At 67.3% G+C, this 55444-nt stretch carries 64 protein-coding genes and 1 other RNA gene (1 of these 65 only partly in view); 22 read left to right on the top strand and 43 right to left on the bottom strand.

Annotated elements, in window-relative coordinates; translation table 11 throughout:
* Positions 1-52: 52 nt before the first annotated feature.
* Both IG65_RS0115115 and IG65_RS0115110 read left to right on the top strand, forming a co-directional pair.
* Positions 53-727 (top strand): TetR/AcrR family transcriptional regulator, encoded by a 675-nt coding sequence (locus IG65_RS0115115; protein ID WP_030515553.1) that lies wholly within the window; start codon positions 53-55, stop codon positions 725-727.
* Positions 728-877: 150 nt separating this feature from the next.
* Entirely contained in the window at positions 878-2176 is a 1299-nt protein-coding gene (locus tag IG65_RS0115110) for a D-arabinono-1,4-lactone oxidase (RefSeq protein WP_030515552.1), read from the top strand.
* Between the two features lie 7 nt (positions 2177-2183).
* Here IG65_RS0115110 and IG65_RS0115105 read toward each other — a convergent pair whose 3' ends face one another.
* From IG65_RS0115105 to IG65_RS0115060, 10 genes are all read right to left on the bottom strand, one after another.
* Positions 2184-2765, bottom strand: a complete 582-nt coding sequence (locus IG65_RS0115105; RefSeq protein WP_030515551.1) for a hypothetical protein — start codon at positions 2763-2765, stop codon at positions 2184-2186.
* Positions 2766-2903: 138 nt separating this feature from the next.
* Positions 2904-3476: a DUF6286 domain-containing protein gene (locus tag IG65_RS0115100; RefSeq protein ID WP_051756075.1), complete on the bottom strand. Its 573-nt coding sequence runs from the start codon at positions 3474-3476 to the stop codon at positions 2904-2906.
* Complete coding sequence (locus IG65_RS0115095) at positions 3473-3823, bottom strand: hypothetical protein (RefSeq protein WP_030515549.1); 351 nt, start codon at positions 3821-3823, stop codon at positions 3473-3475. Before IG65_RS0115095 ends, IG65_RS0115100 begins: the two co-directional genes overlap by 4 nt.
* Positions 3820-4008: a hypothetical protein gene (locus tag IG65_RS0115090; RefSeq protein ID WP_030515548.1), complete on the bottom strand. Its 189-nt coding sequence runs from the start codon at positions 4006-4008 to the stop codon at positions 3820-3822. The genes IG65_RS0115095 and IG65_RS0115090 overlap by 4 nt, the downstream gene beginning before the upstream one ends.
* A gap of 1 nt (position 4009) precedes the next feature.
* The gene (locus IG65_RS0115085) at positions 4010-4525 is read right to left on the bottom strand and encodes an Asp23/Gls24 family envelope stress response protein (RefSeq protein ID WP_030515547.1); all 516 of its coding nucleotides are present in this window, start codon (positions 4523-4525) and stop codon (positions 4010-4012) included.
* A 97-nt stretch (positions 4526-4622) separates the two neighbouring features.
* Positions 4623-4943 carry a hypothetical protein gene (locus IG65_RS0115080; RefSeq protein ID WP_051756071.1) on the bottom strand — a complete coding sequence of 107 codons (321 nt, stop codon included), beginning with the start codon at positions 4941-4943 and terminating at the stop codon, positions 4623-4625.
* Complete coding sequence (locus IG65_RS0115075) at positions 4940-5320, bottom strand: Asp23/Gls24 family envelope stress response protein (protein ID WP_030515545.1); 381 nt, start codon at positions 5318-5320, stop codon at positions 4940-4942. The genes IG65_RS0115080 and IG65_RS0115075 overlap by 4 nt, the downstream gene beginning before the upstream one ends.
* The gene (locus IG65_RS0115070) at positions 5317-5901 is read right to left on the bottom strand and encodes an anti-sigma factor (RefSeq protein ID WP_030515544.1); all 585 of its coding nucleotides are present in this window, start codon (positions 5899-5901) and stop codon (positions 5317-5319) included. Before IG65_RS0115070 ends, IG65_RS0115075 begins: the two co-directional genes overlap by 4 nt.
* Complete coding sequence (locus IG65_RS0115065; RefSeq protein WP_030515543.1) at positions 5892-6458, bottom strand: RNA polymerase sigma factor; 567 nt, start codon at positions 6456-6458, stop codon at positions 5892-5894. Before IG65_RS0115065 ends, IG65_RS0115070 begins: the two co-directional genes overlap by 10 nt.
* 160 nt (positions 6459-6618) lie before the next feature.
* Positions 6619-7440, bottom strand: a complete 822-nt coding sequence (locus tag IG65_RS0115060; RefSeq protein WP_030515542.1) for a helix-turn-helix domain-containing protein — start codon at positions 7438-7440, stop codon at positions 6619-6621.
* Between the two features lie 102 nt (positions 7441-7542).
* On the opposite strand from IG65_RS0115060, the gene IG65_RS0115055 reads away from it, so the two are divergent.
* On the top strand, positions 7543-8082 hold the full coding sequence (locus IG65_RS0115055) for a YceI family protein (protein ID WP_030515541.1): 540 nt from the start codon (positions 7543-7545) through the stop codon (positions 8080-8082).
* A gap of 112 nt (positions 8083-8194) precedes the next feature.
* Here IG65_RS0115055 and IG65_RS0115045 read toward each other — a convergent pair whose 3' ends face one another.
* Complete coding sequence (locus IG65_RS0115045) at positions 8195-9073, bottom strand: LuxR C-terminal-related transcriptional regulator (RefSeq protein ID WP_030515540.1); 879 nt, start codon at positions 9071-9073, stop codon at positions 8195-8197.
* A 70-nt stretch (positions 9074-9143) separates the two neighbouring features.
* Here IG65_RS0115045 and IG65_RS0115040 point away from each other — a divergent pair, with 70 nt between their 5' ends.
* The 3 genes from IG65_RS0115040 (at position 9144) to IG65_RS0115030 (ending at position 12962) form a co-directional block, all read left to right on the top strand.
* A complete protein-coding gene (locus tag IG65_RS0115040; protein ID WP_030515539.1) occupies positions 9144-10805 on the top strand; it encodes an AMP-binding protein in 1662 nt (553 codons plus the stop codon).
* Positions 10805-12508 (top strand): AMP-binding protein, encoded by a 1704-nt coding sequence (locus IG65_RS0115035; protein ID WP_030515538.1) that lies wholly within the window; start codon positions 10805-10807, stop codon positions 12506-12508. Before IG65_RS0115040 ends, IG65_RS0115035 begins: the two co-directional genes overlap by 1 nt.
* Before the next feature lie 262 nt (positions 12509-12770).
* Positions 12771-12962, top strand: coding sequence for a hypothetical protein (locus IG65_RS0115030; RefSeq protein ID WP_030515537.1), 192 nt, complete (start codon positions 12771-12773; stop codon positions 12960-12962).
* Positions 12963-13089: 127 nt separating this feature from the next.
* Here IG65_RS0115030 and IG65_RS0115025 read toward each other — a convergent pair whose 3' ends face one another.
* Positions 13090-14097 carry an AraC family transcriptional regulator ligand-binding domain-containing protein gene (locus IG65_RS0115025; protein ID WP_030515536.1) on the bottom strand — a complete coding sequence of 336 codons (1008 nt, stop codon included), beginning with the start codon at positions 14095-14097 and terminating at the stop codon, positions 13090-13092.
* A gap of 220 nt (positions 14098-14317) precedes the next feature.
* Here IG65_RS0115025 and IG65_RS0115020 point away from each other — a divergent pair, with 220 nt between their 5' ends.
* On the top strand, positions 14318-14710 hold the full coding sequence (locus IG65_RS0115020) for a VOC family protein (RefSeq protein ID WP_081879515.1): 393 nt from the start codon (positions 14318-14320) through the stop codon (positions 14708-14710).
* Here the strand turns inward: IG65_RS0115020 and IG65_RS0115015 are convergent.
* Positions 14692-15432: a helix-turn-helix domain-containing protein gene (locus IG65_RS0115015; protein ID WP_051756175.1), complete on the bottom strand. Its 741-nt coding sequence runs from the start codon at positions 15430-15432 to the stop codon at positions 14692-14694. The two genes, IG65_RS0115020 and IG65_RS0115015, sit on opposite strands and share 19 nt — an antisense overlap.
* A 145-nt stretch (positions 15433-15577) precedes the next feature.
* On the opposite strand from IG65_RS0115015, the gene mscL reads away from it, so the two are divergent.
* Complete coding sequence (gene mscL / locus IG65_RS0115010; protein WP_051756068.1) at positions 15578-16039, top strand: large conductance mechanosensitive channel protein MscL; 462 nt, start codon at positions 15578-15580, stop codon at positions 16037-16039.
* 20 nt (positions 16040-16059) lie between these two features.
* On the opposite strand, the gene IG65_RS0115005 is transcribed toward mscL, so the two are convergent.
* On the bottom strand, positions 16060-16632 hold the full coding sequence (locus tag IG65_RS0115005) for a TetR/AcrR family transcriptional regulator (protein WP_030515532.1): 573 nt from the start codon (positions 16630-16632) through the stop codon (positions 16060-16062).
* A gap of 222 nt (positions 16633-16854) precedes the next feature.
* Between IG65_RS0115005 and IG65_RS0115000 the strand changes: the two genes are divergently transcribed.
* Together IG65_RS0115000 and IG65_RS0114995 are read left to right on the top strand one after the other, a co-directional pair.
* On the top strand, positions 16855-17778 hold the full coding sequence (locus tag IG65_RS0115000) for a hypothetical protein (RefSeq protein ID WP_156055630.1): 924 nt from the start codon (positions 16855-16857) through the stop codon (positions 17776-17778).
* A 191-nt stretch (positions 17779-17969) separates the two neighbouring features.
* A complete protein-coding gene (locus IG65_RS0114995; protein WP_030515530.1) occupies positions 17970-18731 on the top strand; it encodes a 3-hydroxyacyl-CoA dehydrogenase in 762 nt (253 codons plus the stop codon).
* Positions 18732-18822: 91 nt separating this feature from the next.
* Here the strand turns inward: IG65_RS0114995 and IG65_RS0114990 are convergent, their stop codons facing one another.
* The 4 genes from IG65_RS0114990 to IG65_RS0114975 form a co-directional block, all read right to left on the bottom strand.
* Positions 18823-20328, bottom strand: coding sequence for an alpha/beta fold hydrolase (locus tag IG65_RS0114990; protein ID WP_030515529.1), 1506 nt, complete (start codon positions 20326-20328; stop codon positions 18823-18825).
* Between the two features lie 97 nt (positions 20329-20425).
* Positions 20426-21217, bottom strand: coding sequence for a thioesterase family protein (locus tag IG65_RS0114985; RefSeq protein WP_030515528.1), 792 nt, complete (start codon positions 21215-21217; stop codon positions 20426-20428).
* A gap of 59 nt (positions 21218-21276) precedes the next feature.
* Positions 21277-24063, bottom strand: coding sequence for an ABC transporter substrate-binding protein (locus IG65_RS0114980; protein ID WP_030515527.1), 2787 nt, complete (start codon positions 24061-24063; stop codon positions 21277-21279).
* 161 nt (positions 24064-24224) lie between these two features.
* On the bottom strand, positions 24225-25091 hold the full coding sequence (locus tag IG65_RS0114975; protein ID WP_231509215.1) for a dienelactone hydrolase family protein: 867 nt from the start codon (positions 25089-25091) through the stop codon (positions 24225-24227).
* A 39-nt stretch (positions 25092-25130) separates the two neighbouring features.
* Here IG65_RS0114975 and IG65_RS0114970 point away from each other — a divergent pair, with 39 nt between their 5' ends.
* Together IG65_RS0114970 and IG65_RS0114965 are read left to right on the top strand one after the other, a co-directional pair.
* Positions 25131-26102 carry a GlxA family transcriptional regulator gene (locus tag IG65_RS0114970; protein WP_036524551.1) on the top strand — a complete coding sequence of 324 codons (972 nt, stop codon included), beginning with the start codon at positions 25131-25133 and terminating at the stop codon, positions 26100-26102.
* Positions 26103-26189: 87 nt separating this feature from the next.
* On the top strand, positions 26190-26879 hold the full coding sequence (locus IG65_RS0114965; protein ID WP_030515524.1) for a DUF899 family protein: 690 nt from the start codon (positions 26190-26192) through the stop codon (positions 26877-26879).
* On the opposite strand, the gene IG65_RS0114960 is transcribed toward IG65_RS0114965, so the two are convergent.
* Positions 26858-28003 carry a helix-turn-helix transcriptional regulator gene (locus IG65_RS0114960; protein WP_156055629.1) on the bottom strand — a complete coding sequence of 382 codons (1146 nt, stop codon included), beginning with the start codon at positions 28001-28003 and terminating at the stop codon, positions 26858-26860. The two genes, IG65_RS0114965 and IG65_RS0114960, sit on opposite strands and share 22 nt — an antisense overlap.
* Before the next feature lie 87 nt (positions 28004-28090).
* On the opposite strand from IG65_RS0114960, the gene IG65_RS0114955 reads away from it, so the two are divergent.
* Positions 28091-28537, top strand: a complete 447-nt coding sequence (locus IG65_RS0114955) for an ester cyclase (RefSeq protein WP_030515522.1) — start codon at positions 28091-28093, stop codon at positions 28535-28537.
* 80 nt (positions 28538-28617) lie between these two features.
* Here the strand turns inward: IG65_RS0114955 and IG65_RS0114950 are convergent, their stop codons facing one another.
* On the bottom strand, positions 28618-29697 hold the full coding sequence (locus IG65_RS0114950; protein WP_197039844.1) for a hypothetical protein: 1080 nt from the start codon (positions 29695-29697) through the stop codon (positions 28618-28620).
* A 264-nt stretch (positions 29698-29961) separates the two neighbouring features.
* On the opposite strand from IG65_RS0114950, the gene cutA reads away from it, so the two are divergent.
* Positions 29962-30294 (top strand): divalent-cation tolerance protein CutA, encoded by a 333-nt coding sequence (cutA, locus tag IG65_RS0114945; protein ID WP_036524641.1) that lies wholly within the window; start codon positions 29962-29964, stop codon positions 30292-30294.
* On the opposite strand, the gene IG65_RS0114940 is transcribed toward cutA, so the two are convergent.
* Positions 30275-31315, bottom strand: a complete 1041-nt coding sequence (locus IG65_RS0114940) for an XRE family transcriptional regulator (protein WP_156055628.1) — start codon at positions 31313-31315, stop codon at positions 30275-30277. The genes cutA and IG65_RS0114940 overlap by 20 nt on opposite strands.
* A gap of 449 nt (positions 31316-31764) precedes the next feature.
* On the opposite strand from IG65_RS0114940, the gene IG65_RS0114930 reads away from it, so the two are divergent.
* A complete protein-coding gene (locus IG65_RS0114930) occupies positions 31765-32073 on the top strand; it encodes a hypothetical protein (RefSeq protein WP_030515518.1) in 309 nt (102 codons plus the stop codon).
* Positions 32074-32109: 36 nt separating this feature from the next.
* The gene (locus IG65_RS0114925; RefSeq protein WP_030515517.1) at positions 32110-32655 is read left to right on the top strand and encodes a hypothetical protein; all 546 of its coding nucleotides are present in this window, start codon (positions 32110-32112) and stop codon (positions 32653-32655) included.
* Positions 32656-32974: 319 nt separating this feature from the next.
* On the opposite strand, the gene IG65_RS0114920 is transcribed toward IG65_RS0114925, so the two are convergent.
* The 9 genes from IG65_RS0114920 to IG65_RS34745 form a co-directional block, all read right to left on the bottom strand.
* Entirely contained in the window at positions 32975-33886 is a 912-nt protein-coding gene (locus IG65_RS0114920) for a major capsid protein (RefSeq protein WP_030515516.1), read from the bottom strand.
* The gene (locus IG65_RS0114915; RefSeq protein ID WP_030515515.1) at positions 33859-34254 is read right to left on the bottom strand and encodes a helix-turn-helix domain-containing protein; all 396 of its coding nucleotides are present in this window, start codon (positions 34252-34254) and stop codon (positions 33859-33861) included. The genes IG65_RS0114920 and IG65_RS0114915 overlap by 28 nt, the downstream gene beginning before the upstream one ends.
* 19 nt (positions 34255-34273) lie before the next feature.
* Positions 34274-34627, bottom strand: coding sequence for a hypothetical protein (locus IG65_RS0114910; protein WP_030515514.1), 354 nt, complete (start codon positions 34625-34627; stop codon positions 34274-34276).
* 32 nt (positions 34628-34659) lie between these two features.
* A complete protein-coding gene (locus IG65_RS39790; RefSeq protein ID WP_369801550.1) occupies positions 34660-34872 on the bottom strand; it encodes a WhiB family transcriptional regulator in 213 nt (70 codons plus the stop codon).
* Positions 34873-35098: 226 nt separating this feature from the next.
* Entirely contained in the window at positions 35099-36118 is a 1020-nt protein-coding gene (locus IG65_RS0114900) for an AAA family ATPase (protein WP_197039843.1), read from the bottom strand.
* A gap of 397 nt (positions 36119-36515) precedes the next feature.
* Positions 36516-36827, bottom strand: a complete 312-nt coding sequence (locus tag IG65_RS0114895) for a hypothetical protein (protein WP_156055627.1) — start codon at positions 36825-36827, stop codon at positions 36516-36518.
* A gap of 140 nt (positions 36828-36967) precedes the next feature.
* Positions 36968-37303 carry a hypothetical protein gene (locus tag IG65_RS37770; protein ID WP_156055626.1) on the bottom strand — a complete coding sequence of 112 codons (336 nt, stop codon included), beginning with the start codon at positions 37301-37303 and terminating at the stop codon, positions 36968-36970.
* The gene (locus tag IG65_RS37765) at positions 37300-38244 is read right to left on the bottom strand and encodes a hypothetical protein (protein ID WP_156055625.1); all 945 of its coding nucleotides are present in this window, start codon (positions 38242-38244) and stop codon (positions 37300-37302) included. The genes IG65_RS37770 and IG65_RS37765 overlap by 4 nt, the downstream gene beginning before the upstream one ends.
* Positions 38244-38456 (bottom strand): helix-turn-helix domain-containing protein, encoded by a 213-nt coding sequence (locus IG65_RS34745; RefSeq protein WP_036524544.1) that lies wholly within the window; start codon positions 38454-38456, stop codon positions 38244-38246. The genes IG65_RS37765 and IG65_RS34745 overlap by 1 nt, the downstream gene beginning before the upstream one ends.
* Positions 38457-38571: 115 nt before the next feature.
* Here IG65_RS34745 and IG65_RS0114875 point away from each other — a divergent pair, with 115 nt between their 5' ends.
* Both IG65_RS0114875 and IG65_RS0114870 read left to right on the top strand, forming a co-directional pair.
* Positions 38572-39087, top strand: coding sequence for a hypothetical protein (locus IG65_RS0114875; protein ID WP_156055624.1), 516 nt, complete (start codon positions 38572-38574; stop codon positions 39085-39087).
* On the top strand, positions 39074-40249 hold the full coding sequence (locus IG65_RS0114870; protein WP_051756055.1) for a site-specific integrase: 1176 nt from the start codon (positions 39074-39076) through the stop codon (positions 40247-40249). The genes IG65_RS0114875 and IG65_RS0114870 overlap by 14 nt, the downstream gene beginning before the upstream one ends.
* A 178-nt stretch (positions 40250-40427) precedes the next feature.
* On the opposite strand, the gene IG65_RS0114865 is transcribed toward IG65_RS0114870, so the two are convergent.
* Positions 40428-41492 (bottom strand): helix-turn-helix transcriptional regulator, encoded by a 1065-nt coding sequence (locus IG65_RS0114865; RefSeq protein ID WP_231509214.1) that lies wholly within the window; start codon positions 41490-41492, stop codon positions 40428-40430.
* Positions 41493-41573: 81 nt separating this feature from the next.
* Here IG65_RS0114865 and IG65_RS0114860 point away from each other — a divergent pair, with 81 nt between their 5' ends.
* Positions 41574-41879: a hypothetical protein gene (locus IG65_RS0114860; RefSeq protein WP_231509213.1), complete on the top strand. Its 306-nt coding sequence runs from the start codon at positions 41574-41576 to the stop codon at positions 41877-41879.
* A 100-nt stretch (positions 41880-41979) separates the two neighbouring features.
* On the opposite strand, the gene IG65_RS39110 is transcribed toward IG65_RS0114860, so the two are convergent.
* The 9 genes from IG65_RS39110 to IG65_RS0114805 form a co-directional block, all read right to left on the bottom strand.
* A complete protein-coding gene (locus IG65_RS39110) occupies positions 41980-45861 on the bottom strand; it encodes a transglycosylase SLT domain-containing protein (protein WP_030515505.1) in 3882 nt (1293 codons plus the stop codon).
* An 846-nt stretch (positions 45862-46707) separates the two neighbouring features.
* Entirely contained in the window at positions 46708-47664 is a 957-nt protein-coding gene (locus IG65_RS0114840; RefSeq protein ID WP_030515502.1) for a hypothetical protein, read from the bottom strand.
* Positions 47665-47863: 199 nt separating this feature from the next.
* Positions 47864-48190: a helix-turn-helix domain-containing protein gene (locus tag IG65_RS0114835; protein ID WP_156055623.1), complete on the bottom strand. Its 327-nt coding sequence runs from the start codon at positions 48188-48190 to the stop codon at positions 47864-47866.
* A gap of 50 nt (positions 48191-48240) precedes the next feature.
* On the bottom strand, positions 48241-48585 hold the full coding sequence (locus tag IG65_RS0114830) for a hypothetical protein (RefSeq protein ID WP_030515500.1): 345 nt from the start codon (positions 48583-48585) through the stop codon (positions 48241-48243).
* Positions 48586-48773: 188 nt separating this feature from the next.
* A complete protein-coding gene (locus tag IG65_RS0114825; protein ID WP_156055622.1) occupies positions 48774-50297 on the bottom strand; it encodes a hypothetical protein in 1524 nt (507 codons plus the stop codon).
* Positions 50298-50443: 146 nt separating this feature from the next.
* Positions 50444-50788, bottom strand: coding sequence for a hypothetical protein (locus IG65_RS0114820; protein WP_051756043.1), 345 nt, complete (start codon positions 50786-50788; stop codon positions 50444-50446).
* Positions 50785-51045: a hypothetical protein gene (locus IG65_RS0114815; RefSeq protein WP_051756040.1), complete on the bottom strand. Its 261-nt coding sequence runs from the start codon at positions 51043-51045 to the stop codon at positions 50785-50787. The genes IG65_RS0114820 and IG65_RS0114815 overlap by 4 nt, the downstream gene beginning before the upstream one ends.
* On the bottom strand, positions 51042-51590 hold the full coding sequence (locus tag IG65_RS0114810; protein ID WP_156055621.1) for a hypothetical protein: 549 nt from the start codon (positions 51588-51590) through the stop codon (positions 51042-51044). Before IG65_RS0114810 ends, IG65_RS0114815 begins: the two co-directional genes overlap by 4 nt.
* Positions 51590-51790 carry an AlpA family transcriptional regulator gene (locus IG65_RS0114805; protein ID WP_030515495.1) on the bottom strand — a complete coding sequence of 67 codons (201 nt, stop codon included), beginning with the start codon at positions 51788-51790 and terminating at the stop codon, positions 51590-51592. The genes IG65_RS0114810 and IG65_RS0114805 overlap by 1 nt, the downstream gene beginning before the upstream one ends.
* Positions 51791-51900: 110 nt before the next feature.
* On the opposite strand from IG65_RS0114805, the gene IG65_RS38500 reads away from it, so the two are divergent.
* Positions 51901-52515, top strand: coding sequence for a helix-turn-helix transcriptional regulator (locus IG65_RS38500; RefSeq protein ID WP_197039842.1), 615 nt, complete (start codon positions 51901-51903; stop codon positions 52513-52515).
* Positions 52460-53677 carry a site-specific integrase gene (locus tag IG65_RS0114795; protein WP_231509212.1) on the top strand — a complete coding sequence of 406 codons (1218 nt, stop codon included), beginning with the start codon at positions 52460-52462 and terminating at the stop codon, positions 53675-53677. Before IG65_RS38500 ends, IG65_RS0114795 begins: the two co-directional genes overlap by 56 nt.
* 38 nt (positions 53678-53715) lie before the next feature.
* Here the strand turns inward: IG65_RS0114795 and ssrA are convergent.
* Together ssrA and smpB are read right to left on the bottom strand one after the other, a co-directional pair.
* Positions 53716-54086, bottom strand: a transfer-messenger RNA (tmRNA) gene (gene ssrA / locus IG65_RS36470).
* 81 nt (positions 54087-54167) lie between these two features.
* Positions 54168-54641, bottom strand: a complete 474-nt coding sequence (gene smpB, locus IG65_RS0114790; RefSeq protein WP_030515492.1) for an SsrA-binding protein SmpB — start codon at positions 54639-54641, stop codon at positions 54168-54170.
* Between the two features lie 340 nt (positions 54642-54981).
* On the opposite strand from smpB, the gene IG65_RS0114785 reads away from it, so the two are divergent.
* Positions 54982-55350 carry a hypothetical protein gene (locus IG65_RS0114785; RefSeq protein ID WP_030515491.1) on the top strand — a complete coding sequence of 123 codons (369 nt, stop codon included), beginning with the start codon at positions 54982-54984 and terminating at the stop codon, positions 55348-55350.
* 7 nt (positions 55351-55357) lie between these two features.
* Here IG65_RS0114785 and IG65_RS0114780 read toward each other — a convergent pair whose 3' ends face one another.
* Positions 55358-55444, bottom strand: partial view of a hypothetical protein gene (locus tag IG65_RS0114780; protein ID WP_030515490.1) — the final stretch only. The gene runs 150 nt beyond the window's last position; 87 of the gene's 237 nt are visible here — the last part of the coding sequence; its start codon lies beyond the right edge, outside the window; the stop codon is at positions 55358-55360.

The following is a 55444-nucleotide window of genomic DNA, read 5'->3' as shown; positions in this document are numbered from 1 at the left end:
GATAACGGAGAGAGCGCCTCCGGTTAATCCCCGAACTTGGTAATATCGGGGTGTGAATCACGCCACGGCCGCTCCCGCTCCCCGGCGCCTGCGCGCCGATGCCGCCCGCAACCACGCGCGCATCCTCAGAGCGGCCAGAGAGCTGTTCGCCGATCGCGGCCTGGAGGTGACCCTCGACGATGTGGCCGAAGCCGCCGGTGTCGGCGTGGGGACGGTGTACCGGCGGTTCGCGAACAAGCAGGAGCTGATCGGCGAGGTCTTCGACCAGACCGTCAACGATATGGCCGAGGCGACCGAGGCCGCCTACGCCGATCCCGACACCTGGCACGGGCTGACCCGGCTGTTCGAGTGGAGCTGCGAACACATGGCCAGCAACCGCGGCTTCGGCGAGGTGATGCTGGAGCTGCCCGACGCCATGGAGCGCTTCGTCTCGGTCCGCGAGCGAATCAAGCCGATGGTCACCCGCCTGTTCGACAAGGCCGTCGCCGAGGGCGTGCTGCGACCCGGGATCGCCGCCTCGGACTTCTTCGCGATGATCAACATGGTCGAGGCGATCGCCAGCTTCGCCAAGCCGGTGAACCCCGACGTGTGGCGGCGTTACATGAGCATCGTCCTGGACGGTGTGCGCGGCGACTGCATTCCGCGGCAGCCCCTGACGGTTCCACCCCTGAACGACGACGACGTCGACAACGCGAAGGAAGCCGTATTCGCCTGCCGCAGAAAGTAATTCCTGACCGGCACCGTGCACCCGCCAACGTTACCGAGCGAACCGTCCGCAACGTAAGTACTCCCGGCGCACTCGTGGCCGTGTGATCGGACACGTTCGCGCTCGAACGAGGGCTGGCGCACAGTTCGGCCATGTTCTAAAGTTGGACGCATGACCAATTCGTGGGTGAACTGGGCCGGCGATCAACGGTGCGCGCCGGCCACGTACGCCGCTCCGCGCACACGCGACGACGTCGCCGAACTGCTGACCCGGGCCGAGCGCGCGGGCCATACCGTGCGCGTGGCCGGAGCCGGGCATTCGTTCACCGACACCGTGCTCACCGACGGCACTCTGCTGCAGCTTTCGGGACTGAACCGGATTCTGCAGGTCGACCGCACCACCGGCCTGGTCCGGGTGGAGGCGGGCGCGACCCTGAACGCGCTGAGCACCGCCCTGCACCCGCTCGGTCTCGCCTTCCCCAACCTCGGCGACATCGATGTGCAGTCGATCGCCGGGGCGACCGCGACCGCGACCCACGGCACCGGCGCGGCGCTGCAGAACATCTCCGCCGCACTCCACTCGGTGGAACTGATGCTCGCCGACGGCAGTGTGGTCGAACTCGACGAGCGCGGCGACCCCGACGGCTGGCGCGCGGCACGAGTGAATCTCGGCGCCCTCGGTGTGGTGACCGCGGTGACGCTGCAACTGGTGCCGTCGTTCGTCCTGGAGGGCATCGAGCGGCCCGTCCCGGTCGAGGAGGTGCTGACCGAACTCGACGAATTCGTCGACGGCAACGAGCATTTCGAGTTCTACATGTTCGCGCACAGCCCGCTGGCGATGACCAAGCGCAACAACCGCGTCCCACTGGCCGAACAACCGCGCGCCAAGGCCGTGGACTGGTTCGCCGACATCCTGATGTCCAACCACACCTTCGATGCGCTGTGCCGACTCGCGCGCCGGCAGCCGAATCTGATTCCGTGGATCCACCGGGGCGCCGCCTACGCCGGAAGCTACCGCCGCCAGATCGACCGCTCCTACCGAGTCTTCGCCTCCCCCAGGCTGTTTCGCTTCACCGAGATGGAATACGCCATCCCGCGCGAATATGCCGTCGACGCCATTCGCGAGATCAAAGCCGTTGGGCAGCAATTCGATTCGCCGATGCCGACCGAGGTGCGGTTCGTGGCTCCCGACGACGCGTTCCTGTCCCCCGCGGGGGGCCGCGACACGTGCTACATCGCCGTACACCAGTACCGAGGTATGGACTACGAACCGTATTTCCGTGCCTGCGAAGCGATTTTCGATCGCTACCACGGCCGTCCGCACTGGGGTAAGCGACACTTCCAGACCGCGGAAACACTGCGCGGGCGCTATCCGGACTGGGATCGGTTCCAGGACGTGCGACGGCGGCTGGACCCGAAGGGGCGCTTCGCCAACGCCTATGTCGAGCGGGTTCTCGGGCCCCTCGACTGAACGGCCGCTATCTCGCCCGTGCGGTGCGGCCGCGATCGGCGAGCCGCAACTCCAGCGACACCGGTACGGTATCCACCTCCAGCGCCTGCTGCAGCCGGCTCACCGCCTCGGAGAGAATGCGCCGGCGCAGCGCGGTCAGATCCGCATCGGGTTCCGCCGTGACCACCAGGTGCAGGTGCGGTGCGCGGCCCGGCCCCGACAGCCTGGCCTGCGCCGACCGCACCTCCGGGTAGGACTCGATATCGGTCGCCACCGGGGCGGCCGCGACATTCGAATCCATCAGCGTCTCACCGGTATTGCCGACCGTGCCGATATGCCAGCGCATCCGCGCCGGCAGCCGGGCGAACTGCGCCGCCAGCCACCGCAACGCCGCCAGGCCCACGACCACCGCGCCCGCCACCACCGCCACGAACACCCACTGCGACGGCTCGGCGGTCCCGGGCACCAGCGGCGCATCCCGATCGACCCAGTGCAGCACGCCCGCGTACGCGAGGATGGCATAGACGCCGGCGAGGATCAGCGCCAGCCCGATGAGCGCGAGCAACGCCCGATTGAGCCGCGCCGGACGATTGGCCGAACTCGAACTCACAACACCTCCCGTAATCTGCGGGACACCCGCACCCGGTCGGTGTCGCGAGCCGCTGCGCGATTGTCGCTCACAACACCTCCTGTGACTTGCGGGACACCCGCACCCGGTCGGTGTCCCGAGCCGCTGCGCGATTGTCGCTCACAACACCTCCTTGCGGACATGCACTCGCTTGTCCACCCGCCCCGGCTGCTGGGCCGCGCGCAGACGGGTGCTGACCGGCGGGACGGATTTGGGGCCGATGCGGGCGAGCCGGTCGCCGACCGTCGCGTTGACCGTCTGCTCCAGATCGGCGTGGTCCGGGTGGACGGCGCGGCCGGTGACTCGAATGTTCTTGTGGCTCCGGCGGACTCGTGCCGCTTCGAGTCCCGCGACCGAACTCGCCGCATCGTTGAGGGCGCCGTCGAGACTGCGCCGGGTGATGCCCGCGTCCATCCCCTCCTCGGCGTCCAGCGCCTCCACCACGCGGCGCCCGGGCAGCAACGCCGCGAGCACCAGCACCGCACCGAGCAGCGCCAGCCCGATGCCGACACCGAGGACCCAGTAGCTGTGCCAGGTCGTGTCGTGCAGGTGCACCGCGATGCTGTGGTAGGACACCAACTCCTTCGTGTTGCCGAGGTTTTGGATCAGCGACACCGCCACGAGGACCGCGATCACCAGCAACGCCACCGCGACCAGCACGGCCGGGGTGATGCGCCGGGGCCTGCGGTTCATCGCAGGCCCCCGGCGTGTTCGATCGTGTTGACCAGTTCGGAGACCTCGATGTCCACCCGCGGAACCACCAGTCCGGACAGTTCGTGGGTGCGCTGCATCAGGTGCTCGCGGCACGCCTCGGTGACCACCGCGACCGGCATCGGATAATCGACCGGCAGTCGTACCCGCAGCACGGCGGTATCGGCCGTCACGCGTGCGGACACCTCGGGGCCGGCGGCGACACCGTCGACCTCACGCGCTGCCCGGGCCGCCAAGCGCCGCACCGCGCGCTCGGACACGGTGGTGCGCCCCCGGAACTCGGCCGCGGAGAGCAGCGGTGCCGCCGCCGTCTCCGCGGCGGCGCTCATTTCCGGCCCCGATCCTGCGCCGAGCGGATCAGACCGGACAGGTCGACATGGCCGTCGAGCCAGCGGCCGATCACCAGTCCCAGCGCGCCGAAGATCAGCACCACCGCGAAGGCCCCGAATCCGCCGAACGCCGCGGCGAATCCGAGGGACAGACCGAAGATCAGGCAGATCGTGGTGGCGTTCATATCACTGCACCCGTTCGCGGACCGGCGGCTGATCTTCGTCCTCTTCGATGAAGACGTCGTTGACGTTGATGTTCACCTCGACCACCTCGAGACCGGTCATCTGCTCGATCGCGGTGATGACATTGCGGCGCACCGCGCGCGCCAGTTCGGCGATGGAGACGCCGTATTCGACGACGATCTCCAGATCCACCGCCGCCTGTGTCTCGCCGACCTCGACCGAAACCCCTTGTCCCACACTGGCCGACGCACCGGGGATGCGATCGCGGAAGGCACCGAACGCGCGTGCCGCGCCACCGCCGAGGTCGTGCACCCCGCGCACCTCGCGGGTCGCCAATCCGGCGATCTTCTGGACGACGACATCGGCGATGCTGGTGGTGCCCTGTTCGCTGACCAGCGCGCTGCTGGTCCGGGCGGGGGCTTTGGCAGCCGCTCCGCCTTGGCTAGGACCGGCGCCGGTGTCCTTACCCGTATCGGCCCTGGCGTTCTCCGCGCCCTTACCGGCTGTCGTGCTGGTCATGATTACCTCCAGTTCAGTTCCCTTGCGGTACAGCGGATACGAACCTGCACTGATACGACCCCGCCGACGGCGAAATGTCACGGGCGAGACCGATGATCTAGGTAACCGCGGTGTCGAAGACGTCCGCGTCCAAATCGGTGACCACGATGCGCAGCCGCGCACCGGCCCACCGGGTGGCGGCCAGCAGCTCACCCACGGCCGCCGCGAGTTTGTCCAGCAGCGGTGGCAGCGGCAGCGCCGAGGCCGTCACCCGGATCTCGATGATCTCCGGGCTCACGTCCACCGCCGAGCGCGGCCCCAGCCGCGGCACCCAATCGGCGAGGGCGACGCCCGGCGGGACGGCCGGATGCAGTCCCGCCACCGATTCGATGGCGGTGACGATCTCGCCGGCCAGTTCGTCCTCGCTCACGGCCGTCACGACGCATCCGGTTGAATGTCCAGAATCGCCACCGACACCGCGTCGACGACCATCCCGGTTTGCTGCGCGACCATCCGGACCACCTCCTGCTGTATCGCCTGCCCGACCTCGCCGACGTGGCATCCGCCCGTCACCGACAGGTCGACCTGCACCTTCAGCCAGCCACCGCTGTGACGGACGCGCACGCCCGCGCCGGGTGCGATGTCCTGGCTGCTCCACCACTGCCGCCCCGTCCGGGCGAGGTGGCCGAGCAGACCGAGGACACCGGGCTCGAGCCGCGCCACCCCGGGAACCGAGGTCGCGGCCCGAGCCGCTACTGCAGCGATTACCGCATCGGAGGCGATATATTCCGCTTTCTCCGCGAATCCCGCGCTCACGACTCCTCCTGGTAGACATCCACCACGGTGATGTCGAGCCGGTCGAGCGCCAGACCGGCGCGGGCCGTGGCCGCCGCGCGTACCCGTTCGCGAACCTGCGGAACGACGCGTTCCACGGCGGTGTCGCCGTGCCGGACCGAGATCGACAGCGCCACCGTGATCGCGTGGCCGCCGTCGGCATCGGGTCCGTGGTCGTCGATGCGGCAGCTGCGAGCGCGCACGCCCGCCACGGTATCGGCGGCATAGCGCAGCACCGCCGCGATCGCCTGCTCGCTGACCTCGACCGAGCCCGGATTGGGGGTCGCCAGGCTCACCATCCGGCCGCGCCGGACCTCCGCCCGCACCGCGGACATGATCCGGTCGAACATCGCGGGCGGCGGTGGGTCGGGCTCGTCGACGAGTTCACGGGTGGCGGCGCGCAGCGTGAGCAGGCTCTCGCGCGCGGCCGCGCAGTGCGGGCAGTCCGATTCGTGTTCGTCGGCCAGCCCCGCCTCCACGGCGTCGAGGCGGTCCCAGACCTGTTCGACGCTGCGCCCGCAGGGCAGCGTGTAGTCGCTTTCGGTCAACTCCGTCAGCGCCACGGCTTCATCACCTCCGCCAATTGCGCCCGGGCTCGGGCGATCCGCCCCCGAACCGCGGTGGTGTTGGTGCCGACGACCTCGGCAATCTCCTCGTAGGAGCGGCCGTGCACCTCCCGCAGCAGCCAGCAGGCGCGCTGTTCGGGTGTCAGCCGCTGCAGCGCCGCGGTGAGCGCGGCCATCTGGCTGTGCACCTGTGCCGCGTGTTCGGGCTGGGTCGCACGCTGTGGCGATTCGGTGGAATCGGGATCCACGTCGGTGCGGTCCGGCCGGGACCGGATGACGTTGAGGCAGCGATTGGTGGTCATCCGGTACAACCACCCCGAGAAGGCGCTGTCGTCCTGCAGTTGAGCCAGGCGGCGCCAGGCGGTCAGGAAAACCTCCTGGATGACGTCCTCCGCCTCGGACCGATCGGCCAGCATCCGTGCCGCCAACCGGAACATCGCTCCCTGATAGCGCAGCACCAGTTGCTCGTAAGCCCGGACATCGCCGTCACGTGCCCGCCCGGTCAGGGTGGCGTCGTCCAGCGCTGCCTCGGGTGCCGCTGCCGCCTCGGTCACACAGCACCTCCTCCGCTGCTCGAATCGATAGACACCGGCCGGCAGGAATCCTCACGTTGGATTATGCGTGATCGGCGTCTCACGAGTCGCGGACCGCGGATTCCGTGTCCCGATCGACAGCTGAGCCGACTCGGGCGCGCAAGAATCCTCCGAGCGCGAGTTATTCGTTCACCAGCCGCAGTGCCGGACTGCGCACGGCCCGCCGGTCGACCAGCCACACCTGCACGCTCTGATCGATTGCCGGACTGAGGCTTTGGATCTCGACCTCGACGTCGCCGCGCTGCGGATGCTCGATATGCAGCGCACCGGACCGGAATTCGGTGACCCGGTGTTCCCGCCAGCGGCAGGAGAATTCCGGAAATCGGTGCAATCCCTGGACCAGCGCGTCGAGTCCGGGATCGTCGGGCCAGTGCGTGCGCGCCGAGCGCAGCGTCGACACCATCATCTCCGCGGCGACCGGCCAGTCCCGCCACCGCTGCGGCGCCTCCGGATGCGCGAAGAAGTAGGTGGCCAGATTGTGTTCGGCGACGTCGTCGAGCAGTCCCAGCGGTTCGGCGAAATCGCGCCATGCCGGATTCCAGGCGAGGATGTCGAGCCACCGGCCCGCCACGAAGGCGGGCGTGGGATGCATGGCATCCAGCACGGCCTGCACGGTGTCGGTGACCTGTTCCCGTGCCTGACCCGAGGATGGGCACTCGCGGGCGTGTTCCATGCCGACGGCGAGATTGCCGAAATGGTGGCGTTCGACCTCGTTGAGCCGCAGCGCCTCCGCCAGCGCCCCCAGCACCGCCATGGACGGATTGGTGTCGCGACCCTGTTCGAGGCGGGCGAGATAATCGACACTCACCCCGGCCAGCGCGGCGACCTCCTCGCGCCGCAGTCCGGGGGTCCGCCGCCGGCGCCCGGCCGGTAAACCGACATCTTCGGGCTGCAACTGGGCCCGCCGCGCGATGAGAAACTCGCCGAATTCCGATCGTGCCACCACACCATCCTGTATCTGTCCGGGCCTTGTTATCCACGCCCTGCCAGTCCCAGGATAACCGCGGTGTGGCTAACCGGACCATGGTCCGCAAATCTGGTGGACATGACCACTTCCGAGCAGACCACTCTCGCTACCGGTTCCTGGGGCCTGGACCCCGCCCACTCCTCGGTGAACTTCACCGTCCGCCACCTGGGCATCTCCAAGGTCCGCGGCCGCTTCAACAACTTCGAGACCAGCTTCGTCGTGGACGCCTCCGGCGCGGCCACCATCGAGGCCACCATCTACCTCGACTCGTTCGACACCGGCAACTCCCAGCGTGACGAGCACGTCCGCAGCGCCGAGCTGCTCAACGTCACCGAGCGCCCCACCCTGCACTTCAAGGCCGCCGAGCCGGTGCGGGTCGCCGAGGAGTTCGAGGTCACCGGCGAGGTGACCCTCGGTGGCGTGACCAAGCCCGTCACCCTCGACGTGGAGTGGGGCGGCCTGCAGCAGTTCCAGGACGGCAGCCGCCACGCCGGATTCACCGCCACCGGCACCATCAAGCGCAGCGAATTCGACGTCGCGCCGGCTCTGCCCACCGCCATGCTCAGCGACAAGGTCGCCATCGAGCTCGACATCCAGCTGGTCGAGCCGCAGGCCTAGTCGACACCGACCACGGTCACACCGCCGCCGCGGCGAGCGGAACACAGCACCTGCCGGTCCGGATTTCCGGGCCGGCAGTCGCGCATCCGGGGCCGGATCACCGCCCGCGGCATCACGGCAGCAGCCCGCACCGCCGTGCGCGGACCACCGCCTCGTGCCTGGTGTGCGCGCCGAGTTTCGTCATGGCACTGCGCAGATAGCTCTTCACCGTTTCCGGGCGCAGCGAAAGACGCTGTGCCGCTTCACCATTGGTGCAACCGAGGGCCACATACGACAGCACGTCCAGTTCGCGCGGAGACAGTGCGGGCGCGGAGTCCGCGGCCACGGTCTCCTCGGGCCCGCCCATCAACCGCACCAGGGTGTCCGATACCGCGCGCAACCGCTTGCGCGCCTCGGCGTCGGTGAGCGTCTGCGCGATCCCCCGCACCTCGGCGTGCAGATCCCGAAGCTGTTCCGCGACAACGGCATCCGGCGCGAGCCCGGTGGTGACCTCGGAGGTCCCGCGCGTCGCCTGCAGGCGCAGCCGCCGGTCCACCTCGTCGCGCACCGCCAGCTCCACGGCCAGGCGCCGGCTCGACCGCAACACCAGCTCGGCGATCCGATCGCCGATCGGCCCCGGTTCGCGACTGGCGACGTAGAGCACGGCCCGGGAACTCCCGTCCACCACGACCGGTACCCCGACCACCGCGCGCAGTCCCTCCATCGATACCGGACCGTCGTAGTGATGGGTGATGGTCGCCGCCGCCCGGTAGTCCGCGACCGACGTCGGACGCCGGCTGGCCACGGCCGCACCGCCCACCCCGGAGGTGGGGGATACCACCAGTCCGCGCATCGCGGCGGTGCGTGTGCCGAAGAACTCGCTCAGAATCAGCGCGCCGTCGCAGACCTCGCCGCCGAACACCACCGGCATCCCGGACAGGGCCGAGACCTGCCGCAACTCGGCCCGCAACGCATCGACGTCGCGCGGGCGGAGCAGATCGGCGGAGGCCATCGGCGCTACCCCTTTCCGGGGGTGGTGGAGAGCAAAGTGTGACGTGAATCCTATATGTGTGAGCGCGAGTATGGGCCGGGTCCGGCCGGTCAGTTATACGCACGGGGTATGGGATGCGCCGCTACTGGGCGAGACGATCGGGGCGAATCTCGATCGCACGGTGGCCATCCACGGTGATCGAGACGCACTGGTCGACCGGGTGACCGGAGTGCGCTGGAATTACCGCGAATTCGCCGCCCAGGTCGATGCCGTGGCACTCGGTCTGCTGGAGGCGGGGATCGGCAAGGGCGATCGGGTCGGCATCTGGTCGCCCAATCGTGCCGAGTGGACGCTGGTGCAGTTCGCCACCGCGAAGATCGGCGCGATCCTGGTCAACATCAATCCGGCCTACCGCAGCGAGGAAGTGCGCTACGTGATCACCCAGGCCGGGATCCGGATGCTGATCTCGGCGCGAGAGCACAAGAGCTCGAACTACGCCGAGATCATCGGCCGGGTGCGGCCCGAATGCCCGGACCTGGAGCAGGTGGTTCTGTTCGACAGCGCCGAATGGGAGGCGCTGGTCGCCGCCGGCCGCGTCGCCGATCCCGCGCGCCTGGACGAGGCCGGAGCGCGACTGGCCGCCGACGATCCGATCAACATCCAATACACCTCGGGTACAACGGGTTTCCCCAAGGGCGCGACGTTGTCGCACCACAACATTCTCAACAACGGCTATTTCGTCGGCGAATTGTGCGGCTACACCGAGGCCGACCGGATCTGCATCCCGGTGCCGTTCTACCACTGCTTCGGCATGGTGATGGGCAATCTGGCGGCGACGAGTCACGGTGCGGCCATGGTGATTCCGGCGGCTTCCTTCGAGCCGCGGGCCACGCTCACCGCGGTCGCCGAGGAACGCTGCACCTCGCTGTACGGGGTGCCGACGATGTTCATCGCCGAACTGGCCGATCCGGACTTCGAATCCTTCGACCTGAGTTCGCTGCGCACCGGCATCATGGCCGGCTCACCGTGCCCGGTGGAGGTGATGAAGCAGGTGATCGAGCGGATGGGCATGGCGGAGGTGTCCATCTGCTACGGCATGACCGAGACCTCACCGGTGAGCACTCAGACCCGCCGCGACGACACCATCACCCAGCGCACCGCCACGGTCGGCCGGGTGGGACCGCACCTCGAGATCAAGATCGTCGATCCCGACACCGGACTGACCGTTCCGCGAGGTGAGCCGGGCGAGCTGTGCACGCGCGGATATTCGGTGATGCTCGGCTACTGGAACGATCCGGACAAGACCGCCGAGGCGATCGACGCCGCCCGCTGGATGCACACCGGGGATCTGGCCACCATGGACGACGACGGCTACGTCGCGATCACCGGCCGGATCAAGGACATGGTGATTCGCGGCGGTGAGAACATCTATCCGCGCGAGATCGAGGAATTCCTCTACACCCACCCCGACATCCTGGACGCCCAGGTGGTCGGGATCCCGGATCCGAAATACGGCGAGGAATTGGTGGCCTGGATCCGGATGCGCGAGGGCGCAGCCACATTGGACGCGCAGACGCTGGCCCAGTTCTGCGGCGGTCGCCTGGCCTATTACAAGATTCCGCGCCACGTCCACGTCGTCGAGGAATTCCCGATGACCGTCACCGGCAAGGTGCGCAAGGTCGATATCCGCGCGACCTCGGTCCGCCTGTTCGGCGTGCCGGAGCAGGATCAGCAACAGACAGGAGAGCAGTGATGACGTCCAACACCGAGTTGTATCGCCAGGCGCGCGACCGGCTGGTCGAGCTGGCGACCGACTACGACACCGCGGTGCGGACGTTCCACTGGCCCCGGCTGACCGGCGAATTCAATTGGGCCGTCGACTGGTTCGACGTCATCGCGCGCGGCAACGACCGCACCGCGCTGTGGATCGTCGAGGAGGACGGCAGCGAACTGCGGGTGAGTTTCGACGAGATGGCGCAGCGCTCGGATCGGGTGGCGACCTGGCTCGCCGAACTCGGTGTGCGCCAGGGTGATCGGGTGATCCTGATGCTGGGCAACCAGGTCGAGCTCTGGGAGTCCATGCTCGCCGTCGCCAAACTCGGTGCGGTGGTCATGCCCACCACGGGTGCGCTCGGGCCGGCCGATCTGATCGACCGGATCACCAGGGGCGCGGTGCGTTTCGTCATCACCAACGCCCGCGACACCGCGAAATTCGACGAGGTCCCCGGCGACTATCGGCGCATCGCGGTCGGCGGTCCGGTCGAGGGCTGGCACGACTACGCGGAGGCCGCCGAGGTGGAATCGGCGGGCCCCTTCCCCGCCGTGACGCGGGTGGGCGACGAACTGCTGGTCTATTTCACCTCCGGCACCACGAGTAAGCCGAAGATGGTGCAGCACAACCAGACCAGCTATCCGGTCGGACATCTGAGCACCATGTACTGGATCGGCGTCCGACCGGGCGACGTGCATCTCGCGATCAGCGCGCCGGGCTGGGCGAAACACGCCTGGAGCTGCTTCTTCGCGCCCTGGATCGCCGAGGCGACGATCTTCGTCTACAACTACGGCCGGTTCGACGCCGAGGCGCTGCTCGGTCAGCTCCGCCGCGCGGAGGTCAACACCTTCTGTGCGCCGCCGACGGTGTGGCGCATGCTGATTCAGGCCGACCTCGGCGAGCGCCCGGCCGGCCTGCGCGAAATCCTCGGCGCCGGTGAACCACTCAACCCCGACGTGATCGCACAGGTGGAAAACGCCTGGGGACTGACCATCCGGGACGGGTTCGGGCAGACCGAGACGACGCTGCAGATCGCCAACACCCCCGGGCAACCGGTCAAGGCCGGTTCGATGGGCCGCCCCATGCCCGGGGTGCCGGTGGTGCTGGTCGACCCCGTCACCGGCGCGCCCGCCGAGGAGGGCGAGATCTGCCTGGATCTGAGCGCCCACCCGGTCAACCTGATGAACGGTTACCTCCAGGACCCGGAACGCAATGCGGCGGTGATGGAAGGCGGCTACTACCACACCGGTGATGTGGCGGCGCGCGACGACGACGGCTACATCACCTATATCGGCCGCACCGATGACGTGTTCAAATCCTCCGATTACAAGGTGTCCCCGTTCGAACTCGAGAGTGTGCTGATCGAGCATCCGGCGGTCGTGGAGGCCGCGGTGGTGCCGCAGCCCGACGACACTCGCCTGGCCGTACCCAAGGCGTATGTCACGCTGGCCGCGGGCTGGGAGCCGGACCGCGAAACCGCAAGGGCCATCCTGGAATACGCGCGCGATCACCTCGCACCGTATCTGCGGGTGCGGCGGATCGAGTTCACCGAACTGCCCAAGACGATCTCGGGCAAGATCCGCCGCGTCGAGTTGCGGCAGCGCGAGGAGGCCGCCCATGCCGCCGGCACCGGGATCGCCCAGGAATTCCGCTACGAGGATGTCCTCGCGCAACCGACCGGTTAGTGGTTCGCCACAGCTTTGCCGATGAGTTGCTCGCCGCCGGACTCTTGCCGGCGGCGCTACACTTTCGATGAAAAGTTTGGTCGAAACCGCCTGCGGGTACAGAATTCTCACGCAGATTCCTCGCGGCCGTCAGAATGTGAAAATGGCACATTTGCCCGGATGTGGCGCGTTCGGCGCTGGCCCGAATGTGACAGCGTGACAAGACTGACAAAGTACGCGCAGCGCGTTCCGGATGTGTAGTTACGACCGATGGGAGAGCACCGTGTTGTACACCTTCGAAACCGCCACCCAGTACGTGATCGCCGAACTGGAGGCCAAGGGCACGGCGACCCGTGAGGACTTCGACGTACCGGCCATCGTCGCCACTTCCCACGCCATCGCCGAGAGCTGGGATTTCCAGGCGCTGGACCGGCATACGTTCTGGAGTATCGCGGCGAGCAATCTGCGGGCATAGCGCGGCCCGCGGTGCCGCTCGATCACCCACCCCGGCGTCGGTCGCTTCCCACGCACGCCGAGGCCGGTGATCGAGCGAAGCGCTCCGCGGCCCGCCCGCCCCGCGATCAGGGGCCGCATCCGGTGAATCAGGCCTGGCAGTCGGCCGATCCCGCAGTGCGCGTGTGCGCCACCATCGACCAGCGCCGCGCCGCACGCCGCATCGAGCCGGCGTCCGCATAACCGAGCAATGCCGCCTGCCGCTCCCGGCTCAGCGGGCCCGCGGCCTGGGCCCGCGCCAGGCGGGCTCGATCCAATTCGCGCCGCCACGTGGTCCCGGCCTCGGACAGCCGCCGCTGCAGGGTGCGTGGACTGATGGCGAGCCGCCGTGCCACCTGTTCGAGCGATACCTCACCGTCGGTGAAGGCATCGGCCAACGCCCGCGATACCCGCTCCGGCCAGGCCGAGGCCAGCGGCGGTGGCGGCGGCAACGCGGCGGCGAGCGGTTGCAACACCTCCGCGAGCACCGGATCGGCGGTGGTCAGCGGCAGATCCATATCGGCCGACCGAAAGGTCATCGAATCCACCGGGGCACCGAATTCCACCACCGCCGAACCGAATACCTCGGCGAACGTCTCCCGGCGACGCGGAGCCGGCTGTCGCAGAGATACCCGGACCGGGTCGAACGGCGCGGCCACCACGCGGCGGGCGCGGGTCAGGACGGCGACCAGTCCCCACAGCTGCACCAGTTCGCGCCCGCGCCCGTCACCCTCGATCATGTCCAGGTACAGCGTGGTCTCGGCTTCGTTCTCCACCACCAGATCGAAGCGGTGATTGGTGGTGACCGCGGTGACGTACGGGCCACAGGTCGCCAGTCCGGCGCCCACGGTCGGCGCGCTGGCGAACAGATAGTCGTAGAGCCGCGTGGCGGCCAGCTGATATCTGCTGGCGACGTGCAGCGCTACATCGGGATCGTCGAGCCAATTCTCACCGATCTCCCATAACCGGGAAAAGACCCGCGCGGGCACATGAACGCCTTCGCCGGCCAGTGTCCATTCCGGTAGTTCGCATTCGCGCAGCAGTCGGTCACGATCGATCCCGGCGTCGGTCATCTGCGAGATCACGAAACGATGCAGCAATGTCTGGTCGGTACCCATATCCCTCCTGCTCTGATTCGCGTCCCCGAACACGTTGTGGGAAACGCTAATCACTCCGACCAGCGTTTCGACCGAAATTCACTCCGATTGTGGTGGTCAGCACGTTGCGGTAATAGATTGATCCTGGTCACCGGGCCTTCGATCCCGAATTGTGACAAACCCAGCCACGCCGTCCGATTCGTTCAAGACGACACCGGCCGCGGCGCTCTACGGTGACGCCATGGCACCTCAACTCAACGCAATCGGCGTGGTCGTCTCCGACCTGACGGCCGCACTCGACTTCTACCGGCGACTCGGTCTCGAATTCGGCGAGGTCGTCGGTGGTGGGCACGTGGAAGCTCCGCTACCCGGCGGATTCCGGCTGATGCTCGACTCGGAGGAGAACATCGCACAGGACGCCGGCGTCGCGCGGCAGTGGAACGCCGCGGCGGGCCGGATCGGGCTGGCCGTCGAATGCGGTTCGGCGGCCGAGGTCGACGCGCTGTTCGACGAACTGGTCGCGGCCGGATACCACGGAGAGGCAAAGCCCTTCGACGCCGTGTGGGGCCAGCGCTACGCCACCGTGCACGATCCCGACGGCAACGGCGTCGACCTCTACGCGCCGCTGAGCTGATACTCCTCGGCGCGCGCGGCGGCCCCTCGGATACGGCCGGGAGATCGCCCGGTCAGGGCCCGGATCTCCCGGCTCATATGGGCCTGATCCGCATATCCGGCCAGCGCCGCGGTCTCGGCGAAACCGATGCCGGTGCGGCTCAGATCCAGAGCCCGGCGCATCCGCAGCACGCGGGCCAGCATCTTCGGCCCGTATCCGAAGGCCGCGACCGAGAGCCGATGCACTCGCCGCGCGCCCAGGCCCAGCGCGTCGGCCGTGGCCGCGACCGTCTCCCCCGCGTCCAGCCGGCGCACGATCTGCGCCACCACCGGGTCGGGCGGGGCGGTCACCGCCGCACAGCGGCGGGTCACCTCCTCGAGTCCGCGCAGGGGATCCGGCGCCCCCGCGACCACGTCGGCCATGGCGCGGGCCCGCCGCGACGACCACACCTCGTCCAGTTCGGCCCGGCGATCCAGCAGCTCCGGCGCACGAACGCCGAGCAGGGCCGGAGCGGTACCCGGTGCGAAGCGAATCCCGTACACGGTCTGCGCGGCGGCACCGCTGTGGTAGGCGCGGGTATCCGGCCCGGCCACCAGTAACCGGCCACCGAGCCACAGCAGATCCATACAGCCGTCCGGCAACACCGTGGCCGACTCCCCCGTCACCTGCCGCTGCCACACGATCGCACCCGAGGACGCCCGCGAACGGCGTTCTCGATAAAGCTCCGGCGAATTCTCGGCCACGCAGGAAAGGGTATCGCCCGGCACCGACGGATTCGGATCCGAACACGTGATCGAGCCCACATCGAGTTGCTGCTGGTTCGCTGCTCGCCGTTAGACTGCCGGTCCGAGACAGCGTTGATGTGTTCGGATCGATCGTGAGGCTGAGATGCTCAAAGGGTTCAAAGACTTCCTGATGCGCGGCAACGTCATCGAATTGGCGACCGCGGTGGTGATGGGTACGGCCTTCACCTCGATCGTCACCTCGGTGACGAAGGGAATCGTCGAGCCGCTGCTGGCGGTCGTGGGAACCAACGGGCAGCTCGGATTGGGCGTGCAACTGGTCGCCGGAAAACCGGCCACATTCATCGCCGTCGGCCCGATCGTCAGTGCGGGAATCAATTTCCTCATGGTGGCGACGGTGTTGTATTTCGTGCTCATTCTTCCGATGAACACCTTGCAGAAACGGTTCAGCCGCAAGAAGAAGGCCGTCCCGACCCAAACCGAATTGCTGATCGAAATCCGCGATCTGCTCGCGGGCCGGAGCGAAACCGCCACCACCGATGCCGTCGTGGACACCGACGCGACCGAAGCTCAGCGACGGGTCGCCGAGCTGGTCCACGAGCGCTGAGCCGAAACACCCTGTAGTCGTTACTTTTTCGCACCGACGAAGTCGACGGTGGCGACCATCTGCCGGGCCAGCTGTTCGGGATCGGCGCCGCCGAGGTCGGAATCGGTGAGCGCGCCCTCGCGCCACAGCGACGCGAAGCCGTGCACGAGCGACCAGGCGGCCAGCTCGGTCGCCGGTCGCGCTGATTCCGCGACACCCAATTGGGCCACCCCGAAACGCAATTCCTCGCCGGATACGGTGCGGGCCGCGATCAGCTCAGGATCGTCGACGCGCAGCAGGTCGTGGCGGAACATGACGTCGAAATGTCCGGGGTGGCGCCGCGCGAAGCGGATGTAGGCGACCGCCATCTCCCGGAAATCGTCACGAAAGCCGCGCAATTCCTCGGCCAGCAGCTCGAATCCGCGGATCGCGAGTGCGGTGAGCAGGCCCTGCCGATTGCCGAAATGGTGCGCGGGCGCGGCGTGGGAGACGCCGGCGCGCTGCGCCAGCGCTCGCAGCGACACCGCGTCGACACCGTCGGCAGCGATCTGCTCGGCCGCCGCCGTCAGCAGCGTGGCTCGCAGATCTCCGTGGTGGTAGGAGCTCTTGGTCACCCGACGATCGTGGCGCAGGGAACGGGCCCGAGTCCACCAACACGCCCGAAAGCGACCGCACGGTGAACCGACAGCGTTCTACCAACCGGCCCTCGAGCTGCACACAGCTGCGCGCGGTTTCTGGAAGATATGAGCATTCTGTCCGGTCGTCCGCGCCGGTGCGCACTGGCTGTCGCGGCATTCGCTGTCGTACTCGCGATTTCGGGGATCGCGGTGGTTCATATGGCGACCGGAACCGCCGCGGCACATCCCGGTTCCGCCGCCGTCGGCGTGGTGACGGCCACGGTCGGCGCCGTTGCACCCGCGGCGGCCGGTGCGACCACCGCTGCGGCCCAGCCGATTTCGCCGAACACGCTGGCGCAGCCGATGCAGAATGCGATCCTCGCCGCCGAACCCGGCAGTCGGGTGGGTATCGACGTGGTCGACACCACCAGCGGGACCACGCTCGCAGGACTGAACACCGATCAGCAGTTCTACACCGCGTCGGTGGTGAAACTGCTGATCGCCCTCGACGAGCTGAAAAGCGTGAACTGGCAGCCTGATTCGGATACCGCCGCCCTGCTGTCGCAGATGTTGTCGGCCAGCGACGACGATATCGCCGACGCGCTCTGGGACACCGGCGGTGGCCCCGACATCGTCTCCCGTGTCGCGGCGGACATCGGTCTCGGCGCCACCGAGCCGCCGGACGATCCGGCCCAGTGGGGCGAAACACTCACCACGCCGGCGGATGTGGTGCGGATCTACCGCTACATCGGTTCCGAGATCCCGCAGCCGGCGCGCGATCTGATCCTCACCGCCCTGCATCAGGCGAGTGCCACCGCCGCCGACGGAACCGATCAATACTTCGGCATCCCCGACGCCCTCACCGGGACGGACTGGGCGATCAAACAGGGCTGGATGACGCTGGACGACTCCACGACGCTGAATACGACCGGTCTGGTGTCCGCCGATCCTGCCCAGCCCGGCCGATTCGTGGTCGTCGTACTCACCACCCAGCCCGCCGGAACCGAGTGGACCACCGGCGGCGCGGCCGTCACCGCAGCCGTCTCCGCACTGCGGGAGACCCTGGCCCCGACCACGGCGGTTGCCGCCGCTTCCACCGAAACTGTAACATGTTCTAGTATTTGCCCGGCCAGCGATAGATAGCGAACTCGGCAGAACATCCAGGTTGCGCGACCAACCGGAACAACCCGGTGAGATTGCCGTGAGCTGGTATAACCAGAGAACCAACTGCGGATCACCTCCAGCTCCCCAGCGAGCGCGGAGGCGAACCGCTATTTACTTGTGGGTGGTGCGGCGACTAGTCTGACGCCGATACCGATCAGAAAGGACCTCGTATGAAGCTCGAGAATGCGGTCGCCGTGGTCACCGGTGGCGCGTCGGGTCTGGGCCTGGCCACGGTGAAGGAACTGCACGGCCAGGGCGCCAAGGTGGTGATCATCGACCTGCCGTCGTCCAACGGTGAGGCGATCGCCAAGGAGCTGGGCGACGGTGTGGTCTTCGCCGCGACCGACGTCACCAACGAGGAGCAGGTGAGCGCCGCGCTCGACGCCGCCGCGCAGCTGGGCACCCTGCGGATCGCGGTGAACTGCGCCGGTATCGGTAATGCGATCAAGACGGTCAGCAAGAAGGGCGCGTTCCCGCTGGCCGACTTCACCAAGATCATCAACGTGAACCTGATCGGCACGTTCAACGTGATCCGGCTGGCCGCCGAGCGCATCGCCGCCGCCGAGCTCGAGGGCGAGGAGCGCGGTGTCATCATCAACACCGCCTCGGTCGCGGCCTTCGACGGCCAGATCGGCCAGGCCGCCTATTCCGCCTCCAAGGGCGGCATCGTCGGCATGACCCTGCCGATCGCCCGCGACCTGGCGAGTGTGAACATCCGCGTGGTCACCATCGCGCCGGGCCTGTTCCACACCCCGCTGTTCGCCACCCTGCCCGAGGAGGCCATCAAGGCCCTCGGCGCGCAGGTCCCCCACCCCGCCCGCCTCGGCGACCCCACCGAATACGCGGCCCTGGCCCGCCACATCGTGGAGAACCCGATGCTCAACGGTGAGACCATCCGGCTCGACGGCGCAATCCGCATGGCGCCGCGCTGATTTCACGTAGCGAAAGGCCCGGCTTCCGCGGAAGCCGGGCCTTTCCGCGTCCGGGCGACCACTCGGGCGAGGTGGCCCTCAGGCCAGGGCGTTACGGCTCCGCTTCGGTGTCGGGCGCGCACACCACATCGGCCGCCGGCAATACCCCGTCGGCGAAGTACTCGTTGATGGCCGCGCCGACGCAGCGACTGAGGCCGGGACGAAAGGTCATGTGAATCCGCACGTTCGCCAGTGTGACGAGGCGGGACGAGCTCAGATCACGATGCAGGGCGAGGGCGTGATCGTACGGCGTGCGCGGGTCACCGGTCGCCTGCACGATCAGTGCCGGAACCGAATTCCGCACTGTGGTAGCGCTTTCCACGGGCGGGGGCCAGAAGGCGCAGGGTTGAATGTTCGCCGCCAGTGCGCCGAATATCGGCTGTGTGGCGCGACGTTCCTCGATCTCCGACCAGTATCGCGCCGGATCGCCGGGCGCGGCATCGTCACCGCAGGCGACGAACGCCAGTGCCGAATCCTCGTAGTGCCGAAGGGTATCCAGCGTATCCGCCAGCCAGGGTGTGTGGTCGGTGACGGGCGTCCCGCTCACCGCGGCCCGCAACTCGGCGACGGTGTCGGCGGCCTTCCCGTTCAGCCGGAAGTTGCCCAGCAGGTTGTGCAGGAGGAATGGCAGCCAATGATCGTCGACGGCGAAGCCGTTCACCGTCACCGGCCGGCGAGCGAGGTCGTTCACCAGCTGCTCGACGGTGTCGCGGACCTGCGCCGCCGTCGCGCCCAAGTGATAGTCCGGGTCGTGCCGGGCGGCCCATCCGGCCCAGTCGTCGAGTGCCGCCTCGTCGGCGGCGCCCCAGTCACGCACCATTCCGGTCCAGTACCGGTCCGGATCGATCGCACTGTCGAGCACCATGCGATCGACCGACCGCGGAAACATCTGCGCGAACACCGCACCCAGATAGGTGCCGTAGGAGACGCCGTAATAGCTCAGCGCCGGTTCCCCGAGGACGCGCCGGATCACCTCCATATCGCGAGCCGTGTTGCGGGTCGTCACCTGCCGCAGCGCGGCGGAATCGCCTGCCAGACAAGCCATCGCCAGACGCGCGGCGCGGGCGGTGTCGGCCAGGAATCCGTCCAGCCCGACCCCGGCGGAACGAATCATCTCACCGATCGGCCAGCCGCAGCTCCGGCCGCCGTCGGACCGCCCGACACCGCGTGGGTCCATGCCGATCAGGTCGTAGTGCGCCCGAACCTCCGGCGCCAGAACGTCTCCCAGCAGATCGATCGTGTCCAGCCCCGAGGCCCCGGGCCCGCCTGGATCGGCCAGCAGGACGCCACGCCTGCGGTCCGGATCGGTCGCCGGCACCCGGGATATCGCGATGTTCAGGGTGCGGCCGTCAGGGTCGGCGTAGTCCAGCGGGACCCGCACAGCCGCGCAGGAACCGCCGACCGCGTCCAAGGTGTCGAGACCACACGGCTTCCAGTTGGCCTGCTGGCGGTAGAAGCGGTCCATGCCCGTGACGGGCGACGGAATTGCCGCACCGGAGGTGACGAGCACGGCCGCCACCGCCAGCACGGCCGCTGTCCAGCGAAACACCCTCGACATCAACAGGTTCCGGCCCTGCGAGCGCCACACTCGTCCACGTCGCCACGGTAGCCGAGGGATTCGGGGTCGCCCGTGGCGGGAAGAATCCGGCGCCCGTCTACCGGTCGCCGATCAGCAGAGTCTGGGTGCTGCGGCCGACCGGACCCTTCTCGTCGTAGAGCCGGGATTCGGCCATCCCGATGCCACTGCGTTCCGGATAGGTCACGGCATCCAGGCAGACCCACTCCCCCACCGGTTCCCGATGCAGTGTGACGGTCAGGTCGGTATTGATGAAAAGGTAACGCTCCCAATCCATTACCGCGCTCACGCCGTTACCGGAATCGGCCGCCGCGAGAGTCCGCTCCAGGGGACTGGGAGTGGTTCCGGCGACGATCGGATAGCGCAGCTTGATCCAGCACACCGCCGGACCCGGCTGCTGGAAGGAGCCGGCGACGAAGCGGTAGTCGATTCCGGTGTGGAATCCGACGGGCTGATTGCTGGGGAACTCCCCACTCTGTGCCACGGTGTCCGGCCCGGGATACGCGCCGGCCGCGACCGCATCCGGCGGCACCTCGACCTCCGGATCGGCCACCCGCAGCCGCCACGCGTTCGCCTTCAACACCGGTCCACGGTCGGTGGCGACGGTGGCCTCGATCAACTCCACGCTGCGCCCCGGCCGCACCACCCGCGCCTCGGCCCGCAGCGGCGCGATCGGGACCGGCCCGAGAATCTCGACCGCCACCCGCCCGACCCGGAAACCGGGCCGCGGCTCACAGCGCTCGATCACATGCCCGAGCAGCGCCGACGGCGGCCCCGCATGCTGCGCGTCCGGCGACCACGGACCCCTGGTCAGCTCGGTGGAGTGGAACAGCGCGGGATCCGAGGGATCGGGTCGATAGAAGGCCTCCATGGATCCTTATTACCGCACCGGCCCGGCACCGCCCTGCTCGCCCTGATCTGCGCGGTGCCTCAGCCCGTGGGTTGCTCCCACTTCTCGCCGTCGCTCTCGGTGCCGGCGGGACAGCCGGTGGGCGCGCCGCGCTCGGGTGCGATCGGATACATCACCAGGCATTTCGGTGGCAGGTCGGGATCGTTCAGATCCGAGGTGACGAGCACGCCGATCGAAGCGCCGGTCGCGATTCCGCCCGGGCCGTCGAAACGCAGCTTGCCGGTGATCGTGTCGGCGTCGAGATCGGGACGCCGCAGTTCCAGGCCGACGGCCGCGCGGTCGATCGTGCCGTCCGCCGCCGACCGCTCCGGCCGAGACCGATTACGCTGCACGGCCCGGAGGAACAGTTCGGCGACGTCGAAGGTGATTCCGGTGCGGTCGCCGGGCCAGCTCTCGTGAAAATGCGGCAGGTCGCGCCGCAACTGCGTCAGCTCCGCGCACAGGCTGCGCAGGCTCAGGCCCGCGTGCTCCATGCGGTCCGGCGCGCCGTCGCGCACGCAATTGCTGCCCGCCAGCAGCGCCGGTACACCCTTGGCGACGTATCGGACCGGAAATCCGATCGGCGCGGCATTCTGCACCAGCTTGTCCGAGACCGCGCGGGTCGCGGTGTCGTTGGCCAGGATCGGCGGAGGGGCGTCACCGCAGTGCTGAGCGGCCACGTTGACGAACGGCCCGAAATCCGGATTGCGGCCGGCGAAGAACAACAGCGTCCGCGGCGCGTCGGGGTCCGCCGGTGCGCACGGCAGCGGCAGACCGTAGATCTGCTGCTGTTCGGACCACGTGTAGACGTCGCCGAGCAGATGTCGCTGCGACAGTACCGCTTTCAGGTCGTCGGCCAGAGTCCGCACGTAGATGTCGTCGCGATCCGCCGGTGCGTAGACCGTCACCTTGTCGTAGCGGCGGGTGCCGTCCGCATTCCTCGCACCCGCGGCGTACTCCGCGACGAGCTCGGCCTGAGCGTGGTTGTCGGGAACGGGTTGGAAGTAGGTGGGCGACACGGCGTCGAGCCCGTCGGCCGACAGGGTGGTCGCCATCGTGGGAACGCCCAGCTCCCCCAAACGCGCGATGGCTCTGCGGGTTTCGGCCGTGCTCCGGTCGAGTCCGATCACACCGACCACGGTCGGATCCGATCGCACCAGCCGGCTGATCTGGTGCTCGACCACCCAGGTCGCGTATCGCATGGTCGATCCGCCGTTCGCGATCACGATGCGCAGCAGCGGTTCGGACTCGCCGTTCTGCTTGTTCGCCCGCCGCTGCTGAACCGCCAGGCCCGCCAGTTCCTCGGCCTGGGCGTGCGGGTAGCGCACGTTGCGGTCGGTGTAGGTCATCCCGGCGAAGTAGATCAGGGTGACGAGCGGACGGCGGGGATTGTCGTGGCGCAACCGCGCGGCCACGGTGTTCTGGCGGAACACCTCGCGCTCCATCTCGGCGAGTTCCTCGTCGTCGGCGAAAACCTGTGCGGCACCGGCACTCAGCCCGATGCATTCGGTTCCGCGGACCACGACATCGACACCCGCGTGCCACGGCCACGCGGTGCATCCGACGGCGATGCGAGGCTGGACGGCCGTGACCGTCGCGGCTACCAGGGCGGCAACGGGAAGCAGGGCGATCACGGTGACCACCGACCGTCGCGCCGCCCACGGCGGCGCCGGCGGCTGCGCCAGTTCGGCGTGCTCGAACGGTTCGAGCGTGCCGGACAGCGAATCCGGTAGGGGCAGGCTGAGATACCAGCTGTCCGTGCGGCGACGGCGACGGCGCCCGTCGATATCGGCCTGCCAGGAGCTCAGCGGATCATCACGAGAGTCCAGGGATTCGAAGTGCAGGTGCGGGTGCTCGACGGAATCCTCGATGCGCGAGATCAGCGCGAGCGGATCGAAAAGCCCGGTCTCGTTGCGGATCTCGTTGACGTAGCGCATCAGGCCGGTAGCACTGTCCCCCGGTTCGACGCCATCGAGCAGCGCCACCGGATATGCGGTGCGACGCCAGCTCGACGGACGCCACAGCCTCCGGCGATAAGCGACGCGCAGATCTTCCAGAAAGGCGTTGACCAGCAACTTCGCGATCTGCTCGTTGTTCTCCCGGCGGCGCATCGGCTCGGCGAGACGCACCCCGAATCCGACGAAACTGTTCGACAGCCGTGGCGTCAGATAGCGCTGGTGCATGAACCAATAGCTCACCGGCGACAACCCCGGCACATGCGAACTCACGAACAGCCACAACCGCACGATCGGCCACATCGACAGCACCACCGTCAGCACCCGGGATACGGTCCCTCCGATGGCGCCGAGTGCCGTGGTCGAATGCTCGGCGGCCGGCCCACGGCGCAGCAGTTCCGGCAACCGCTCGCGCAATTGCGCCGACGCCTCGGTCGCGGCCCCCTCGAGCCGTTGCCGCATCAGCCAATCGGCAGTGCGGTAACGCGGAAAGGGTATGGGCCCCATGGCCGTATTGTCACTGGAGAAGCACTTGTAGAGCTCCTGCAGCAGGGCGAGGAAACGCGGATCCAGCTCGTCGGGGCCGTCCGGTGGGTGATCCGCAGTGGACGGCTCGAGTTTCGGAATCTGCACCACCGCACGCGGAACCGCGCGGCGGCTGCCCCGGGAGGCCAGCCAGTCACCGCAGCGCCGCAGCAGGCCATCCGCGGAAAGCGGTGCGGCGCTGCTGATCAGGCAGACGATCGGCGGCGGCGTTCGCCTGGTCTTGCGGTAGCGGAACAACACCGGCAGCACCCGCGGTCGCTCGTCGGGCACCGTCACCCGGCGCAGCAGATTCTGGATCCTGCGAACGTCGCCTCGTACATCCGGCATGCGTCGCCCCCTCCGCCGCGTCTGCGCTCCCCGTCGCCTTTCGAGTACCCGGGACTGTACTCAACTACGCCCACATCGGCAGGCCTCGCCGGACGCGCCGATGCCGGCCGGCGGTCGGCTACCGGGGAGGGCGGCCGGAAGGTACGCCCGCCGTCGCGGCGCTACTCCGCCGAGGTATGCAGGCGTGCGCTGAGGAACTCGAGAATTTCGTCGCGGGCCGTGCGGGTGGGGTGGCCCTGCTCGTCGACGAAATGCGCGGTGACGATGCTGTGCGGGGTCTGGACAACGTCGCGGAAGAACGGCGGCGGGGCGGGGTTGGCGGATTCGCCCGGCAGCACGCGGCCGTCGAAGGCGTCGCCGAGCAGCGCCCGGTAGGCGGCGAAGCGACGGCCGGTGCACCAGCGGTCGTTGTCGAAACGGTAGGCCAGGACCGTCAGACCGTCGCGCTGGATGCGGTCGCGGATCGCGGCCGCGTCCTCGTCGCTCACCTCGATGCCGGTGGGATCGTCCAACGGCAGCGAAGGATGATTCACCACCGGGGCGACGACGGACGGTTCGAGCGTCATGGTGAGCGCGAAATTGCCGGTGAAACACAGGCCGAGCGCGCCGACTCCCGGACCGCCGCATTCGTCGTGGGCCATCCGCGCGAGCCCGCGCAGCCATCGGGTGACAGGACTCGTGCCGCCGCCCGCGAACGCGCGGAATTCGGCACTCACACACGCGCGGCGGACTACTTCGGCGCCCTCCTCGGCCGTGGGATAGGCGCCGTCGACGCCGAACAGCGAGGGGAGGTAGACGGTGAACCCCGCGTCGCGGATCCAGCGCGCGAGCCGGAGGACGTCGGGGCTGATGCCCGGCATCTCCGGCATCACCACCACGGCCGGGCCGGATCCGGCCGTGTAGACGGTCTTGCTCACCCCGTCCACGTCGACCAGGCGGGGCGCGAAAGCGGCGATCGGGTTGTCGTCGGTATCCATGTGTTCAGCCTCGGCCGGAATCGGCGGGAAGGCGATCGGCGGGATCGCCATGTTCGAGGGTAATCTCGCCATCGGACGAGGAGGCGGGTCGTGAGCGCGTATCGAGTGGGGGTGCTGGCGTATCCGGGCTGCTTCGCCTCCGAGGTGTTCGGGATTCCCGATCTGCTGACGATGGCCGCGCATGTCGCCGGTCCGGATCGCGCCGGTTACGAGGTGACCGTGATCTCGCCGCGGCGCCGGGTGGTGGCGTCGGGCGGTGTGGCACTGTCGGTTTCGCCGTTGCGCGAGGTCGATATCCTCGTGGTGCCGGGCTTCGAACTCGTTCCAGGCCTCGACCCGGATGCCCGGCTGCCACCGCTCACCGCCGAGATCGCGGCGATCCGCGCCCATGCCGCCGCGGGCGGAGCCGTCGTATCGATCTGTGTGGGCGCGTTCCTGCTCGCCCGGGCCGGGCTGCTCGCCGGCCGGAAGGCGACCACGGCCTGGCTGTTCGCCGACGAACTCGCGCAGCAGTGCCCCGAGGCCGATATCCGGCCCGATCGACTCGTCGTCACCGACCGCGGTGTGACGACGACGGCCGCCTTCAGCGCCATGTACGACTTCGCACTGGACCTCATCGCACGTCACAGCGGCACGCGGGTCGCGCGGACCACCGCGCGGATCGCCCTCGTCGACGACGCCCGCTCGTCGCAGACCCCGTATGTCGACGCGCGCCTGCTGCCACAGCCCGGAAATACGTTCTCCCGCAAGGTGATGCGTCACCTCGACCGCAATCTCACCGCCCGCTACGACCTCACCGCTCTGGCGAGCGCCTTCCACGTCAGCACCCGCACGCTGCTGCGGCGCTTCGCCGACGAGACCGGGCGCAGCCCGCTCGACTATCTGCAGTCCGCCCGCGTGCGCCGCGCCCGGCACCTGCTCGAAACCACCGACCGCACCGTCACCGATATCTGCGGCGCCGTCGGCTACCGGGATGCGGGCACCTTCGCCGCCCTGTTCGCCGAACACACCGGTCAGCGCCCCGGGGACTACCGCACTACCTTCCGCCGCACCCGCTCGTGAATCGACGGGCCGCGACCGATGAGTTCCGGAGCGGTATCGCGTCTGTATCTACAGCTCGCAATCCGGGAGAACGGTCAGGGAGGACCCATGAGCACCACAGCACTGCCACCCGTCGTCGACGCCGAGACCTGGCAGCGTGAACTCGATGCGCTGCGAATGCGGGAGAAGGCCGCGACTCGGGAATTGGACGCGATCGCCGCGGCGCGCCGCCGCCTGCCGATGGTGCGGATGCCCGACTACACCCTCGAGGGCGAGAACGGACCGGTCCGGCTGGCGGATGTCTTCGACGGCAAGTCGCAGCTGATCGTCTACAACCACATGTGGTTTCCCGGCGAAACCTGGCAATGCCCCGGTTGCACCGGATTCACCTCGCAATTCACCCGATTGGAGTTCCTGGACAACTGGGACGCCCGCTTCGTCATCGTGACCCAGGGGCCGATCGACGAGGCGCTGGCCTACAAGCGGCGCGTCGGCAACACGATGAGCTGGTACTCCACCGCGAACAGCTCCTTCGGCGCGGACGTCGGCGCACCTCCCGGCGGCGGCTTCGCGGTCAACGTCTTCCTGCGCGACGGCGATACCGTCTACCGCACCTGGCACACCGACGGCCGCGGCACCGAACAGCTCGGCTACACCTTCGCCCTGATCGACCTGCTGCCCTACGGCCGCCAGGAGGAATGGCAGGACTCCCCCGAGGGATGGCCGCAATCGCCCACCTACAGCAAGTGGAGTGGATCGAAGGAGATCGCGGCGGCCTACGGCGAACCCGGCGCCTGAGCGGAACGAGCCTCCGATTCCGTACCCGGCTCCGTCGGCAAGTACCACCCGTAGGGGCTCGGAATCGCGCCGGCCGTAGTCAGCGGCGCGTAGTGGCGTCCGTAGAACGTCGCGACGAGATCTCGGCGACTGCGGATATTCGACTTCGCGAGAATCGACTTGACGTGGTCCTGGACGGTGTACGCCGAGATGAACAGTTGCCGGGCTATCGCGTCCGTCGACGCGCCCTTGAGCACCAGCTCCGTGATTTCGCGCTCCCTCGACGTCAGGCCGTAGGCGCGCACCAGGACGTCGGAGAGGTGGTTTTCCGCGGCGCTCTCCACGATCACCGCGATCTGGCCCGAACCGGCGAGCACCGACCCGTGCACCAGGATCCACCCGCCGCCGCGTCGGGGTAACCGCGCGTGCGCGGGGCGCTCGCACAATCCGGCGGCCGCCGATCGAGCGGCCGCGGCGATGGAGCGGAAAACGCTGGGAACCGCCCCGGGTTCGGCGATTTCCGCAAGCCAGCGCTGGGCCGCCGGGGTGACGTCGCCGAGTGTGCCCTCGGGATCGACGATCGCGATACCGGGGCCGGCCACCTCGTCGATCGCGCGGTCCACCGCGGTGTGCAGCATCGCGCGGCGCAAGCCGTCTGCGATCAGTGGCGCAACCTGCGCGATCGCCCGAACGTCGTCGGGTCCGAACGGATTTCCGTGGGTCCGGTATCCGACCAGCGTTCCCCAGCAGCTCCCACCGTCGAGAAACGCCGCCCGGATCTCGTCGATCACGCCGAGCGGCGCGAGCACCGTGCGCCATCGCGGCGAGCGCTGCAGTTCACCGCCCGTCGCCGCATACAGCGTCGCGACCGGTGGAGACGCGGCCGCCAGCGCCCCGAACGTATTGATGTCCGGAATGCGGAACTCGCTGTCGAACAGGGCCGCCTCGGTCCGCGGGTCCTCCTCCCGTCCGCTGACCACGCAGCTGGTGAACAACAGCGTGGCGGGGTCTGTCGTCGACCAGGCCGCCATATCCCACGACACCACGCGTCCCACTGCCGCATCGAGCGCGTAGCGAAGCTCGTCGAGCCCGAGTCCCTGGTGGCTCAGGCGCACCACTTCCCGCGCCAGCCGTGTTTCACTCACGGAGGAACGGTAGCGTCCCCCCGGGCACCGCAGAATCCCAGGAAGTAGGGATGGCCGTGCCACTCGTTCGGATCGCACGATCGAGACATGGCAACAGAAGACACGGCAACGGCCGGCACCATCGAGCAACGCAACATCGCCGCGATGCGACGCATCTACGGCGAAATCTTCGACGAGGGACGACTCGAGTTGATCGACGAGCTCTTCGATCCGAACATGGTCAACCACACCGCCCCCGAGGCTCACCGCCACGGCACCGCGCCCGTCAAGGCATTGGTGTCGATGCTGCGGTCCGCATTTCCCGATGGCCGAACCGAATTCGAGGATTTCACCGCAGCGGGCGACGTGGTCGTCGGACGCAATTGGTACAGCGGAACCCATGTCGGCGAGTTCATGGGCAATGCGCCCACCGGCCGAACGTTCCGGTTCCGCCAGATGCATTGGATGCGGTTCGACCAGCACGGGCGCGTCGTCGAGCACTGGGGCGTTCGTGACGACGTAACCCACCTGCAGCAGCTGGGACTTCTCGGCTGACGCCGCCACCCTCGTCCGCATCGGAATGCCCCTCACCTGCGACGCACGGTGAGGGGCCGCTGTGGCGATGCCCGACCGGACTACAGCACCGGCGGGCGCTGATCGTCGGCCTCGGCCCGCACCGCGTCCTCGAACCCCGACTCGTATTCCTCGCAGTACAGCAGCCGGCAGCCGCGGATCGCGTCCAGCAAATCCTCCAGCAGATCGAGGGCCGGACGGGCCGGATCGAGGCAGGAGATCCGGAATTCGTCGGTGAGCGCGGTCAGGCCCTCCTCGTCGAGTTCCTCTCCGCGCAAGCGCCTTTCGATCGCCTCGGCGGCCTCGACGATCCGGACCGGGTTGCGCACCCGGCCCTCGGCGGCGGCGAGCGCGTCGGCGATCAGGTCGACCACCACGGCGGTCGGGCTCTCGCCCGCACACAACCGCTCCAGCACCAGAGTCGGCGTCTCCACCTGCAGCGCCTCCAGATTGTCGGCCTCCGCGACCACGTGCACCGGATGCACCTCGGCGGCCTCGGAAGCGACCTGAGCGGCGAGGTACAGCCAGCGCGCGGCGGCCACCGCGGCGGCGGCCGGGTCGATATCGGTGAACCGGTCGAGGGAGGCGAGCGGGTCGGCGTACAGCAGCGCATCGGCCGCGTGCACCTGCACCGGCGAGATGTCCGCCCGCGACAACTCCACCGCCTGCCGGGCTCGCCCGGACAGATCGCCCAGTTCCGCGGCCTCGATCGCCGCCTGTTCGGTCCGCACCTCGGCGACCAGCGCGTCCACCAGCGTCGCATCGCCGATCAGATGCGCCACCCGCCCGATCCGGTGCGCCGCCTCCTCGACGACGCTGTAGGACACCGCCATCATCCCGTCCTCGTCCGGCAGATTCGGTTCCCGGACAGCCGCCTCCACCTCACGGAACCGATTACGCTCCTCGGCCCGATGCCACGCCACACTGTTCGGCACCTCCGGATCCCCCGCCGCCGACGCCGGATGCGTGTAGGTCCGCCACTGATACTCCGACAGTTTCGTCAGCGCCGCCGCCAGCGCGAGCGCGACCTCGGGTTCGACCGTCCGCGACAGGGGCGCGATGGTCTCGGCCACGTCTCCCCCACCGGTTCCCCAAGTCGCGACAAGTGCGCCGGCCCCCGCGTCGTATGCATACCGCGTCACGACCTCAGTTCTACCCTCGTGAATGAAAAAGGCCCCTCACCTGGGGCTCAGGTGAGGGGCCTGTGGTGGAGCTGCCGGGAATTGAACCCGGATAGGAACGCTGATAGAGGTCTCGGATACCGCCTGAACTGCGATTATTCGTAACTCGGAATGACCGAGAATCACCCGGAATCACCGCAGAATGTGCCCAAAAAGTGCCCAAAGAACCGCGCTGTCATGGAGCAGGCGACCGTAAGCGATCGGCACCTCGATATCGTGGCGGCCATGGCGACAGCGCGGGTATGGGCGGTCACGTCGACGACACCGACAGAGGACGATGCACGGGCTATCGCAAAGGCGGTGGTGGGCGAACGGCTGGCGGCGGGCGCGGAGATTACGGGCCCGGCGGTGTCGGTGTTCTGGCATCTGGGCGAGCTCGGCGAGGGCCAGGAATGGCGGGTGACTCTGCGAACAGCGGCCACGACGCGGGACCGTCTCGCGGCCCGGATCGCGGAGTTACATCCGTGGGACAGTCCGGAGGTGACCGCGACGCCGGTGGAATGGTGCTTGGACACCTACGCCGATTGGGTGGAACGGACTACAGGCGCACCGGAATAGGCGGGCGCACTGCGGCCGTGCGGCGCGCCAGTTCGGCTCCGCCGTTGATTCCTGCGACGACGCAACGCTGTGTCACGTCGCGGAGCCGTGCCACGGGCCGCGCCGATGCGACCCGCCCGGCGAGGGTGAGCGCTTTCTCGGCGGTCGATACAGCCGCGGTGTCGGCGCCTGCATCGATATAGGCATCGGCCAGCCAGCTCAGATAGAGCGCTTTGTCTCGGGCCCAGTGGTCCGGGTAGGTGGCAAGGGCGCGCTCGAGCGGAGCTATCGCCTGATCTGGCTGGCGCAGGACCGACCACACGCGCCCGGTCATGATGTCGAGTTCGGAATGGTCGACCCACGCGCACCAGGGCGGGGCGTCGGTGTCGTTGTCCTGCAACGCGTCGCGCGCTGTTTCCAGTGCGCGGGCGGCGCCGTCGCGGTCCCCGACGGTGGCCAGCGACCACGCACGCCGCGATTGCAGCAACGCGCGAGCCTTGGGCGGCGCGTCGGTGCCGATGGCCTCACACGCGGAATCGGCGGCTCGTACGGCGTCGGTGGTGCTGCTGGCGTACGCGATATGCACGAACGCGTTGGCGGCCAGTTCCCGGCTCGCTGCTTCGTCGGCGGCCCGGCGGCTGTATTCGAACAGGTCCACCGCGGTCGCGGTGAATCCGGCATCAAAGGCGGCCCATCCGGCTTGCTGGCCTTGCTCGGCGGCCAGCTCGGTGAGTTCGCGTTGGGTGCCGAGTGAGTAGCTTGCGCGGCTGAGCGTCTGTTCGGTGCGAGCGAGTTCGGCGAAGTAGACGCGGAAGGTGTCAGCGCCGCCGAGATAGCTGTCGACGTCGACCAGGCGCGCGAATCTGTCCCGCATTTCCGCGATATCGGCCGCGCCGACCCGCCCGGGTACATCGGTGAGCGTCACTGCGGCGGCGCCGACACCGGCCAGCGCCAGGAAGTCTCTGCGTTTCGTGGCATCGTCCTTTTCGCCATCGCGTCTGGTCCGCTTCGGATGCAGACCCAGCGCATAGGGTGTTTTCACTCCCAACACTGCCATGAGCGCAACGCGTGTTGCGTCCCTGGGCCAAGAGATTTCGCCGCATTCGATCCGCGATACCGCCTGCGCGTCGAATGCGGACCCGCGGCCGGTGGCGACTTCGATATGCCGACACACCAGCTCAGCCAGCTCTCCCTGAGTCCATCCCTGGGCCAGCCGTAGCGATCTCAGCAGATCGTTCGTCATAGGTTCCCCACAGGCGCCCGCCCTTATTTGCCGAGTGTTTTGCGCTGTCCCCGAACCGCCGGCCAACACGATTCTGGAAGTGGTTCCGACGCCGGGCGCCGCGAAGACCCCGGCGTCGGTTCTTCCCACTCGATGGCGGAAGGGTGTGGCATGTGGGTTCTATTCTTGCTCACCGCAGGACTTCTCGTGCTCACTGTGGCATTGTTCCGGCTGCCGCTTCGCGGAGAGCGCCGCGAGGATGGCCAGCAGTGAGGGCCGCTCGCCCGATCGCGTTGGGATGGGTACACCCGGAATCGGCAGCGCTGGACTGGGATATGGCTCAGGTTCGCCGGTTGGCACGCCACCTCGGCTACGCGCTGGTGTGGCCGCCGGAGACGAGCCGGATACCGCTCGCCGATCAGGCACGCGCGGCCGGTGCCGATGCGGTGATCACGCCGTCAACCGATCACATCGGCATTCTCACGCTGCACGCGGTGATGTGCGTGGCCGACGTGGAGACGGTCACGCCGCGACTCTCGTTCGCACGCTGGCCCGCCGAATCCAAGGTCGACGAATAGCCAGCTCCCCCCGAGAGTCCCGGATACGGTGCCGATATGAAGGCAACCGGGGATTGGGTGGAGTTGGTCGGCACCCTCATCACGATGTACGGGCTGTGGTTCGCTTGGAATCGCAATTCCAACCGTCGGCTGCGGCGTTTCATCCGCGGCGCTATGGAGTCGACCTCGAACTACCTGCGACACGTTTTCGCCCGAATCACCGGGCGCGGTAGGCACATCACGATCCAAGCGGCAACAGACGTCGCAGCCGTTACCGACACGGCGACGGTCCGTGTGCGAAGCGGCATCGACCCTGGCAGGCCGCTCGCCGTGCAGATCCAGATGCTCGCCGGTTGGGCCACGACGATCAGCAACGATCTGCAGGACATCCGGCAGACGATAGCCGGGCTCGCAGAGTCGCTCGAACGCCGCGCGGCAGAGGCAGAATCCACCGCTCAACAAGCCCTGTCCGAGCTCAGGGCGAGCGCCCGCCTCGATGCGGCAACGGATCTGAGTATCGCGCTGTTCGGTATCGCTACGACTGCGGTCGGCATCATGCTCGGCATGGTCGCCGATGGGCGGTTCTCGTGGCTCCCGTGGTAGCCCGCACCGGAAAAATTCACACCCCCGGCCTGACTCCCGCGGCGTCCACCAAGTCAGGTTTCTTTTGAGGGCGCCGAAACGTACGGCGCGGGGCGGTGACCTGCATATTCAGCCAGTTCCGAGAGGCACGCCCCATCGACCTACCAAACTGGGGGGAGAGAAATTTGCTGACTGATGCCGCGGGAGTCAGGGCCGGGGGGCCGAATTTTTTCGGGGCCTACACGCGCCAGCGCCCCGCACCGTGAACACTCGATGCGGGGCGCTGGTTCGGGGCAGCGGTCAACACTCCGCTGCGCCGTGAGCCGGTTCCTGGTGTGGTTCAGGCACCGGCGAGTCCGGTCAGTTTCTTCACTGCGCTCGGGCGCGTGATCGCGATCGCGGGCACGGCGTAGGCCTGCACCCACGTGCCGCGCTTGGCCTCGTCGCGCCATGCCTCGGTGCGCAATGTCAGCTCGAAGCCGATGACACCGGCCATACCGAACTGGGTGACGTATCCGGTACCGGCGGTCACGCGTGGGGTGGCGAACACGGTGGTGATGCCGGCGCTTTCGAGTACCGCGGCGAGGTTCTCGCCGTAGGCGATCCGAAGGCTGTTCTCTTCCTGCGGATTCAGCACGAGCGTGTCGAACTTGTAGCCGAGCTCCTCCATGTTGGCCACAAGCTGAGCGTTGGCCCAGTCCGCGGCCGGTCGCGCGGCGTTGGGCGTGAGAGTGGTTGGGTCTCCCACGGTGATGACGTTCGACCAGTCGTGACCGGGCACGACACCCGAACCGCCGAGCTTGGCAATCGCGGACTCGACTGCATCGATGGTGCGCTTGTTGATCTTGCGCACAATCGTGTTGGTGAGCTGGGTTGTGCTGTCGTCGATATCGGAGATGTTGTTGCGGATCCGGTTCTCATCGGTGACGAAGAACTTGCCGCCCCAGTCCTCGACGGGCGCGAGCTGCGGGTTCGGCCGGTCGCCGTTGACGATGGCGTACTCGTCACCCGGACCGCGCTGCTCGAGGTCGCGGCTGGTGTACATCTCGGCCGCGGTTGCCGGTGTGAACAGGATCGCGCCACCGGTCACGGCCTGAGCGCTGGGGGCGAGAAACTTGTCGATCACCAGTTGATCAGCCGCGAGAGCGGCAATGCGGTTGGTGATGTAGTTCGGCGTCTTGAGCACGTAGTCGACGGTGAGGTTCCGGCCGTTGATCTGAGGGCTCAGCGAGTAGTTCGGTGCGGTTGGCATAGCGATTCCCTTTCCACGATGGCGGCGAGCTCGAGCCGGTCGATCACCCATCGGCCGCCGATGCGGTGGCCGGGCAGTGTGTGCCGACGCAACCGCTGCCGCACCGCTGAGGTTGTGGTGCCGAGCAATTCGGCCGCCTCGGCGGTGCCGACCGGGTCGAGCAGTGCCGCTGCTGGCGCCGAGTGTTCCGCCTCGGAGGCAACCGGCAGGATCGTGCTGCCGCGCACGGAAGCCCCGAGAATCTCGGCGAGCCGCAGAATCCGAGTCGGTAGCCGTTGCCCGCGGCGCCCGGCGAGCTCTCCGCACAGCTGTAGCGTCTTCGCCACTTCTCCGGCGGCCCGCGGCCCGAGTGCGACCCAATCGCCCATCCGGAACACCTCAGGCTCGTTACTCGTCACTGCGCAGCCAATCTGTGCCGTCACCGGATCCCGGGTCGATATCCCAGCCGATCCGGTTGGCGTGAGCCTCCTCGGCCTCGGCGTGCGCGGTCGCCAACAGTTCCGCCGGCACTTGCCGAGCGAGCTCCGAGCGCAGCGACGGGCACACCCCGAGGGCCACAGTCATTGCTCCGATGGCGAGCTCGGGCAGGCGCCCGGCCTGGCGCGCGTCGTCGATGACCGCGTGAATTCCCGCGGTCGCGGCGTCGATATCCGCTCCGTCACCGAGCCCGAGCGCGTGCGACCACAGCGCCAGCGCGCGGCGCCGGTCGCCGAAATAGTGCCGCTCAATTGGTTCACTCACGGACAGACCTCCATGCCGATCGAATGTTGCTGTTATCCAATGGTTTTCTGATGAATCCGGGGCAGCTCGCCCCGCACGTGGCCCGCCCACACCCCGGACGCTCGGCGGCCGAGTTCTCGCGCGACCGTCGAGCACGCGGACTGGACAGCGCAGCCAGCGCACACCCGGGCCGCGGCGGCGAGCCGGTCGGACCGATCGGCCTCGGTCTCGCCGGGCAATGGGTCGCTGTCGAACCGCGGCGCCATTCCGGCGCACCGCGCGCCGTCGAGACGCTCGTCGACGACCACACCGATAGCCGCTGTCGGCGGGCGGGCCTTCACTCGTCGCCGTTCTTGCACAGACCACGTTTCCAGCAGTCCCGATCCGGCGTCCCGTCCCGCCGTCCCGCCTCCCTAAAGGGAGGGAGGCGGGACGGGACGAACGGCACAGGGCGGGACGGACGCGGGACGCGCACGGGACGGCGGGACGTGATCATGATTCGCCTTGCTCAGATGGCTGGATAGCGCACACGTACCGCGGCCGGTGCTCGGTTCCGATGTTGCGCAGTACGCCGCGCTTGACCAGTGTGTTTATTGCCGAGTACGCGCGCGTGCGGCTCACGCCGTTGTCGACCGCGAGGTCTCGCAGTTGTGCGGTTGTGAGTCCGCCCGTGCCGCATGACGTCCCGGCGATGTCCCACAATTTCCGGACCGACGCGGACTCGTCGGATACCGTCGTCCCGCGCTCGAACGGGACGACAACCAAGGTCTTGCGTGCCATCTCCGGAACCTCAGGCATGAGCGACTCGGACACGGTGTGCGGGACGAGTCGATAGTCGAAATCCATGCCGCTCGGTGCGTCCTTGTGTTTCTCGACATGCACTGTCGTGGTGAGCGGTTCATCTGATTTCAGGCGAAGGTCAGACCAGACCGCGCCGTCCCAGGCGGTAGAACCACGCGGTGCGGTCCCGGCGCGGCCGGTGTGGTGAATCGTGAGCACAGTGCAGCCCGCGGCCTCTCGGATGCGGTCGGCGCCCTCGATCGCCCGACCTTGCTCGGTAGCACTGTTCTCCTCGAGGCCGAGCGTGCAGCGCGCCCGAGTATCGAGCACCAGTAGCCCAGCGCCGAGCGTCGCCGCGATATCGGCCGCCTCGGTCACGTCGACGAAGTTCCCGAGCTGCACCGGGCACGGCAGCACGTAGAGCCAGTCCTCGAGTTCGCCGGGGTCGACACGCGTCAACTCGCACCATGCCAGGATCCGAGCACGTAGCCCGGAGGCTCCCTCGGCCGCGACATAGACGACTTTCTCGCGCGCGGGCACGTGGTGGGTCTCCCAGTTCTGGCCCACGGCCAGCGCACACGACATGTCGACGCCGATAAACGACTTGTACGCCCCGGGCGGGCCCGAAAGTTGCGCCAGAGTATTGCGGTACAGCAGGCCATCGACCAGCGGCACCGCGGCCGGCAGTTCGGCTAGATCGGACAGCGAGAGCAACCGCCTGCCCAACGGCACCCGGCGCGGTTGTGGCTGGTCGTCAGTGGTCCCGGGACCGATCCCGGACCACTCTGCCGGACCGTTCGGGACCGATTCGAGCTCAGGACCACTGTCGGAGCGCTTACCCGCTGGTGAGCGTTGTTTTCGGGGCGGGTCCTGGTCCTCGACCTCTAGAGGACCAGGACCGAGGACCACCGGTGCCGAGTGGTCCTGAGAGTGGTCCGCACCCTTGGCCGCGGCGAGCTGTTCACGGTAGAACTCGCGGCACGAAAAGCACACCGGATCGAATACCGCGTGCGCCCGACAGTGGGCAGTCGGCGCGGGCAACGCCCCCGAGGGGGCGACCGCTACGGCCGCCCCCTCGGTCTCCGCGTGGACTTCCCTCAGCCGCGCTACACCGCGCGTCCCGCGAATGTCATTGCTCACTCAAGCCCTCACTCTCCGCGCGGCGCCTCAGCTCCGCACCGCCGGACACGATCAGCGCCCACACCTCGGCCGCGTCGGTGTCCGCCTCAATCGCCAGCAGCACACGCAGCGCGTAACGCCTTGCGTCGCTGATGAACTCGGCCCGCCGATCCGCACTCGCCAGAACCGCGCGCGCTGCGAGCGGGTTGTATTCGCCGGTGAAGTACGACCGGCCGCCGCCGGCGAAATCGTCGGCGAGCAATCGGTCGAGCTCGGCCGATGCCTGACGGCGCTCTCGTCGGCGTTGGGCCTCGATCTGCACATCGGACGGGCCCGGCAGGCACCGGGCCGCCGAGCGGGCCAGAATGCGGCCGAGCTGCGCATCGGCGCCGCGGACTGCAATCGCTGTGGTCGTCGAGCCCGGTTCGCGGTCCGCGATGCTCGGGCGGACGTACTTTCCGGTCACGGTGCAGCCCCAATCGGCTCGAACACCGAGCGGACCGCGCCCAGTTCGGCGACGCGGCGCCACCGCGGCCCGTGCGCGCCGTCGAGCTTCACGAGCTCCGCGTCACGCAGCACCGCGAAAATCTGTTCGGCAGTCGCATCGGCGCACGGCACGGCGTAGACCGTGCCGTCGTCGAGCACCACGACCGAGCCGATTGCGATTCCTCGCCCGCCGCCGTCGACCTCCACAGCGCCGACCGGCTCGACCAAATGCACACCGGCCGACGCCAGGGCGGCGACGTGACGCGCAACCGCACCGAGCAGCACATCGGCTGCCGCCGTTGGGCTCGTCATTCCTCCCCCGCCCGCTCGACGACGGCCGCGAGCTCGTCGTGCGCGAATACCGGCCGCACTCTCTGATCTGTGCCGCTGCCCGCGTGGGCGCCGCAATAGACCGCCGCGACCACCGGGTACGGCGACCACGCCACCGGTTCCCCACACCGAGCACAGCGCACCGCATGACCGGCCGCCTCGTCGGCATCGGTGTCCGGCTCGTCGTTCCGGCCGCCATCGACCAATTCGGATGCCCGTAGGCCGATCGTCTCGGAAGCGCTGAATACCGCCGTCACCGGCCACGACGCGCGCCCGTCCAGTAGATCCGCGACGCGCTCGGGCGCCATGCCGATTCGCTCGGCCAGCGCGCGGACGGTCACACCGCCGGACGCCATCGCCGAAACGACACGCGAACTCACTCGGAAGTCGATTTCACTTGGCGCAGAGGCATATTCGTCTCGACCGAGCACCTTCACGATGTCCTCGTCGCGCAACATCAGCACTTCGCCGGTGTCCTCATCTTCCGCCTCGTAAATGACCTCTTTCGTATCGAGGATGCGGCGGCAGTCGACGACTGCCGATCCGGATACGGGAACACCGGAAATCGACGGACGGCAGTAGCGGACGGTTGCACCGTCCTCGACCTCGAGAACGCGGCGGGCCGCGGCAATATCGGCCTCAGCCTCCCGCTCGGCCACCGCGCCACGGTCCGCGCAGCCGTAGCCCGGCGCACACCGAAACGTCTGCCCGTCCGGGCCGAGTCCGACAGGCACCGATCGAGCACCCAGCGCGGCAAGGTTGGCACTGCACTCGATGCAGATCAATCCGTCAATGTGCGGTTCACCGCAGTGGTTTACGCTGGTCAATGGAATTCCTTCCTCGCAAGGGTTGGCGTTCTGATTGGCCCGGGAAGCGGTAGCCGCCGCTCCCGGGCCGCTTTCATGACTGAGGCGCGGACACATCACGCAACACCCGACCGCGCGGTCGTCGTGCTGAGGTGCGCCTCGATATACGCCTCGACATCTGCCCATCGGTAGAGCACTCGACGGCCGTCCTTCACGAACGGGATGCCGGCACCGCGGTAGCGCTGCTGCGCCAATGAGGCAGTTGTGGTGTGCAGGTAATTCGCGACCTCGGCCGGTGTCGCCAGTGGCGACGCAGTATGCCCTTCCATTCGCGCCCTATCCATGTGAGACTTTCGAGTCAAGCGGGTATCACTTGCCATAACCGCAAATCTAGGTGAGTGATACCGGTACGTCAAGCAGGTATCACAGACAGGAAGGGTGCCGATGCCGAAGCGCTACACGCCAGCACGCGAGGCCACATGGAAGGCGATCGCCCCGCATGTATCGATGATGTTGCCGGGCACTATCCAGATCGACGACGAACCTCATGCGGGCTGGCGGTTGTCGTTCGATCTCGACTTCGACGGAGTCCGCGTATCGCCCATTGCGGTTCACGTTGCGTCGAACGGTGTAGCAATCTCCGGCACAGATCTCCGCGCCGTTGCAGTCAACGAGGTACTTGCGGATTCGCTGCTGATGACCGGCACGGCGCTCACCGGCTTCCTCGCACATGACGAAGACTGGCTTTTCAGCCCGTCCGACGCGGACAGGGCTCGGATTCGCCGCGAGGGACCCACTGCCGAAAATGTCGAGTATGCGGCCGCGTTGTTCCTCTTCGCGAGAGCGGTTCGCACCCCCGCGTCCGAGTACGTACAGACCACCTTGAACCTTCCGAAGCCCACCGCCGCACGGTGGCTCAGGAAAGCTCGTGAAATGGGATTCATCGATGGCGACGATTGAGAGCTACGAAACGAAGTCCGGCCGGCGCTACATGGTCCGCTATCGCAAGCCCAACGGCAGCCAGACCAAGAAGCGCGGTTTTCGACGCAAGCTCGACGCCGAACGGTTCTCCAACACTGTCGAGGTGCAGAAGCTAAGCGGCGAATACGTCGCGCCGGCACTCGGCAAGTTGACAGTGACCGAAATGGGTGCCAAGTGGCTTGCGCGGCAGGTACACACGAAGCCGTCATGGTCCGAGCGCGTCGAGTCGATCTGGCGCGTTCATGTCGAACCACAGTGGGGCGCAAGGCAATTGGCATCAATCGCTCGGCCAGAGATCAAGGACTGGATAGCGGAGATAGACCGGGCGCCGTCGACCGTGGCGGACATCCACGGAGTGTTCTCCTCGATCCTGGACGAAGCCGTGGAAGAGCGGCGGATACCGGCGAACCCGGCCAAGGGGTTGCAGCTGCCGCGCCGGGAGCCGGTAGACCATGAGTACCTGACTCATGATCAGGTAGCCGCGCTCGCGATGGAGTGCAGCCGCGGTGCCGAGATTGTGATGCTGCTGGCCTACTCCGGGATCCGGTGGGGCGAAATGGCCGCGCTACGTCCGCGTGATGTCGACCTTGATCGCTGCCGGATCCAGATCGTGCGGTCGGCGTCGAAGGTGAATTCTCGGACCGTGATCGGAGCGCCGAAGACGTGGGAGCGCCGAACCGTTGCGGTGCCCTTCGAGGTCGCCGAGATGCTTCGCCCGGTCGTCGAAGCGCAACCCGATCGGGTCGGGCTGCTATGGACGCGCCCCAGCGATGGCGGCCCGATCCGACCGCCGACAACAACGCATTGGTTCACGAAGGCTGTGGACCGGTGCATCGCGGCGAGTATCCCTCGCGATGAAGACGGCGCGGCGATCGGGCCGGCCACCTTTCCCCGCGTGACTGCTCACAAGCTGCGCCACACCGCGGCGTCGCTCATGATCGCCAGCGGTGCGCCCGTGAAGACGATTCAGCGCCAGCTCGGCCACAAGACGGCCACGATGACGCTCGACAATTACGGGCACCTGTTCGAAGACGACCTCGACGGCGTGGCTGTCAGGATGGGCACGGGACTACGCACGGCCGCCGAGAAGCGTGCCCAAAATGTGCCCACACGGCCCGATCTTCGGTTGGTCGGAGCATGAAAAAGGCCCCTCACCTGGGGCTCAGGTGAGGGGCCTGTCGTGGAGCTGCCGGGAATTGAACCCGGATTGCAGTCACGGTCAGCGGCTCAGAATCGCGTCTACCAGCGGTTTTCTATGTCGTTGTTTCTCGTTGTATCGCACTGATTCGAGCCGAATTGTGGGCAAAATGTGGGCACGGTTAGTACGGAATTTCATCGCGGAGCCCCGGGGCAACCTGCGCCAGCATCGTGTTGATCCAGTCCGTGCCGCGGTGAGCGTCGGGCATCTCCGACAGCCCTCGCACCGCTTCGTCGACCCCGTCGTCCTCGCGCCCCATGCAGCTGAGGACCAATCCGCGCTGCACAGCGAGGAATCCGGGGGTGTACCAGTACCCGCCCGCTGGTAGTTCGTCGCTCTCCGGCGGATCTGAAGCGAGTTCTTTCGCGGCCGTACGCCGTTCGCCGAGCCGTGCCAGCAATTCGGCCCGCCAGTACCGGTCGAACGCCCGGATCGCGGGGTGTACGCCATCCTCGGCGAGCGACGCATCGGCGAGCGCGAGCGCCTTGTTCAGGTCCCCGTCATGGCGCGCAGTGAGCGACCGGAACGACAGCGCGTGCGCTCGCTGCTGGCCGTCCTGCGCCATCGTCGCGGCATCCTGTAGGACCTTGTCGGCGACGACTCGGCGGCCCACCGCGTGCTCGAGCCAACCGCGGTAGCGGGCCACCTCGGACGCTAGGGCGAAATCCAGGGTTCGGGCGATGCCGTCGAGTCCGCGCACCACGGGAGCCACCGCGCCGGCGCCTAGCCGATCCTCGAGGCGCCGAGTGCGGGCGAGGATGTCGGCGACGTCGCTCACTCCCGCTGAGGCTGGATCGGCGGCCGCGGTGGTGAACTTGCCGACGACCGGGTCGGCGCCGAGCACTCGACGATATGCCTCAGCGACACCCGGCGGTACGGGCCGTTTCCCGTTCTCTATCTGCGACAGATAGGCGGGACTGAAGTGCGTGCGGATGGCCATCTGGCGTAGGCCGATTTCGGCGATAACGCGCAGCTCGCGCAAGAGGTGGCCCGTCAGCTCTGATTCTGCGAACACTAGTGAACGGTAACGCCATTCCGTCACGCTGAGGTCTCGAGCAGGCTCAAAGGTGGTCCCGGCGTCGAGGTGCGCCCCGAAACCCTCGGCGCCGGCGACCTTCCAACCGGATAGCGGGAGGTGTGGCGTGTTGGTCCTGGCATTGCTCGCCGTGGCGCTGCTTGTGCTCACGGTGGCACTACTACTCGTCCCGCTGCGCGGTTCTGCGGCGATCACCGAAAAACCTGCCCCTGAACACCAGGACGGCCGCCCGTGAAGAACGGCGTAATGGTCGCGTTGGGTTGGGTGCACCCGGAATCGGCTGCCCTGGATTGGGATGCGGCACAGGTGCGGCGGTTGGCGCGTCATCTGGGCTACTCGCTGGTGTGGCCGCCGGAGTGCAGCCGGGTTCCGCTGGTCGATCAGGTGCGGAATGCGTGCGCGGATGCGGTGATCACGCCGAGCCCGGATCACTTGGGCATCATGACCTTGCACGCGCTGATGGGTGTGGCCGATGTCGAGACCTGCACGCCGCGGCTGTCGTTCGCGCGGTGGCCCGCCGAGCCGAAACCCGAGTGAACTGCGGAGTATCTGACCTGCGATTTTGTGGGATCCCGCAAGGTGGTGCGGCGGAGTCCGACTGGTCAATTTGACCAGTCGGACACGCGAATCTCCGGGGTCAGTACGCGGCGAGCGCTCCCTGAGCCTGGATACCGGCCCACCGATCCTGTTCGCGGACAAGTTCGCCCATGTCCATCACGCTCACGCTGCCGATGTGGACGCCGTGATCACGGTTGTTGATCGTCTGCGCGTCCCCACCGTGAGGGGTCATGCCCTGCGGCAGCGGGGACGGTGCGGGGATGATGCCAGCGTTGATCGCCTCCAGCAGCGGACCGTGGGCAGCAGCGGCACTGGCGTTGACCATGAACTCACCCACCGACGCCCGGATGCGGTTGCTGTCCGAGCGGGGTCCACCGATACCGGTGATCCACCCCCCGTCCGCGTACCCGTGACCTTGCCCCCACACACCCTCGGGCGATCCGTAGCGAGCGACCGTATAGCGCAGTGCCGCAGCAATATTCGCGTTCGGCTCCCAAATGTCGTTCGGATAGAGCCCGGACCGGTACGAGGCGAACGTCGGGTCGATCACCTGCATCAGCCCCTTCGACGGGGTACCCTTCGCGGCGTTCGAATCGGAGAGGTTGATTGCCTTCGGGTTACCGCCGGATTCGGTTTGCATCTGCGCCATGCCGAGACCAATCCAGCTCGAGGGCATCCCGAGCGCGGACAGCACCGAGGAAAACGTGGGCCGCCACTGCTCCACACCACCGCCGGAGTATGCAGCGCCCCCACTGCTCGAGGACGCTGCGGCGGTCTGGTCCTGGACCGGCAGGTTCTTCGGCGTGTACCCGGTGGTGGTGTCGTCGCCTTTGTCCTTCTTGCCGTAGAAGTCGACCACCGCACCGAAATCCTTGGTGTAGCGCGACAGTCCGCCGAGCCCCAGGCTGCCCAACGCCCCAGCGACAAGCAGGCCGCCTGCCGCCTGGAGGATGCCGGACGGCGCGTATTGCTCAGGCAACGGGGTCTCGCCAGCCGTCTGCGCCGCCCGCAACTGGCGCTGACTGGTGAGGTAGTCGTTGTCGGCGCGCCGCTTGTCGTTGTCGGTCGCATTCGGATCCGCATACACCCGGTTACGTTTGGTGTTGGCCTGATCAACCGCGTCCTGCGCGTTCTCTACCTGGATCTGATGCTGCGACTTGTAGCCGGGCAGATCGGTCTGCGGCAGCAGTTTCGTCGGCCGCTGATCGTCGACAGCGCCACCGGAGGCCATGCCACGAACCAGACCGGCCTTCAATGCGGCCCGGAACCGGTACACCCCCGCCTGCCCCCCGAGAGCCTGAACGTCGCCGGTGGTGAGCATGTGCTCACCCGGCATACCGAGAATCGGAATCGAGTCCTTGCCAGGGATACCGCCGGACAACGCACCACCCAGGGCGTAATGCACGTAACCGGACTCGGGCGAGTAGGCCGGGGCATTCTTACGCGCCTCCGGGCTGTCGATGCCCTGCTGAACCCGGTTGAACATCTCTACCGTGACCTGCTTGGTCTCCGGCTTCATGATCTCGGCAAGGTCGGTCTTGGCCTTGTCGTCGTTCAATTCGACTCGGATCGACTTGTCCGGCAACGTCTCCACGATGCGGCCGAGATCTTCCACCTTCCGCCGCTGCTCGTCGGTCGGGGTGTCGATGACCACGGTCTTACCGTCCTGCACGGTGACCTTGTCCATCGAAATACCCAGGGCTTCAAAATCTTTCGCGCCCTGAGTAGTGACCTCGTGTGTTTTGCCGAGTGCCTGGTTCTGGCGTTCGATGCCCTCGGCCGAGCTGCCGAGCTTGTCGGCCATCACAGCCACATTGCCGCCCAACGTCGCCGCGGACTCCGCCACCACCGGAAGTTCCTTCTTCAACTGCGACAAGTCCGGGATCCGTGCGTCCCCACCGCGAGCGCGGGCGTACGCCTTGACAGCCTCCGGATCACCGGCCAGCGCCGAAATGATCTGGTCCTCCGATAGTCCGGTGCCCTTCTGCGCCGAGTAGATGCCAGGGTTGAAGCCCTCCTGACGCAGCTGGTCGCGGATGATCGAGGTAGCGCGCTGGCGCACATAATCCTGCGACGATGCATCGACACCCGCCGCAGCCCGGGCCACGATCTGCGTGTTGAAACCCAAACCCTGCGCGCGCTCGAGGTCGCCCTGTCTCTCGAGGTCCTGTGTCGCCTTCTTGACAGTCTGCTCGGTCGCCTTGCCGGTCGTCTCGTCGAGCGTGCGCCCCAACTCCTCGAGGGCAGTCTTCTGAGCATCCGCCTTCTCCCGCGCCTTCTCATGCGCGGTCGCCAGCGCCCCCAGTCCGATCGTGGCCGCGCCGATCGCCAACCCCCACGGCCCACCCAGCGCCGACCCGATGAGGGTGGACACACCACCCATCTTTGATCCGAGCCTGCCAGCGCCGCTCTCCGCGGCATCGGCCGCGCCCCGCCGGAAATCACCGACCGCGCTATTCGCACCCCGCAACGCCAACTTCAGCCCATCGACCACCGGAGAGACCGTCTTGAACGCCAGATAAGCGGTCACGACGTCGCCCACCAGCCGCGGGTGCTCACCGAGCAGGGTCGCCGCGGTGCGAAGGAACGGCATCGTGATCGACGACCACTGTGAGACCCCGTCATACACAGAATGCAGCAGGCCGGGCAATTCCTCGAGGACCGGCTTCCACTGGTCCAGCTGATCGCGGCCATGCTGGAAGAACGCGGTGAGCTCGTCCTGGCCTTCGGTGGATTTCAGCCACGTAGACATACGCTCGGTGAGATGGTCGACCGTGGTGAGCAGACCGTCCCCGTCGCCCTTGGCCGCGCGCAGCACCGACGCCAGCGACGAACCGAGATTCTCCACGGTAGAGCCCAGGGTTTTCGCCGCGTCGATGCCTTCCCGCATCCACTTCGCCAGATCCCCCGACTGCTGCGAACGGCCGATGAACCCATCGAACCGGGTCGCGAGATCGGTGACGTCCTGGGCGAGTTCGGGCAGGAACGCCGAGCCCGTGGTACCGAGAATCCGCAGCGAGTCGATCACCGGCGAAATAGCGCCGTTCAGATTCCCCGCCGCGGCAGCCGTGTTGCCGAACAGCGTCGACAGCGCACCCTGCGACTGCTGATTCCCCAACTCCGCGAGCGCGGCCTTTATCCCCGTATTGAACGACCCGGCGACACCCTCCATACCGGTCCGGACAGCGGGAATATCGTTGGTGATCGCCTCCCGCAGCGGGGCCGCCACACCATCGAACAAGGTGCCCTGCACATCCTGGCGGACACTCTTCAACTCGCCGGAAAACGACCTGGTGACGTCGACAACCTCACGCCCCGACACAGCCATATCCCCATACGCGGCAGCCGCCTTCTCCGGGCTGTCACCGAGCGCGTCCTTGAACCCCTGCATACCGACAACCAGCGTCGAAATCCCCGCCCCCGCACCAGCGAAGATCCCAGGCAACAACAACGCCGACTGCGACACCTGCTGAACCGAGGACGCGACACCCGCCAGCGCGGTGGCCGCGGCGGGGAGATTCCCGACACCGATCGCGCCCGCATTCAGCAGACCAGCCGAAGGCAGCTGAGACAGCACCGACGACAGCGACGTCTTATCGGCGTCGATCTTCACCTTGACGTCCTGGCCGGCCTTTCGCCGGAAGGCCTCAGACTCGGTCGTTGCAGCCGCTGTATCGACGTCGATACCGATCGTGATGTCTTCGCCGTGGAACTGGCGGAAATCCTCGAGGTCGGCCGCCGCGCGCGTCGTATCGACATCGACCTCGATATTGATGCTGTCGTCTTCGGCGAGCTGCCGCAGTTCCGCGATGTCCTCACGGGCCCGGGTCGTATCCGCGAAGACGTCGACACCAATCGAGGCGTCGACCCGCTCGAGTTCGGCGCGCAGCTTCTTGACGAAGCCATCAAAATTCACCGTAATGTCGACGCTGGCCGTACCGGCCGAGAAGTTACGCGCCATCGTCACACCTCCGAATCCGCCGGACGCACAACGTCATCCGGGCCCACCACATACACCGGGCGCCGGAACTCCCGCGCCGCAGGAACAACCCCCACAAACCCCGCACCCCTGGCGCTGTGACCATCCAGCCACCACGCCGGAACCATCACCGACCGCCCGGACCGGAAGCACCGCAACGCCTCCGGCACCGGCACCGGCCGAGTACCGCCGTCGATCGCGTCATACGGATGCGGACGCGCCGCACGCTCCTCCAGCTGCGAACCGATCCACTGATACAGCCCCGACGCCACCAGACCGCGAGAACCGAACCTAGGCATTGCGCGACCATCTCACATTCGCCGCGTGCCGCGCCTTCACCGACCGCGGCGACGACTGCGCGGGCTCGGTATCGAGTTGCTTCAGCAACCGGGCAAGGGCGGCCTCGAGCAATCGGAGCTCGGCCGACAACCTGAGCCGAGTCTTCGTGTCCCCGGCATCCGCGTACCGGGCTGAAAGATCGCACTTACGATCGGAATTCGACCCGATCAGCTCCAAAACCACCCGCTCACGCTCCGTCCACTGCACCGGCACACCGAGCTCACGCGATTTCGCGGCCAACTCAGCGTCCAAGGAACGCAGCAATTTTCGGGTTTCCGGGGTGTGTTTCACGGTTTCCTCCTGAGGCACCCGGTAGGCGAATTCGGTCGAATGCGTGCGGGCATGGAAATTTGCAGAGCTCAACGATGCAGGGGCGGGAGGGGCGGGAGGGGTCCCCTACCCCCTCTGACCTGCGGTGATCCGCATTTCCGCTGGTTGGGGGGCTGGGCGGGGTGCGTGCGGCGCAGGGCATTGGCCGGCCTTCCTCGGTTACCGGATCGGCTTGTTGATGACGCGCACGTGTCCGTGGTTGGGGAACGGTGAGGGCGCGGTTTCGATGGGTGCGGGTTTGCGGCTGGCGCGCAGTCGTTCGAGGTCGGTGAAGGTGGGCACCCACGGTTGTGCGTCGCTGGTGCACAGCCACACGAAAAACTCAAGGTCGTCGTCGGGCCACGGCGCGGACCACAGGGATTTGCCGCTGTAGTCGTGGCCGGGTTGGCGCCAGCCGGGGGCGATGTCGTCGAGGTTGGCGATCAGCAGATCCGAGGCGCGGGGGTCGTCGTTGTCGGACGATCGGGCGGCGATGTAGGCGGTGCTGGTGCGGTGTTCGGCCATGACGGCGTCCTGCGCGGCGCGCAGTAGGCGGTAGTCGTCGAGCCCGTTGGCGCGGTTGGTCCATGCTTCGACGGCTGCGGGCCCGTTGGTGATGGCGTCGGCTGCGGTGCGGGCGCCGCGAAGGTCGGCGCAGATGTCGCGGCCGGTGTCGATGAGTCCGGTCAGCCGGTCGTTGAGGACTGCGAGCATCTGGTCGGCGCGGAGCCGGACGCTGACGGTGATCTGCCGGTGTGCTTGGTCGCGCAGGTCGATGAGGATGCGGCGGCGGCGGTCGATGTCGGTGGCAGCCAGTTGGGCGTTGACGGTGGCGTCGAGCCATTCATCGTCGATGCGTCCGGCCGCGAGCGGCGAGGGGAGTTCGGTGGCCGGGGTGGCGAGTTCGGTGATTCGCTGATCTGCCTCGGCCGCTACGGCGCTCAGTTCGGTGTAGCGGGGCAGGGTGGCGATGGCTTCGGCGTAGTACCGGTTGGTTGCGGTGAGGCGTTTGATGCGAAGGTATCCGGGATCGGCGTTCGGGGGTGCCGGTATGTCCCGGGTTTCGGGGGTGGTGAATCGGCGTTCGGCTTCGAGGCGGCCTCGGTCGCCGGAACGGATCGGGGTGGACTGGTTCACGGGTACGCTCCATTCGGTCTGCTGTGTCGGGCAGTACCGATTTTCCTGGGGCGCAACATGTTTCGGTTCCGTTCCCGGTACCTCGCGGGCCGCGTGGTGGTGAGAATGCGAGTGGACGGATTGCTGAGCCGTCCAGGGGTTCGCGGGTCTGCGGATCGGGCAATGGGTTGAGCCGGGACGGTATCCGTCCCGGCTCCTCTCATTCCCGGTGTGCTGTGCGGGCTTGCGCGTACTGTTCGACAGCGCCGCGGGGGAACAGCCATGCGTGCCCGATGCGGTATCCCTCGAGGTCTGCGGCGATCCGGCGTACCCGTCGTTCGGAGACGCCGATGATGCGCGCGGCTTCCTGCACTCCGATCGGTGAGTCATCGGATTCTGGTTCCGGGGCTATCTGGGCGGTGAGGGTGAGGTGGTCGTGCAATCGGCGGAGCATGTAGGGCACGGGTGTGCCGGTGCGTTGGCGGTCGCGGATGGCGTGGTCTGCCAACGCTCGGGCGACTGCTGATAATTCGTCGTCGAGGTTCACAGGCGGTCCTCGGGCAATGAGGCGGCCGGGCAGTTGGCCGGGGCTGAGGGTTACGCGGCGCTGTCCGGGGTGAGGGACATTCCGGCTTTCGATTTGCCGTTCGATTGCTGTCGCTTGGCATTCTTCGGCGGCGCGTCGAGATGCAGGATCGACCACGGGTCATAGGCGAGTATCGCCTCACACATGTAGACCGAGAGCCACGCGCCAGCCGGGAGGGTGAGAGTGGTGGCGCCGTCGGTCTCGCATCGGAGGCAACCGTCAACGGTTCGGGTGCAGTCGCGGAACGGCTTGCCGAGATGTTCGCGGGTGATCGCGAGTTCGATGCGGTAGTAGTACTCGCCCGGCTTCAAATCGCGGCAGTGCTTCGAGTTGACGGAGAAGTCGAGGGGGGTCATATGTTCCTCATTTCGATGTGGGAGGGGGTACGGGGGTACATTCGGTACCCCCGTGTCCGATTCGGGAAGTAACCGCAGGTGAGAGCATGTTTTCGAGGGGGGTACGACCGGTACCCCTGTCGTACTTTTTCGGTACCCCTGTCGTACCTTCTGGTACCCCCGTGTTTCCGCAGGTCAGAGGCTGTTTCTCACACGGGGGTACCATTTGTACCCCCGTCCCCCTGCGGGTCCGCGAGCCGATGTCGTCGGCCGCCCTGTTTTGCGGTCGCGGTGATGACCACCCCCTCATCCTCGAGTTCGGCGAGGGCCGGGTCGAGCCAATCACGGATGTCGGTTTTCAGCCTGCGGGCAAGCTCCCGGTTGGAGTGCTCTCCAGCGCGCTCGAGCCATCGGACAATGGCGTCACGGGCGCGGCCCATCTTCCGGTCGGCTATGACTTCCTCGCGGTCGGCGGCAGCCAGCGCACGCGCACGGTTTGCTGATCGGACGCTCTCGGCCAAGATTCGGGCCATCCGGTCGCGCACCCGATCCGACATGTCGAGGATCGAGCCAGCTATCCTCCAGTCCTCGAGCGTGATCAGCGGGACACCACTGTTGCATCGGCCGTCGAGGATCATCAGCGCAGCGGCCACCTTCAGCTGCATCAGATTCCGGTGCGAGTCCAGCGGGGCGTTCTCCGCGCCCGTGATGCGAAGGTGGCGATCAAGCCGGATCTTGTTCACTACCGCGGCGGGCACGTTCAAGATGACGTCCTCGGCCTTGTAGCCGGTGATCTTCACCGGGCGCGGTGTGATGACCGGCAGTTGTGCGGCACCGGTGCCATCGTCGGAGACCGGAACGGGTGGCGGTGCGTAGGGGTCTTTGGTCGATCCCCAGAGGAACCGTTGCGGCAGTCCATCTTTCTCCGCGGACAGCAGCGCCCCGGCATTCTCGGGCTGCACGCCGACGATCACACACAGCCGGTACGAATGCTCGGCCACCGCGGTGGTGGTGGACTTGCTCGCGTTGTGGAACCCCAACGATTCGCCGCTGAATGCCTGCAACAACTGGCTGTCGAGTGTGGCGCCCTGACGCCCCATCAAAGATTCCAAGGTCCGGATTTCGTTGATGGACATCAGCGCCCTGGTAGTCCGCTCGCCGGTGTTCTCGTCGTCGAGGGTGAACACCTTGGCGAGTCCTTCGCCCGTTCCGGGGTTCTGCATCTTGATCGGGATGTCATGGCCAGCGCTGTCGACGAACCGGACAGCTCGGCGCGCGACCCGGTCGGCGGACCCTTTACCGAGTCCGGACTCGCCCGCGCACGCGGCGAACAGGTTCAGCGAGGCGGGTCCGGCGACGATGCCGGGCAACTTCACGTTCGGCTCCACGCTCGCTGCGGCGCGGCAAAGGACACATACGAGGGTTGCCCACGGAGATGCACCGAAGAGGCGCGCGGCGTCGCGGATGTGCGTGAGCATCGGGCGGCGCTCCCAGAATGCGGCGCTGGGGTCGTCGTCGACTGCACCCGGCTCGACCGTTCGCACCTTATTGGTGTCACCGTTGAGGTTCTGGTCACCGTTGAGGTTCTGGTCGAGGTCTACAAGGTCTCGGTCTACAAGGTCTCGGTCTCCAATACCCTCCGGAGAAACCGGAGAGTCCGGAGTAACCGGAGTAGCGACGTCTCCGGTTACTCCGGTTCCGCCGGTTTCCCGGATGCCGTCGCTGATTCGCACCCACTGCTCAGCTGCGGCATCTAGGCAGTCTGGGCAGAGTGGATCGTGTTCACGGTGGCGGCGGCAGGCGGCGGTGGGTTCGTCCCATCCGCCCGCGCCCGAAGGCGCGGCCGTAATGGCCGCGCCTCGGGTGATTCGCTGAATTCTCATCGACCACCGCCGTCGCCGATCAGACGCGCGGTGTACTCGCGGCACTCGGCCAACTTCGCCCTGTACTCGACTCCCGGGGTGGCGACCTCGAGCACGTCGATCAGTGGCGCCAGCACGTTGCGGGTGAGCAGACTCAGCGCTGCGGCGGACGTGTAGCCCATCGCGTCCGGGTCCAGCCGAGCCGCCCACTCGGCACAGATGCGGTCGACCTCGGCGTCATCACCTGCCGCAGCGGACAATTCGTACATCAGCAGCGTGGCGTTGGCCTGGATCTTGTCGACGTCGACGATTCCTCGCGGGGCTCCATCGTCGCCTACGACGACGTACGTGGGATCACTCATGCGGCGGCTCCTCTCTCGTTGATTTGCTCCGCGAGCTCGCGATCGGCGCCGCCGCGCTGCCAGAGGAGTTGGACGATTTCGCGCGGCAGGACCGGGCACAGCCCGTCCGCAGCAATGTGATTCGCGGCGGCCGACCACGCCTCGAGCTGGTGGGTACTGATGTCCAGCTCTCCCGAGGTGGATGCAGGCCACGGGTCGCCGCCGGGCAGGCGCCGGGCCGCAGCGGCCCGGCGGTGCAACTCGGTACTGATCGTCATCGGGTCTCCTCGAACGCGGCGCGCATGAAGTCGACCGGGTCGGCCCCGAGGACGATGGCACCGACAGCCGCGATGGACAGCGACCAGCAGGCGCGACCCTGGAGCAGGTTCACCAAGTGGTCACGTTCGAGTCCGAGCGCGGCCGCGAGGTGGCCGTGATGCACTCCGGCAGCGACCATCGCGGCGGACATACGGCGCCCGATGACGACGTCGATACAGCGAGGATCGCCCGCGAATTCGTGCGAGCCGAGCGCCTTCACTACCTCGTCGATGTGGAGCAGCAGGATTTCGCCGTCGCGTTCGGTCTCGACTTCGATTGCCTGGATGTCAGGCAGGTGCCGGATAACGCCCGCGGAGCCGACTCGCGGGCCCGTGGGGCTCACCCGGCAGAACTTGATACGGCTATCCACGGGGTAGTCGGTGACCTGGCTGGTTGATACATTGGTAGCCATCGAGGCTCCTTCTGGCGAAGTGGTGTCGGTTTCTTTGGCCCGGTGAGCGGTGGCAGCCGCTCCCGGGCCGTCTGCTTCCTCGGGGACTGGCATCACGCGGCATCCGATCCGCCGGCGAACTGCGTCTGCTCCCATGCGATGAGGTCAGCCAGCTGATAGCGGGCGTGCTTGCCCATGCGCGCGAACCGCGGTCCGCGGCCGTGATAGGCCCACTGCGCGAGAGTGCTCACGGGCAGCTTCAGCCGCTCGGCAACCTCCTCGCGAGTGAGCCAGTAGTCCGCGCTCAGTTCCATCGGAACTCCTTATGTTCTCGTTGTTTCTCATATCCGAACATTCGTTCGCGATACACGAACATCCTTACTCGTCCTTGCTTGGTTGTCAATCAGCAACTACCGTTCGTGTTATGCAAACAACCCGCGTGTGGTCCATAGCCGAGCTGGTGTCGATGAATCTGGCGCGTATCCGCGACCTTCGGCGCCTGACCGTTCGGCAGTTATCGGAGCGCCTGTCCGACATCGGGGCGCCGATGCTGCCATCGGGAATTACGAACGTGGAGAAGGGAAAACGGGGCGTGAGCCTTGAGAACCTGCTTGCGTTCGCAGCAGTTCTCAACGCCAGTCCGGCCGATTTCCTGGACGCGCCGGAGCGTGATCGGATTGCCATCTCGCAGAAGTCCGAACCGGTGACGCCCTATGTTTTGCGCAGCTGGCTCGCTGACGAGCAGCCACTGTTCATCGAGCCCGGATCGGATTACGACCAGACGCGTAGGGAGCAGCTGGAGGCCGCGCCCACCTGGAAACGACGGAGCTGGGAACGCGAGCAGCAGACGTTCCGGCACCCTGCTCGCGCTGCACTCAGCTCGCTGACCGGCTATGTGACAGGCGCGATTCTGGAAGAGGACGGGATCGAGCCGGAGCTGTTGGCGCAAACCATGCGCGAAAGCCTCGAGCAGGTCTCCGCCTATGTCGGCCTGCTTGCCGATGAGGTCGAACGGAGAGCGCGCAGTGGCGACAATTGAGCCGTACACCCTCAGCAACGGGCAGACGCGCTACCGGGTCCGCTACCGCAAGCCGGACGGTAAGCAGACCGACAAGCGTGGGTTTCGGCGCAAGCGGGATGCCGAGCAGTTCGCGAACACGGTCGAAGTCGACAAGCTGACCGGCAGCTACGTCGCGCCGTCTCTCGGGAAGTTGAGCGTCGGCGAGCTGGGTACGGCGTGGCTCGCGGGGCAGGTGTTCGACAAGGAATCGTGGGCGACGCGCGTCGAGTCCATCTGGCGGGTACATATCGAACCGCAATGGGGCGCCCGCGCCGTCAATTCGATCGACAGCACCGAAGTCCGCGACTGGGTTGCCGGCATCGGCCGCGCGGCATCGACAGTTGGTGACATTCATTCCGTGTTCGCGTCGATCATGGACGATGCCGTCGCCCAGAAACGCATCCCGGCGAATCCGGCCCGCGGCGTGAAGCTCCCGAAGCGGATCGGCATCGACCACAACTACCTGTCACACACTCAGGTTGCCCAGCTGGCGGCCGCGTCCCGCCAGCACCCGGAGATCGTGATGTTCCTCGCCTACAGCGGGTGTCGCTGGGGCGAGATGGCAGCGCTACGCCCTAGGGACATCGACCTGGACCGGCGGCGCATCCGGATTGCCCGCTCGGCGTCCAAGGTGAACTCCCGCAGTGTCATCGGCACGCCGAAGACGTGGGAGATTCGCACGATTGCAGTTCCGGCGGAAGTCGCCGAACTGCTGCGCCCGGTCGTCGAGGCGCAGCGGGATCGAGACGGCCTGGTGTGGTCGCGGCCGGATGGCGAACCATTGCGACCGCCTACGACATCACATTGGTTCAGCTTCGCCGTGCGGCGCTGTATCAAGGCGTCGATTCCGTGCGATGAGGACGGCAACCCGACCGGCCCGGCGACTTTCCCGCGCGTGACCGCGCACCAATTGCGCCACACCGCGGCGTCGTTGATGATCGCCAGCGGGGCGCATGTGAAGACGGTTCAGCGGCAGCTAGGGCACAAGTCCGCAGTGATGACATTGGACAACTACGGGCATTTGTTCGAGGACGATTTGGACGGGGTCGCGGATCGGATGGGAGCGGGACTCCGGGCGGCCGCTGCGGAGTGTGGGCAAAATGTGGGCACGGAGCCAGATTCTCCCCCGAGTGCGGCATGAAAAAGGCCCCTCACCTGGGGCTCAGGTGAGGGGCCTGTGGGTGGAGCTGCCGGGAATTGAACCCGGGTCCTCCGCCGCTTCTTCAGGGCTTCTCCGTGTGCAGTTCGCTGAGCCTCTACTCGGATCTCTCGGTCACGCGAACAAGCCGAGATGACGATCCCAGTCGCTGTTCGATGTCCCGTACGACTCCGCGACCGAGCCGCACGGTAGAGCTCTCTAGCTGATGCCAGTACCCGGGCCGAGAGCAAACCCGGACTGACAGACACGCTCTACTGCTTAGGCAGCGAGAGCGTAGTCGCGCTGATGAGAATCGGCGCTTATTGGGTTACAGCGACGCTTACGGTGGTCTCCTGCCTGCACCGACACGCTTCCCCTGAATCGACGTACGCAGTCGAAACCGATCAGCCCCGTAGTCCACTCAGTTGAACACCCGGCTGGTGGGCCGGGCTGTTCATATTAACATCACTTCGCCGTCATACATTCCCGCCGGTCAGTGCATGCCTTTCACGCGCCGGCCGAGTTCGCGCGTCACCTCTCGCTCCGCGGTCCGGCGGGCCAGGTCGTGGCGCTTGTCGTAGTCCTGCTTACCCTTGGCCAGCGCCAGTTCGACCTTCACCTTGCCGTCGGCGAAATACATCGACAGCGGGACGAGGGTTTGTGAGCTCTCCTTGGTCTTGCCGGTGAGCTTGTCGATCTCGCGACGGTGCAGCAGCAGTTTCCGAGTGCGGCGCGGGGCGTGGTTGGTCCAGGTGCCGTGCCCGTATTCGGGAATGTGCAGGCCACGCAGCCACACCTCCCCGTCGTCGATGGTGGCGTAGGCGTCCGCCAGCGACGCCTTACCTTCCCGCAGGCTTTTCACCTCGGTACCGACCAGCGCGATCCCCGCCTCGTAGGTGTCGAGGATCGTGTAGTTGTGCCGCGCCTTGCGGTTGGTGGCGATGACCTTGCGCCCCTTCTCCTTCATGAACACCTTTCCCTCGACTCCGCGCAGCTCGGCGGCGCTCCACGCTGTCATTGTGCCTCGACGCCCGCTGAGCGTACGGACCTGTCCGGTTTACACGGCCGCCGAACAGAAAGAAAACGAAATTCCGGCGCGGAACATGCCGTGATCCGGCTCACGGTCGGCCGGTCTCCGGCAACCCGCCCGCGCCGCACGGGCGCCGGTGTCGCGGGAGAAACCACCGCACCGGCAGGCGGCGGCAGCGGACGAATGCGGACATCCCCACCGCCGGGAACCGATTCTGTGTGCCCATCACCGAGCGAGCGCGCAAAATGGTTGCGTGACAACGGTACCCAGATTCAGAGTGAGCACCGCCTCGGATCGTGTACTCGACGACCCGACCGATGCGCAACTACACGATCTCCTGGCCGAGTTGGATTACCGAGAACCCCAACTCGTCGTCGAACGCCCGGGTTCGCCTGCGGCCCAACATTATCTGCGTGTCGAGATGGATCGGCGCATCGATCCCGACGACGGTCGCGGCTATATCGTCGAATACGGCGGGGGCGGGCCGGGCATGCAGTTCCGCGCCAGCGTGCGCGACACCGCGCGCTGGGGAACTCCGCACTCCCCCGCCTTCGAACTCGTCGCAAAGACCGTGCAGGACTGGGCCTTTCAGCGCTACGGCTGGCAGAACGCGATGATGTGGGAGCGGGTGAGCGCCGACCGCTGACGCGCGGTCAGCCGCCGGGGCGGACCTGCAGATACAGAATCAGCAAGGCGATCCACGCGAGTAGCAGCACCACGGTCGTCAGCCGCGGGCGACC

This window comes from Nocardia sp. NRRL WC-3656, assembly GCF_000720265.1.
GTDB classification, from domain to species: Bacteria; Actinomycetota; Actinomycetes; order Mycobacteriales; family Mycobacteriaceae; genus Nocardia; species Nocardia nova.
Note: the sequence above shows the minus strand (reverse complement) of the source record. Positions and strands in the feature narration are given on the sequence as shown.

What these genes read in the sequence shown, in the direction of transcription:
- cutA (WP_036524641.1), top strand. Translation starts at nt 29,962, where the DNA reads ATGGCGACAGCGCGGGTATGGGCGGTCACGTCGACGACACCGACAGAG.
- IG65_RS38500 (WP_197039842.1), top strand. Translation starts at nt 51,901, where the DNA reads ATGCAAACAACCCGCGTGTGGTCCATAGCCGAGCTGGTGTCGATGAAT.
- IG65_RS0114925 (WP_030515517.1), top strand. Translation starts at nt 32,110, where the DNA reads ATGAAGGCAACCGGGGATTGGGTGGAGTTGGTCGGCACCCTCATCACG.
- IG65_RS0115040 (WP_030515539.1), top strand. Translation starts at nt 9,144, where the DNA reads ATGGGCCGGGTCCGGCCGGTCAGTTATACGCACGGGGTATGGGATGCG.
- IG65_RS0114870 (WP_051756055.1), top strand. Translation starts at nt 39,074, where the DNA reads ATGGCGACGATTGAGAGCTACGAAACGAAGTCCGGCCGGCGCTACATG.
- IG65_RS0114915 (WP_030515515.1), bottom strand. Translation starts at nt 34,254, where the DNA reads ATGGGCGATTGGGTCGCACTCGGGCCGCGGGCCGCCGGAGAAGTGGCG.
- IG65_RS0114805 (WP_030515495.1), bottom strand. Translation starts at nt 51,790, where the DNA reads ATGGAACTGAGCGCGGACTACTGGCTCACTCGCGAGGAGGTTGCCGAG.
- IG65_RS0114955 (WP_030515522.1), top strand. Translation starts at nt 28,091, where the DNA reads ATGGCAACAGAAGACACGGCAACGGCCGGCACCATCGAGCAACGCAAC.
- IG65_RS0114965 (WP_030515524.1), top strand. Translation starts at nt 26,190, where the DNA reads ATGAGCACCACAGCACTGCCACCCGTCGTCGACGCCGAGACCTGGCAG.
- IG65_RS0115000 (WP_156055630.1), top strand. Translation starts at nt 16,855, where the DNA reads ATGGCGACCGGAACCGCCGCGGCACATCCCGGTTCCGCCGCCGTCGGC.
- IG65_RS37765 (WP_156055625.1), bottom strand. Translation starts at nt 38,244, where the DNA reads ATGTGTCCGCGCCTCAGTCATGAAAGCGGCCCGGGAGCGGCGGCTACC.
- IG65_RS34745 (WP_036524544.1), bottom strand. Translation starts at nt 38,456, where the DNA reads ATGGAAGGGCATACTGCGTCGCCACTGGCGACACCGGCCGAGGTCGCG.
- IG65_RS0114810 (WP_156055621.1), bottom strand. Translation starts at nt 51,590, where the DNA reads ATGCCAGTCCCCGAGGAAGCAGACGGCCCGGGAGCGGCTGCCACCGCT.
- IG65_RS0115110 (WP_030515552.1), top strand. Translation starts at nt 878, where the DNA reads ATGACCAATTCGTGGGTGAACTGGGCCGGCGATCAACGGTGCGCGCCG.
- IG65_RS0114920 (WP_030515516.1), bottom strand. Translation starts at nt 33,886, where the DNA reads ATGCCAACCGCACCGAACTACTCGCTGAGCCCTCAGATCAACGGCCGG.
- IG65_RS0115035 (WP_030515538.1), top strand. Translation starts at nt 10,805, where the DNA reads ATGACGTCCAACACCGAGTTGTATCGCCAGGCGCGCGACCGGCTGGTC.
- IG65_RS0115045 (WP_030515540.1), bottom strand. Translation starts at nt 9,073, where the DNA reads ATGGCCTCCGCCGATCTGCTCCGCCCGCGCGACGTCGATGCGTTGCGG.
- IG65_RS0115025 (WP_030515536.1), bottom strand. Translation starts at nt 14,097, where the DNA reads ATGGGTACCGACCAGACATTGCTGCATCGTTTCGTGATCTCGCAGATG.
- IG65_RS37770 (WP_156055626.1), bottom strand. Translation starts at nt 37,303, where the DNA reads ATGACGAGCCCAACGGCGGCAGCCGATGTGCTGCTCGGTGCGGTTGCG.
- IG65_RS0114990 (WP_030515529.1), bottom strand. Translation starts at nt 20,328, where the DNA reads ATGTCGAGGGTGTTTCGCTGGACAGCGGCCGTGCTGGCGGTGGCGGCC.
- IG65_RS0115100 (WP_051756075.1), bottom strand. Translation starts at nt 3,476, where the DNA reads ATGAACCGCAGGCCCCGGCGCATCACCCCGGCCGTGCTGGTCGCGGTG.
- smpB (WP_030515492.1), bottom strand. Translation starts at nt 54,641, where the DNA reads ATGAAGGAGAAGGGGCGCAAGGTCATCGCCACCAACCGCAAGGCGCGG.
- IG65_RS0115085 (WP_030515547.1), bottom strand. Translation starts at nt 4,525, where the DNA reads ATGACCAGCACGACAGCCGGTAAGGGCGCGGAGAACGCCAGGGCCGAT.
- IG65_RS0115090 (WP_030515548.1), bottom strand. Translation starts at nt 4,008, where the DNA reads ATGAACGCCACCACGATCTGCCTGATCTTCGGTCTGTCCCTCGGATTC.
- IG65_RS0114815 (WP_051756040.1), bottom strand. Translation starts at nt 51,045, where the DNA reads ATGACGATCAGTACCGAGTTGCACCGCCGGGCCGCTGCGGCCCGGCGC.
- IG65_RS0115020 (WP_081879515.1), top strand. Translation starts at nt 14,318, where the DNA reads ATGGCACCTCAACTCAACGCAATCGGCGTGGTCGTCTCCGACCTGACG.
- IG65_RS0114820 (WP_051756043.1), bottom strand. Translation starts at nt 50,788, where the DNA reads ATGAGTGATCCCACGTACGTCGTCGTAGGCGACGATGGAGCCCCGCGA.
- IG65_RS0114980 (WP_030515527.1), bottom strand. Translation starts at nt 24,063, where the DNA reads ATGCCGGATGTACGAGGCGACGTTCGCAGGATCCAGAATCTGCTGCGC.
- IG65_RS0114875 (WP_156055624.1), top strand. Translation starts at nt 38,572, where the DNA reads ATGCCGAAGCGCTACACGCCAGCACGCGAGGCCACATGGAAGGCGATC.
- IG65_RS0114985 (WP_030515528.1), bottom strand. Translation starts at nt 21,217, where the DNA reads ATGGAGGCCTTCTATCGACCCGATCCCTCGGATCCCGCGCTGTTCCAC.
- IG65_RS0115095 (WP_030515549.1), bottom strand. Translation starts at nt 3,823, where the DNA reads ATGAGCGCCGCCGCGGAGACGGCGGCGGCACCGCTGCTCTCCGCGGCC.
- mscL (WP_051756068.1), top strand. Translation starts at nt 15,578, where the DNA reads ATGCTCAAAGGGTTCAAAGACTTCCTGATGCGCGGCAACGTCATCGAA.
- IG65_RS0114830 (WP_030515500.1), bottom strand. Translation starts at nt 48,585, where the DNA reads ATGACCCCCCTCGACTTCTCCGTCAACTCGAAGCACTGCCGCGATTTG.
- IG65_RS0114975 (WP_231509215.1), bottom strand. Translation starts at nt 25,091, where the DNA reads ATGGCGATCCCGCCGATCGCCTTCCCGCCGATTCCGGCCGAGGCTGAA.
- IG65_RS0114995 (WP_030515530.1), top strand. Translation starts at nt 17,970, where the DNA reads ATGAAGCTCGAGAATGCGGTCGCCGTGGTCACCGGTGGCGCGTCGGGT.
- IG65_RS0114795 (WP_231509212.1), top strand. Translation starts at nt 52,460, where the DNA reads ATGTCGGCCTGCTTGCCGATGAGGTCGAACGGAGAGCGCGCAGTGGCG.
- IG65_RS39790 (WP_369801550.1), bottom strand. Translation starts at nt 34,872, where the DNA reads ATGGCGCCGCGGTTCGACAGCGACCCATTGCCCGGCGAGACCGAGGCC.
- IG65_RS0115055 (WP_030515541.1), top strand. Translation starts at nt 7,543, where the DNA reads ATGACCACTTCCGAGCAGACCACTCTCGCTACCGGTTCCTGGGGCCTG.
- IG65_RS39110 (WP_030515505.1), bottom strand. Translation starts at nt 45,861, where the DNA reads ATGGCGCGTAACTTCTCGGCCGGTACGGCCAGCGTCGACATTACGGTG.